General features: G+C 62.3%; 51 protein-coding genes and 1 pseudogene (1 of these 52 running past the window's edge). 32 read left to right on the top strand and 20 right to left on the bottom strand.

Annotation, left to right across the window (positions count from 1 at the left end):
- The 10 genes from paaZ to ACZYTC_RS23710 form a co-directional block, all read right to left on the bottom strand.
- Positions 1-1,843 carry the 5' portion of a phenylacetic acid degradation bifunctional protein PaaZ gene (gene paaZ / locus ACZYTC_RS23755; protein WP_488990684.1) on the bottom strand. Its footprint begins 212 nt before the window's first position, so the window shows 1,843 of its 2,055 coding nt (coding positions 1-1,843); it begins with the start codon at positions 1,841-1,843; its stop codon lies off the left edge, out of view.
- Between the two features lie 52 nt (positions 1,844-1,895).
- On the bottom strand, positions 1,896-2,672 hold the full coding sequence (locus tag ACZYTC_RS23750) for a Phenylacetic acid catabolic protein (protein ID WP_488990683.1): 777 nt from the start codon (positions 2,670-2,672) through the stop codon (positions 1,896-1,898).
- Complete coding sequence (gene paaE / locus ACZYTC_RS23745; protein WP_488990682.1) at positions 2,662-3,735, bottom strand: 1,2-phenylacetyl-CoA epoxidase subunit PaaE; 1,074 nt, start codon at positions 3,733-3,735, stop codon at positions 2,662-2,664. Before paaE ends, ACZYTC_RS23750 begins: the two co-directional genes overlap by 11 nt.
- Before the next feature lie 7 nt (positions 3,736-3,742).
- A complete protein-coding gene (gene paaD, locus ACZYTC_RS23740) occupies positions 3,743-4,282 on the bottom strand; it encodes a 1,2-phenylacetyl-CoA epoxidase subunit PaaD (RefSeq protein WP_441774107.1) in 540 nt (179 codons plus the stop codon).
- A 27-nt stretch (positions 4,283-4,309) separates the two neighbouring features.
- On the bottom strand, positions 4,310-5,059 hold the full coding sequence (paaC, locus tag ACZYTC_RS23735; RefSeq protein ID WP_488990681.1) for a 1,2-phenylacetyl-CoA epoxidase subunit PaaC: 750 nt from the start codon (positions 5,057-5,059) through the stop codon (positions 4,310-4,312).
- Between the two features lie 20 nt (positions 5,060-5,079).
- A complete protein-coding gene (gene paaB, locus ACZYTC_RS23730; protein ID WP_434961140.1) occupies positions 5,080-5,364 on the bottom strand; it encodes a 1,2-phenylacetyl-CoA epoxidase subunit PaaB in 285 nt (94 codons plus the stop codon).
- 41 nt (positions 5,365-5,405) lie between these two features.
- On the bottom strand, positions 5,406-6,410 hold the full coding sequence (gene paaA / locus ACZYTC_RS23725) for a 1,2-phenylacetyl-CoA epoxidase subunit PaaA (RefSeq protein ID WP_488990680.1): 1,005 nt from the start codon (positions 6,408-6,410) through the stop codon (positions 5,406-5,408).
- A gap of 30 nt (positions 6,411-6,440) precedes the next feature.
- On the bottom strand, positions 6,441-7,646 hold the full coding sequence (gene pcaF / locus ACZYTC_RS23720) for a 3-oxoadipyl-CoA thiolase (protein WP_488990679.1): 1,206 nt from the start codon (positions 7,644-7,646) through the stop codon (positions 6,441-6,443).
- 526 nt (positions 7,647-8,172) lie between these two features.
- A complete protein-coding gene (locus ACZYTC_RS23715) occupies positions 8,173-9,408 on the bottom strand; it encodes a dihydrolipoamide acetyltransferase family protein (protein ID WP_488990678.1) in 1,236 nt (411 codons plus the stop codon).
- A gap of 2 nt (positions 9,409-9,410) precedes the next feature.
- A complete protein-coding gene (locus ACZYTC_RS23710; protein WP_488990677.1) occupies positions 9,411-11,489 on the bottom strand; it encodes an alpha-ketoacid dehydrogenase subunit alpha/beta in 2,079 nt (692 codons plus the stop codon).
- Positions 11,490-11,623: 134 nt separating this feature from the next.
- Between ACZYTC_RS23710 and ACZYTC_RS23705 the strand changes: the two genes are divergently transcribed.
- A complete protein-coding gene (locus tag ACZYTC_RS23705; RefSeq protein ID WP_434961145.1) occupies positions 11,624-12,091 on the top strand; it encodes an Lrp/AsnC family transcriptional regulator in 468 nt (155 codons plus the stop codon).
- Between the two features lie 281 nt (positions 12,092-12,372).
- Here ACZYTC_RS23705 and ACZYTC_RS23700 read toward each other — a convergent pair whose 3' ends face one another.
- On the bottom strand, positions 12,373-13,266 hold the full coding sequence (locus tag ACZYTC_RS23700) for a LysR family transcriptional regulator (protein WP_488990676.1): 894 nt from the start codon (positions 13,264-13,266) through the stop codon (positions 12,373-12,375).
- Positions 13,267-13,419: 153 nt separating this feature from the next.
- Here ACZYTC_RS23700 and ACZYTC_RS23695 point away from each other — a divergent pair, with 153 nt between their 5' ends.
- Together ACZYTC_RS23695 and ACZYTC_RS23690 are read left to right on the top strand one after the other, a co-directional pair.
- Positions 13,420-14,070 (top strand): hydrolase, encoded by a 651-nt coding sequence (locus ACZYTC_RS23695; RefSeq protein ID WP_434961147.1) that lies wholly within the window; start codon positions 13,420-13,422, stop codon positions 14,068-14,070.
- A 204-nt stretch (positions 14,071-14,274) separates the two neighbouring features.
- The gene (locus ACZYTC_RS23690; protein WP_488990675.1) at positions 14,275-15,243 is read left to right on the top strand and encodes a quinone oxidoreductase family protein; all 969 of its coding nucleotides are present in this window, start codon (positions 14,275-14,277) and stop codon (positions 15,241-15,243) included.
- A 276-nt stretch (positions 15,244-15,519) separates the two neighbouring features.
- Here ACZYTC_RS23690 and derI read toward each other — a convergent pair whose 3' ends face one another.
- From derI to ACZYTC_RS23660, 6 genes are all read right to left on the bottom strand, one after another.
- Entirely contained in the window at positions 15,520-15,957 is a 438-nt protein-coding gene (gene derI / locus ACZYTC_RS23685) for a D-erythrulose-4-phosphate isomerase (RefSeq protein ID WP_434961149.1), read from the bottom strand.
- A gap of 38 nt (positions 15,958-15,995) precedes the next feature.
- Positions 15,996-16,769 (bottom strand): triose-phosphate isomerase, encoded by a 774-nt coding sequence (locus tag ACZYTC_RS23680; protein ID WP_454818489.1) that lies wholly within the window; start codon positions 16,767-16,769, stop codon positions 15,996-15,998.
- A 64-nt stretch (positions 16,770-16,833) separates the two neighbouring features.
- Positions 16,834-17,820 carry a sugar-binding transcriptional regulator gene (locus ACZYTC_RS23675; RefSeq protein WP_441774350.1) on the bottom strand — a complete coding sequence of 329 codons (987 nt, stop codon included), beginning with the start codon at positions 17,818-17,820 and terminating at the stop codon, positions 16,834-16,836.
- Entirely contained in the window at positions 17,813-18,745 is a 933-nt protein-coding gene (locus tag ACZYTC_RS23670; RefSeq protein WP_434961152.1) for a sugar phosphate isomerase/epimerase family protein, read from the bottom strand. Before ACZYTC_RS23670 ends, ACZYTC_RS23675 begins: the two co-directional genes overlap by 8 nt.
- Before the next feature lie 7 nt (positions 18,746-18,752).
- Entirely contained in the window at positions 18,753-20,300 is a 1,548-nt protein-coding gene (locus ACZYTC_RS23665) for a glycerol-3-phosphate dehydrogenase (RefSeq protein WP_488990921.1), read from the bottom strand.
- Positions 20,301-20,305: 5 nt separating this feature from the next.
- Positions 20,306-21,907, bottom strand: a complete 1,602-nt coding sequence (locus ACZYTC_RS23660; protein WP_488990674.1) for an FGGY-family carbohydrate kinase — start codon at positions 21,905-21,907, stop codon at positions 20,306-20,308.
- Between the two features lie 724 nt (positions 21,908-22,631).
- Here ACZYTC_RS23660 and ACZYTC_RS23655 point away from each other — a divergent pair.
- The 7 genes from ACZYTC_RS23655 to ACZYTC_RS23625 all read left to right on the top strand — a co-directional run bounded on the left by ACZYTC_RS23655 (position 22,632) and on the right by ACZYTC_RS23625 (position 31,336).
- Positions 22,632-23,288, top strand: coding sequence for a DUF2291 family protein (locus ACZYTC_RS23655; protein ID WP_488990673.1), 657 nt, complete (start codon positions 22,632-22,634; stop codon positions 23,286-23,288).
- Positions 23,285-24,829: a sugar ABC transporter ATP-binding protein gene (locus ACZYTC_RS23650; protein ID WP_441774352.1), complete on the top strand. Its 1,545-nt coding sequence runs from the start codon at positions 23,285-23,287 to the stop codon at positions 24,827-24,829. Before ACZYTC_RS23655 ends, ACZYTC_RS23650 begins: the two co-directional genes overlap by 4 nt.
- A gap of 15 nt (positions 24,830-24,844) precedes the next feature.
- Positions 24,845-25,888 carry an ABC transporter permease gene (locus ACZYTC_RS23645; RefSeq protein WP_434961156.1) on the top strand — a complete coding sequence of 348 codons (1,044 nt, stop codon included), beginning with the start codon at positions 24,845-24,847 and terminating at the stop codon, positions 25,886-25,888.
- Between the two features lie 107 nt (positions 25,889-25,995).
- A complete protein-coding gene (locus ACZYTC_RS23640) occupies positions 25,996-26,943 on the top strand; it encodes a D-ribose ABC transporter substrate-binding protein (protein WP_434961157.1) in 948 nt (315 codons plus the stop codon).
- 142 nt (positions 26,944-27,085) lie between these two features.
- On the top strand, positions 27,086-27,952 hold the full coding sequence (locus ACZYTC_RS23635; protein WP_434961158.1) for a DeoR/GlpR family DNA-binding transcription regulator: 867 nt from the start codon (positions 27,086-27,088) through the stop codon (positions 27,950-27,952).
- A 72-nt stretch (positions 27,953-28,024) separates the two neighbouring features.
- A complete protein-coding gene (locus ACZYTC_RS23630; protein ID WP_488990672.1) occupies positions 28,025-29,548 on the top strand; it encodes an FGGY-family carbohydrate kinase in 1,524 nt (507 codons plus the stop codon).
- A 123-nt stretch (positions 29,549-29,671) separates the two neighbouring features.
- Positions 29,672-31,336 carry a glycerol-3-phosphate dehydrogenase/oxidase gene (locus tag ACZYTC_RS23625; protein ID WP_441774354.1) on the top strand — a complete coding sequence of 555 codons (1,665 nt, stop codon included), beginning with the start codon at positions 29,672-29,674 and terminating at the stop codon, positions 31,334-31,336.
- A gap of 401 nt (positions 31,337-31,737) precedes the next feature.
- Here the strand turns inward: ACZYTC_RS23625 and ACZYTC_RS23620 are convergent, their stop codons facing one another.
- Positions 31,738-32,748, bottom strand: a complete 1,011-nt coding sequence (locus ACZYTC_RS23620; protein ID WP_434961161.1) for a GntR family transcriptional regulator — start codon at positions 32,746-32,748, stop codon at positions 31,738-31,740.
- Positions 32,749-33,357: 609 nt separating this feature from the next.
- On the opposite strand from ACZYTC_RS23620, the gene ACZYTC_RS23615 reads away from it, so the two are divergent.
- The 11 genes from ACZYTC_RS23615 to ACZYTC_RS23565 all read left to right on the top strand — a co-directional run bounded on the left by ACZYTC_RS23615 (position 33,358) and on the right by ACZYTC_RS23565 (position 43,918).
- The gene (locus ACZYTC_RS23615) at positions 33,358-34,434 is read left to right on the top strand and encodes an ABC transporter ATP-binding protein (RefSeq protein WP_488990671.1); all 1,077 of its coding nucleotides are present in this window, start codon (positions 33,358-33,360) and stop codon (positions 34,432-34,434) included.
- Between the two features lie 51 nt (positions 34,435-34,485).
- The gene (locus ACZYTC_RS23610; protein WP_488990670.1) at positions 34,486-35,385 is read left to right on the top strand and encodes an ABC transporter permease; all 900 of its coding nucleotides are present in this window, start codon (positions 34,486-34,488) and stop codon (positions 35,383-35,385) included.
- Between the two features lie 3 nt (positions 35,386-35,388).
- Positions 35,389-36,234, top strand: a complete 846-nt coding sequence (locus ACZYTC_RS23605) for an ABC transporter permease (RefSeq protein ID WP_434961164.1) — start codon at positions 35,389-35,391, stop codon at positions 36,232-36,234.
- Positions 36,231-36,974: an SDR family NAD(P)-dependent oxidoreductase gene (locus ACZYTC_RS23600; protein ID WP_434961165.1), complete on the top strand. Its 744-nt coding sequence runs from the start codon at positions 36,231-36,233 to the stop codon at positions 36,972-36,974. Before ACZYTC_RS23605 ends, ACZYTC_RS23600 begins: the two co-directional genes overlap by 4 nt.
- A gap of 25 nt (positions 36,975-36,999) precedes the next feature.
- Entirely contained in the window at positions 37,000-37,761 is a 762-nt protein-coding gene (locus ACZYTC_RS23595; protein WP_488990669.1) for an SDR family NAD(P)-dependent oxidoreductase, read from the top strand.
- Between the two features lie 35 nt (positions 37,762-37,796).
- The gene (locus ACZYTC_RS23590; protein WP_434961167.1) at positions 37,797-39,032 is read left to right on the top strand and encodes an ABC transporter substrate-binding protein; all 1,236 of its coding nucleotides are present in this window, start codon (positions 37,797-37,799) and stop codon (positions 39,030-39,032) included.
- A 67-nt stretch (positions 39,033-39,099) separates the two neighbouring features.
- Positions 39,100-40,194: an ABC transporter ATP-binding protein gene (locus tag ACZYTC_RS23585; protein WP_434961168.1), complete on the top strand. Its 1,095-nt coding sequence runs from the start codon at positions 39,100-39,102 to the stop codon at positions 40,192-40,194.
- Positions 40,195-40,250: 56 nt separating this feature from the next.
- On the top strand, positions 40,251-41,132 hold the full coding sequence (locus ACZYTC_RS23580) for a polysaccharide deacetylase family protein (protein ID WP_105865590.1): 882 nt from the start codon (positions 40,251-40,253) through the stop codon (positions 41,130-41,132).
- 105 nt (positions 41,133-41,237) lie between these two features.
- Entirely contained in the window at positions 41,238-41,570 is a 333-nt protein-coding gene (locus ACZYTC_RS23575) for a hypothetical protein (protein WP_434961169.1), read from the top strand.
- Positions 41,560-42,645: a CobW family GTP-binding protein gene (locus ACZYTC_RS23570; RefSeq protein WP_488990668.1), complete on the top strand. Its 1,086-nt coding sequence runs from the start codon at positions 41,560-41,562 to the stop codon at positions 42,643-42,645. Before ACZYTC_RS23575 ends, ACZYTC_RS23570 begins: the two co-directional genes overlap by 11 nt.
- Positions 42,646-42,694: 49 nt before the next feature.
- A complete protein-coding gene (locus tag ACZYTC_RS23565) occupies positions 42,695-43,918 on the top strand; it encodes an ABC transporter substrate-binding protein (protein ID WP_488990667.1) in 1,224 nt (407 codons plus the stop codon).
- Between the two features lie 102 nt (positions 43,919-44,020).
- On the opposite strand, the pseudogene ACZYTC_RS23560 reads toward ACZYTC_RS23565, so the two are convergent.
- Positions 44,021-44,882: pseudogene (locus tag ACZYTC_RS23560) on the bottom strand (IS3 family transposase); the annotation flags it as partial.
- Positions 44,883-45,205: 323 nt separating this feature from the next.
- Between ACZYTC_RS23560 and ACZYTC_RS23555 the strand changes: the two are divergent.
- Entirely contained in the window at positions 45,206-45,559 is a 354-nt protein-coding gene (locus ACZYTC_RS23555; RefSeq protein ID WP_434961172.1) for a COG4315 family predicted lipoprotein, read from the top strand.
- Positions 45,560-46,057: 498 nt separating this feature from the next.
- Here ACZYTC_RS23555 and ACZYTC_RS23550 read toward each other — a convergent pair whose 3' ends face one another.
- Complete coding sequence (locus ACZYTC_RS23550; RefSeq protein ID WP_488990666.1) at positions 46,058-47,128, bottom strand: ABC transporter ATP-binding protein; 1,071 nt, start codon at positions 47,126-47,128, stop codon at positions 46,058-46,060.
- Between the two features lie 131 nt (positions 47,129-47,259).
- On the opposite strand from ACZYTC_RS23550, the gene ACZYTC_RS23545 reads away from it, so the two are divergent.
- The 10 genes from ACZYTC_RS23545 (at position 47,260) to ACZYTC_RS23500 (ending at position 57,469) form a co-directional block, all read left to right on the top strand.
- Positions 47,260-47,970 carry a GntR family transcriptional regulator gene (locus ACZYTC_RS23545; protein ID WP_441774365.1) on the top strand — a complete coding sequence of 237 codons (711 nt, stop codon included), beginning with the start codon at positions 47,260-47,262 and terminating at the stop codon, positions 47,968-47,970.
- Positions 47,967-48,968 (top strand): alpha/beta hydrolase, encoded by a 1,002-nt coding sequence (locus ACZYTC_RS23540; protein ID WP_488990665.1) that lies wholly within the window; start codon positions 47,967-47,969, stop codon positions 48,966-48,968. Before ACZYTC_RS23545 ends, ACZYTC_RS23540 begins: the two co-directional genes overlap by 4 nt.
- A gap of 32 nt (positions 48,969-49,000) precedes the next feature.
- The gene (locus tag ACZYTC_RS23535) at positions 49,001-50,218 is read left to right on the top strand and encodes an ABC transporter substrate-binding protein (protein ID WP_488990664.1); all 1,218 of its coding nucleotides are present in this window, start codon (positions 49,001-49,003) and stop codon (positions 50,216-50,218) included.
- Positions 50,219-50,285: 67 nt separating this feature from the next.
- On the top strand, positions 50,286-51,209 hold the full coding sequence (locus ACZYTC_RS23530; protein ID WP_488990663.1) for a carbohydrate ABC transporter permease: 924 nt from the start codon (positions 50,286-50,288) through the stop codon (positions 51,207-51,209).
- On the top strand, positions 51,206-52,039 hold the full coding sequence (locus tag ACZYTC_RS23525; protein ID WP_488990662.1) for a carbohydrate ABC transporter permease: 834 nt from the start codon (positions 51,206-51,208) through the stop codon (positions 52,037-52,039). The genes ACZYTC_RS23530 and ACZYTC_RS23525 overlap by 4 nt, the downstream gene beginning before the upstream one ends.
- Before the next feature lie 46 nt (positions 52,040-52,085).
- Positions 52,086-52,967 (top strand): sugar phosphate isomerase/epimerase family protein, encoded by an 882-nt coding sequence (locus ACZYTC_RS23520; protein ID WP_488990661.1) that lies wholly within the window; start codon positions 52,086-52,088, stop codon positions 52,965-52,967.
- Positions 52,964-53,959, top strand: a complete 996-nt coding sequence (locus ACZYTC_RS23515; RefSeq protein ID WP_454818536.1) for a Gfo/Idh/MocA family protein — start codon at positions 52,964-52,966, stop codon at positions 53,957-53,959. The genes ACZYTC_RS23520 and ACZYTC_RS23515 overlap by 4 nt, the downstream gene beginning before the upstream one ends.
- Before the next feature lie 1,270 nt (positions 53,960-55,229).
- Positions 55,230-55,586 (top strand): hypothetical protein, encoded by a 357-nt coding sequence (locus tag ACZYTC_RS23510; RefSeq protein WP_488990660.1) that lies wholly within the window; start codon positions 55,230-55,232, stop codon positions 55,584-55,586.
- Between the two features lie 95 nt (positions 55,587-55,681).
- Positions 55,682-56,233 carry a hypothetical protein gene (locus ACZYTC_RS23505; RefSeq protein ID WP_488990659.1) on the top strand — a complete coding sequence of 184 codons (552 nt, stop codon included), beginning with the start codon at positions 55,682-55,684 and terminating at the stop codon, positions 56,231-56,233.
- A gap of 27 nt (positions 56,234-56,260) precedes the next feature.
- Entirely contained in the window at positions 56,261-57,469 is a 1,209-nt protein-coding gene (locus ACZYTC_RS23500; protein WP_441774374.1) for an HlyD family secretion protein, read from the top strand.
- The last annotated feature ends 202 nt before the right edge of the window (positions 57,470-57,671 follow it).

The raw sequence follows: 57,671 nt of genomic DNA, 5'->3' as shown, positions 1-57,671 counted from the left end.
GTCCCGGCGCCGGATCGACGAAAAGGCCCGCCGCGAAGGACACGATCAGATAACCATGTGCCACGCGCCCGTCGAAGAAGGGATTGGCCTTGGCAGCGGCCTCATCCATATGGGCATAGAAGGTATCGCCGGTGAAACTGGCGAAATGCTCGATGTCCTCCAACGTTACGGTACGGGCAGCTGTGACCATCTGGTCGCCGATTTCCAGTTCAGCCAGCGATTTGCGGAACGGGTGAACACTGTCCTGCTTCACCTTGGCGCCCTGCATCCAGCGGCCGGTCACTTCGGAAAGCAGCCAGGGGGCCGCCTGCACGGCGGTACGCTGCATATAGTGCTTCACAGAACGCATGCCGCCGAGTTCCTCGCCGCCACCGGCGCGTCCGGGTCCGCCATGCACCAGCCCAGGCAATGGCGAACCGTGACCCGTCGAGGATTTGGCGCTGGCCCGATTGCCGATCAGCAGGCGGCCGTGCCACGGCCCCAGCGCCTGTACGGCCTCGCGCGCGAATACGGGATCGTTGGTGAATACCGAGGCAACCAGGCTGCCCTTGCCGCGCCGGGCCAGCGCGGCCGCATCCTCGATGGTCTCGTAGGGCATGATCGTGCTGACGGGGCCGAACGCTTCCACATCGTGAACCGCCTGCGCCGAGGCCGGCTTGTCACAATAGAGCAGCACCGGATTGAGGAAGGCACCTGCCTCGGCGTCACCCGATATGATGGTCGGCCGGTCGGGATCGCCGATGACGATCTCGGCATCGCGCTGCAGGTCCTTGATGCGCTGGCGCACCTCGTCGCGCTGTGCCAAGCTCGCGAGGGGGCCCATCCTGGCCGTATCCTCGGCCGGATTGCCAACAGCCGTCTTCGCTAGCCTGTCGCCCAACGCCTTGACCAGTGCCTCGACAGTGCGGTGCGGCGCGAACACGCGGCGGATTGCCGTGCATTTCTGGCCGGCTTTCACCGTCATTTCGCGTGCGACCTCCTTCACGAACAGGTCGAATTCCTCGGTGCCGGCCACGGCATCGGGGCCGAGGATCGCGGCATTGAGAGAATCCGCCTCCATGGTGAAGCGTACCGAATTTTCCACGATCGAAGGATGCGACCTCAGCTTTCGGCCGGTCGCTGCCGAGCCGGTAAACGTCACGACGTCCTGGCAGTCGACATGATCGAGGAGATCTCCAACCGAGCCGCTGATCAGTTGCAGCGCGCCTTCCGGCAGGATGTTCAGGGCGATGATACGGCGCACCATCAGTTCAGTCAGATAGGCGGTCTGGCTGGCTGGCTTGATGATCGCCGGCATGCCGGCGAGCAGGGTCGGTGCGAGCTTTTCGAGCATGCCCCAGCATGGGAAGTTGAAGGCATTGATGTGAATCGCCACGCCTTCCAGCGGCGTCAGGATGTGCTGGCCGGAGAAGCTATTGTCACGCGACAGGGCTTCCACCTCCCCATCAATGAGCGTGCGCGCATTCGGCAGCTCGCGCCGGCCCTTGGAGGCGTAGGATAGCAGCGTGCCGATGCCGCCCTCGATGTCGATCCAGCTATCGGTACGGGTCGCGCCGGTTGCGGTCGACAGTGCGTAGAATTCTTCCTTGGCTTCCATCAGCGCCTGCCCGAGCGCCTTCAGCATCAGGGCCCGTTCATGGAAGCTCATCTTGCGCAGGGCCGGCCCGCCTGTACGGCGGCCGTGATCGAGCATGGCCTTCATGTCGAGGCCGCTGGCATCGATATGGGCAATCACATTGCCGGTCGCTGCATCGAGCAGCGCCACCGCCTTGCCGGCGCCGCGCACCCATTGCCCCGCAACATAGGACTCCAGTTGTCGGCTCGTGATCACGGGTGCGTTCATCGCAATTACTCTTCGGTTTGGGGGCGAATGCGAAAGGTCGATCGGAGGGCGCTCAGGCCAATCCGATGTCATGGAGCAGGACGCTCACCTGGCGCTCCCACTCGCTGGCGAGGTCGGGATTGCTCGTGCGGCGCAAGCCAAATTTCTTCTGCGTTTCGAAATGCGCGGAAGTCCCGCTGCCGAAGCTCGCCGCGACGCGCGGTCTCCAATAGGCGATCGAGGCCTCGACCGCCGGTCTGGCGGATCGGTCCTCCAGGATCTTGCGCAAGCCTTCCTCGCCAAGTTCCATGTGCCGGCGCTCTCGCGGCGCGACGGTGCGGAAGATCTCTGCCAGCGGCTGATAGGACAGTCTCGAAAACTCACCGAGCTGGATGACCACCGCGCGGCCCATCAGCACGTTCATCACCACCGCGTCGGTCCAGCCTTGCAGCGGATAGTGCAACACGGCAAGCCGCATGTCCGAACCATGACGCGCGGCCCCCAGATCCCTGTCGCGCGCCACGCGCTCGGTCCAGGGATGGTGGTTGGCATAGCGCGAGACGTCGGCACCGAACTCGCCCATGATCTCCAGCACGCGCTCGGCATGATCGAGTTTCTCCAGCACAATGCGCGAGGCGGCAATGCGCTCCTTGATGCCTGGTCCTAGATTGACGACATCGGCGAAACCCGCGGCCCCGGCCAGTTCGCTGTCGACGAAGGTCGCCATCAATCTGAGCAACTCGCCACGATAACGCGGCGGCGCGTTTTCAGGCGTCGTCAGCATGCCTCCCTGCGCCAGATAGCTCTCCAGCGGCATGGGGGCGGCGATGTCGGCCGGCTCATTGGTCATAGCTCACCACCACATTGTCGCTAAGGGGGAAGCATTGACAGGTGAGCACATAGCCGCGCCGCACTTCGTAGTCTTCGAGAGCATGATTGGTTTCCATTTCGACCTCACCCTCGAGCACCATCGCCCGGCACGTCGAGCAGACCCCTGCCTTGCAGGCATAGGGTGCGTCGAGATTGGCGCCCAGCGCCGCATCGAGAATGGTCTGGCCCTTCTTCGGCATCTCGATCACGCGGGTCGAGCCGTCGAGCGTGATCTTGGCCTTGCAGGTCTCCGCCCTGGCGCCATCGGCCGCGGCCTTGACGGTAGGCGCCGCCCGACGCGGAGCCGAGGCGAACAGTTCGAACTTGATCTGGTCATCGCGCAGCCCGTGCTCGCGCAGCGATGCGGCGATGGCCAGCATCATCGGCTCGGGTCCGCAGATGAAGGTCATGTCGACGCTGTCGATGTCGATCCAGCTCTTGAATAGCCGGGTACATTTGTCAGCGTCGATGCGGCCGGAAAAGAGGTCGATGTCCTGCGACTCGCTTTCCAGCACATGGATCACGTTGAACCGCCCGAGATGCATGCTTTTGATGTCCTCGAGTTCCTCTCGGAACATGATCGAATTGATCGAGCGGTTGCCATAGATCAGTGTGAAGCGAGACCTGGGTTCGCGCGCCAGCGTCGTCTTGATGAGCGACAGCACCGGCGTGATGCCGCTCCCGCCGGCAAAGCCGAGATAATGTCGCCCGCATTCGGGCTGCAGCGGCACGTGGAAGGCACCCATCGGCGGCATCGCCTCCAGCGTGTCGCCGGGCTTCAGCCCCTCATTGGCCCAGGTGGAGAAGGCGCCGCCGTCGACGCGCTTGATGCCGACCTTGAGCACACCCTCGTCCTTGCCAGCGCAGATGGAGTAGGAGCGGCGCAGTTCCTCACCGTCGAAAGAGCGGCGAAAGGTCAGATATTGGCCTTGGGTGAAATCGAACGCCGCCCGATGCTCTTCGGGAGGTACGAGTGTGACGACCACCGCATCACGTGTCTCGCGGCGGACGTCGGCGACTTTGAGTGACAGGAAGCGGGCCATCGGTCCCTCAAATGCTCTTGAAATAGTCGAAGGGTTCGAGACATTCGGTGCAGCGGAAATGCGCCTTGCACGGCGTCGAGCCGAATTGGCTGATACGTTCCGTCCGTGTGGAGCCACAGCGTGGGCACGAGACCTCGCGAGGCTGCAGGGATCCTGCACACGCCGCTGTTCCCTCGACGGGCGGCGCAATGCCGTAGGCCGACAGCTTGTCTCGGCCTTCGGTGCTGATCCAGGCCGTCGTCCAGGCTGGCGAAAGCTGGCGCTTGAGCCGGAGCTTGGCGATACCTCTCGCGCGCAGATGGCGGTCGATCTCGAAATTGATGACACTGGTCGCCGGGCAGCCGGAATAGGTTGGCGTCACGGTCACTTCCAGTGTGTCGCCAGCCCAGGCCACCTGGCGGATGATGCCGAGATCGGTCAGCGAGATCACCGGGATCTCAGGGTCGGGAATTTCGGAAAGCCACGACCAGACACGCGCCTCGGACGGGTGAACCGGTTCGCCCGTTCCGGACGCCGCGTCGTAACGGGCCGCGGGCACGACCGGCATGGGGTGTGGTTCAGGCATCGCCGCACCTCACCAATTCGCGCCGGGATAGGCGCGCTGCAGGAACTGCATTTCAGCCAGGATGTAGCCCAGATGCTCGGAGTGCACGCCGCGCTTGCCACCCTTCTGGGCGTATGACTTCTCTGGCACCTTCAGCGTCGCGTCGGCGAGCGTGCGGCCCACATGCTGATCCCAGGCCGCGCGCAGCGATTCCGGCGCCGGTGCGACGCCGCTCGATGCCAGCTCTTCGTCAACCTCGTCACTCTGGAACATCTCGCCGGCATAGGGCCACAGGACATCGAGCGCGGACTGCATGCGCGCATGGCTTTCTTCGGTGCCATCCCCCAGACGCACCACCAGGTCGGCGCTGCGGTCGAGATGATAGGTGGCTTCCTTGGAGGCCTTTTCGGCGATCTCGGCGACCCGCCTGTCGCTCGACGTCATCAGCGCCTTCAGCATCGGCAAGTGCCAGGCATCGAACAGATATTGCCGCATGATGGTGCGGCCGAAATCGCCGTTCGGCTGCTCGACCAGCAGCAGGTTGCGGTAGGCCGACGCGTCGCGCAGATAGGCCAGAGTATCGGGCGTGCGGCCCTTGCCTTCGGCCTCTGCGGCCAAGCCCAGCCAGAGCTGCGTCTGGCCGATCAGATCGAGCGCCGTGTTGGCCAGCGCGATATCTTCCTCGAGCGCGGGCGAATGACCGCACCATTCGGAATTGCGGTGTCCGAGGATCAGGCAGGTGTCGCCCATCCTGAGCGCAAACTCGGCCAGCACCGGCAAGCCGGAGGAAACGTGCGCCATCACATATGCCCCACTTCATCCGGCACATCGAAGAAGGTCGGGTGCCGATAGACTTTCGAATTGGCGGGATCGAATAGCGGACCTTTCTCGGAGGGCGCGCTGGCGACGACGTCGGAGGAACGCACCACCCAGATGCTGATGCCCTCGTTGCGGCGGGTATAGACGTCGCGCGCATTGTGGATCGCCATTTCGGCGTCGGGCGCGTGAAGGCTTCCGACATGCCGGTGGTTCAGACCGTGCTGACCGCGGATGAAGACTTCCCACAAAGGCCATTCTTTGGACATTTGGGTCACTCCTATTGACGAGTTGCCGACGTCATTGGTGATCATTCCGCCGCGATCTTGGCGGCCTGCCGGCGTTGCGCCTGCTTGCCTGCATGGGCCGTCAATCCGTCGCGGAACCAGGCGCCGTCGTCCCAGGCCTTACGGCGCGCCTCCAGGCGCTCCCGGTTGCACGGGCCGTTGCCGGCGATGATTTCAAAGAATTCGTTCCAGTCCGGCTCGCCGAAATCGTAGCCGCCCTTCTCCTCGTTCCATACGAGCTTGGGATCGGGGATAGTCAGGCCGAGGAACCTGGCCTGCGGCACGGTCTGGTCGACGAATTTCTGGCGCAGTTCGTCATTGGAATCCTGCTTGATGTTCCAGGCCATCGACTGCGCCGAATGCACCGAATCCGTGTCGGAAGGACCAAACATCATCAACGATGGCCACCACCAACGGTTCAGCGCATCCTGCGCCATCGCCTTCTGCTCCGGCGTGCCCTTGCACAATACCGCAAGGATGTCGAAGCCTTGGCGCTGGTGGAAGCTCTCTTCCTTGCAGATGCGGACCATGGCGCGCGCGTAGGGCCCGTAGGAGCAGCGCTGCAGCGGCACCTGGTTCATGATCGCCGCGCCGTCCACGAGCCAGCCGACGGCGCCGATATCGGCCCAGGTCAATGTCGGGTAGTTGAAGATCGAGGAGTATTTGGCCTTGCCGGAATGCAGTTGCTCATACATCTCGTCGCGGCTGATGCCGAGGGTCTCGGCGGCGCAGTAGAGATAGAGCCCGTGGCCGGCTTCATCCTGTACCTTGGCGAGCAGGATCGCCTTGCGCTCCAGTGTCGGCGCGCGGGTAATCCAATTTCCCTCCGGCAACTGACCGACGATCTCCGAATGGGCGTGCTGGCTGATCTGGCGCACGAGCGTCTTGCGGTAACCCTCCGGCATCCACTCCTTCGGCTCGATCTTCTGGCCGGCATTGATGCGCTCCTGAAAGGCACGCTCGACCGGATCCATCTCGTCGAGGGCGAGGACTCGCGCGGCATCGGTCTTGACCATCTGTGCGTACATCGCGTCGTCTCCCTTTCTACGATCCGCGCGTCAGACGCGCTCGAGGATCAATGCAATGCCCTGGCCGACACCAACACACATCGTGCACAGCGCATAACGTCCGCCGGTGCGCTGCAACTGCCAAGACGCCGTGGTTGCCAACCGGGCACCACTGGCGCCCAGCGGATGGCCGATGGCGATGGCGCCGCCATTCGGGTTCACATGAGGGGCATCATCTGGCAAACCGAGTTCGCGCAGCACGGCCAATGACTGGGCGGCAAATGCTTCGTTGAGCTCGACCAGGTCGATCTGTCCGAGCGTCAGGCCAGCCGTTGCGAGCGCCTTGCGCACGGCGGGTACCGGACCGATGCCCATGATACGGGGAGGCACACCGGCGGCAGCCATCGCAACGACGCGGGCACGCGGCGTCAGGCCATTTGCCTTGGCGGCCGCTTCACTGGCGATGATCAGCGCCGCGGCACCATCATTGACGCCCGAAGCGTTACCGGCCGTTACCGAAAGATCGGGACCGTTGACGCCTCTCAGCTTGGCGAGCTGCTCGATTGTCCCATCGGGGCGTGGGTGTTCGTCGCGCTCGACCGCGATCGGGTCCCCCTTCTTCTGCGGCAGGCGAACCGGAACAAGCTCGTCGGCAAACCGACCCGCGATCTGCGCCGCGGCCCAGCGCTGCTGGCTGCGGAGCGCGAACATGTCCTGGTCCGCACGCGATACGCCGAAATCCGCGGCAACGTTGTCGGCGGTCTCAGGCATGGAATCGACGCCATGCACCTTCTTCATGTTCGGATTGATAAAACGCCAGCCGATCGTGGTGTCGTAGACCGCGTTGGCACGCGAAAAGGCCGTATCCGCTTTCGGCATGACGAAGGGCGCGCGCGACATGCTTTCCACGCCGCCGGCAATCATCAGACTGCAGTCCCCGGCCCGAATGGAGCGTGCGGCCAGTCCCACTGCATCGAGCCCTGAGCCACAAAGCCGGTTGACGGTGGTGCCTGGAACATCGACGGGCATGCCGGAAAGAAGCACTGCCATGCGCGCAACATTGCGATTGTCCTCGCCCGCCTGATTGGCGCAGCCCAGGATAACGTCGTCGACAGCGGACCAATCCACACCATCATTGCGCTGCATCAATGCAGCCAGCGGAATCGCGGCCAGGTCGTCGGCGCGCACGCCCGCCAGCGCTCCGCCATATCGGCCAAACGGCGTACGAACGGCATCGCAGATGAAAGCGTCAGGCATCGACCCTCCGTGGCCCGGGGCATCTTAAATAATTTACCGACCGGCCGGTTATGTAATTACACCTTTTCCTGATCGAGTCAATCAGGACCGTCATCTCAGGGGTGGTCGCTGTAAGGCCCGGATGATGTCCATATCCCATGCGACGTCACCGTCTCCGGCCCGCTTTTGCTCGACATACCGTTTGGCTGTTTCAGTGGCTCAGCTCGAACCATCGCAACATCGAAGAACGCATGGCGGAGCGCAGATGTGACACTTTCTGTGAAAACGTCTGTCGCCGGGTCACCGATTTCGGGCCGCAATGAAGTCGATCAAGTCGCACTCATTCGGAAAATGCCACCCGATATCGGAAGATGGCAGTCGGCGAGTGGCGGCTACTCTGGTGGCTCCTTCGTTGAGGCAAGTGTCCCCATGGGTGGCGCGACGCTCAACACAGGCAGCTCCTGGGTCGAAGTGCGCTGCCCGGATCACGCAGACATATCCTTCCGGACCGCCGCCGATCACGAGAACGTCGTAGTCAAGACCCTGGTCACAGCGGCCACTCCTGCAGCGTTTTTACGAAATGACTCAGCCATGCGTTCGTCTGGTGCCCGTCAAGCGAACGATGATCGATGGTCAGCGACACGTAGGCCATCGGCCGGATCACCAGCGCATCGCTGCCGTCGATCTCGCGTACTACGGCACGCTTTTGCAGCGCGCCGACGCCTAGGATGGCCGACTGTGGCTGATTGATTATGACGGGTGTCGCCACCAGGGAGCCGGAGACACCATGGTTCGAGATGGTGAATGTTCCGCCGCGCATATCGGCCGGGGACAATTTGCCGTCACGGGCACGGAGGGTCAGGTCCTGGAGCCCGCGGGCAATGCCCTCCAGGGCCAGATCCTGAACTTGATGGATCACCGGCACGACCAGCCCCTTGTCACCCAGTGCCGTGCCAATACCAATATTCACATCACCGAAGATTTCGAGCGCATCGTCGTGCCAATGGCTGTTGACCTCCGGCACCGCGCGCATGGCGGGGACGCAAGCGGCTGCGATATAGGCGGTATAGGACAGATTGATGCCGTCTTCGGCGAACCGCCGCTTGTGATGGTTGCGGTGGCGAATGATGGCGCTGAAATCAGCCTCGAACACAGCCGTCACATGAGGCGCGGCCGCAACCGAGTTCGCCATGTGCTGAGCAATGGCAAGCCGCATCGGCGAATGTGGAACTCTACGGGACCCTGCCGGTGTGGACGCTTTCGCGCTCGCCGGTCGCGGCTGGGAAACTATCGGTGCAATCATGGTCTGTTGTGGCTCGGCCGCCCTCCTGTCTGCCGTGAGCCCTCGCTCCGCGACGGCGGTCTCCATATCGGCGCGTGTGACGCGCCCGCCCTTGCCCGTTCCGGGGATATTCGCCGGGTCGATGCCATATTGCTCAGCCGCGCGACGCACTGCCGGCGAATAGCGGATTGCCCCGTCCCCCGCTGCAGCTGGGACAGCCGTTTGGGTTGGACGGGGCTCGGCGGATGGGGAGGACGCCTCTCCGATAGTTACCCGGGCCAGCACCGCTCCCGGAATGGCGATCTCGCCCGTATCGAGTACGATTTCCGACAGCACGCCGGCGACAGGCGAAGGAATTTCCTGCGTGACCTTGTCTGTCTCCAATTCTACCAGCGGTTCGTCGATCGCGATCTCGTCGCCGCTTTTTTTCAGCCAGTTGGCAACGATGGCCTTTGTGCCTTCGCGTTCCGGAGGAACGCAGATGTCGATGACCTCGGCCATGATCAGAACTCCATAAGCTCGGTGATGCGCTCGCGGATGCGCGCTACCGATGGAACCGCCCATTCGAGCAGTTCGAGATTATGTGGGCTCGGGATGTCGGGCATGGTAAGACGCGAGACAGGCGCATCCAGATCCATGAAAGTCTCGTCCGCGACGACGGCCGCTATCTCGGCGCCGAAACCGCCGGTGGACAAGTCCTCATGAACGATCAGGCAGCGCCCCGTGCGTCTCACGGAATCCAGCACCGACTGACAATCCCAAGGCATCAGAGTGCGCAGATCGATCACGTCTGCGGAGATGCCCTCGGTAGCCTCCTGACAACGATTGACCATGGCGCCCCAGGTGACGATCGTGATGTCTTTGCCGCTCCGGACGAAATCTGCCTTGCCAAAGGGCAGGACAAAATCATCTCCGGGATAGGGCCGGCGCGCCCAGCTATGATCCAACATTTCCCGATGCTCGAAGAAGATGACAGGATCGTTGCCCCGCAACGCGGCACGCAACAATCCAACGGCATCGCGCGCGTTGGAGGGCACGGCCACCTTCCAGCCGGGCTGGTGGACGAAGGCCACCTCGTTTGTCTGGCTATGCCAGGGATCTCCGCATTTGAAGAAGCCGCCCGGCATGCGTACCACCATAGGAGCGGCGAAGCGGTTGTTGGTACGCCAGCGAATCGTACCGCAATCGTTGATCTGTTCGGTTGCCGGCTCTGCATATTTGCGGAACTGGATCTCCGGTACGGGCAATAACCCGGCAAGCGCCATGCCCACGGCCCGGCCGATTATGCCTTCCTCCGAGAGCGAGGTGTCGAAGACACGGCCAGTGCCGAATTTTTCCTGCAGACCAAGCGTTGAGGCATGAACGCCGCCCTTTGTGCCGATATCCTCGCCGAACAGGACCACACGCTCATTGATCGTCAGTTCGTGCTCGAGGGTGCGCCGGATGGCCGTGACCATGTTGATGCGCTGCCCCTTGTCGGCTGGTCTGTCGGTACTTGGGGGCACTCTATAGCCGGCACGATGCTGGCCTCCCATCGCCTGCATTTCGCCCTCGTAGAAGACGTTTCGCATTACGGTCTCGGGCTTCGCAGACGGGCGCGCTTCCGCCACCTCCAGCGCCGCTTCAACGGCGCTTTCGGCATCAGCGGACACGGTCTTCCATTCCTCTTCGCTCATGATGGCAGGCACGAGATATTCCTTCAGCCGCGGCAATGGATCCCGCCTCCATTCCGCTGCCACGATTTCCTCCGACTTGTACGTTTGGGTGTCCTGAAAGCTGTGGCCTTGGAGGCGAGGCACCGTCAGATGCAGCATCGCCGGGGTCCGGGTCTCGCGCACATGGGCTATGGCCTGGTGGGACAAACGTGCGGCCTCGGCCGGATCCGTGCCGTCGCCTGAAAAGATTGCCAACCCCTGCCAGGAGGACAGGTTCGCCGCGATGTCCCCCCCGGGCGTCTGGAACGTCGAGGGAACCGATATGCCATATCCGTTGTCCTCCACGTAGAACAACATCGGCAGACCTTCCGTCGTGGCAATCGTAAGCGCTGCCCAGAAGCCGTTGGAGGCAACCGACCCGTCACCTCCGAGAACCACGGCGATCGAACGTTCGTATTCAGGCCTGTGCAAGGTCTCGCTGTAATAGCGGATGGCTTGCGCCCATCCCGCCGTCGGCGTGTACTGTGTACCGACGCCGCCGCACATCGGCAGCGCGGAGGCTCCTGTCGGATTGGGATAGTTGAAGACGACTCCGATGTCGCGACCGTCGGAGTAGCCACCCGACCGCCCCATGGCGGATCCTAGCGCATCCGCAGGATCGACACCCAGTGTAAGCAGCAGGGGACGAGATCGGTAGTAACCGCAAGCCGCGTCGTGTCGATCGGACAATTGCAGCCCGAGGAGTATTTGGGCCATGTCATGTCCGCGTGCGGAGAACTGATAGAGCACCTCTTTGCTCGGGACCAGTTGGGTCTCCTCCAGACTGTCGAGTGTCCTCGACAGATGCAGCAGATAGACGACACGACGCCAGTCAATCTCGGGGGCGGGCAGGACTGGCAATGAGCTGCTGAGCTGCGCTTGCGCCATCTATTTCTCCCCTGGTTCCAAACCAGAACGCCTGGGAAAGCAATCGTATCTCGACAACTCAAGAAATACGTTTCATTCTCGACCGGATTTTAATGAAACTTGGTATGAGTGTTTCGATAATGCGGAGAAAGTGAATGACAGCCGCCGAGCTCGATGCGCTTGACAGACGCATTATCCGCGCCCTGCAACGCGAGGCGAACATAAGCCACGTCGTATTGGCCGAGCAGATTGGAAGCTCCCCTGCATCATGCTGGCGCAGGATCAAGAAGCTTGAGGAAATTGGGGTTCTGGGGCCGACAGTGCGTCTTGTAAGCCCCGAATCTATCGGGCGGGGACAGACCGTCTTTTGCCAGATCCGGATGAAATCCCAGGATCCGGCGGCCCGCAAAAGTTTCGAGCTTTTCGTCGGAAGCTACGAAGAGGTATTGGAATGCTATGCGATGACGGGAGACTGGGATTATGTGCTGAGGCTGGCGGTCAAGGATATCAAGAACTACGAGCGCCTGCTCCTGGACGGAATCCTCGCCCACAGCTCGGTTGCGACCTCTTCGTCTCACTTCGCTCTAAAGGAGGTCAAATACACAACGATCCTGCCACCATGACGAGCATCAGGCCCTCGCACAATTGCGCCCCAGAATCGCCTGGCAGTAGAATTTGGTGACTGATCTGGCCAGGTCGCAGTCTCGGCGGGAAAACACGTACCAGTAGTATTCAAATACAAGGACCGCCCGGGTTGATCAGACCGGGACGGTTAGCGATTTATGACCAAATTTGTTGCGGGGATCCGCAACCAGGTCTTACGCGCGCAGCGCATCACAATGGCTGAAACCGCGATTTCCCTCGGCATATTACGATAGAGGCGATTGGCCGAACCGTTCGCGCCCTAGCCGTCAAGGCCCCAAAGATCCGTGTTGCGTTTGAAATACTCAATCAGCATCTCCGTGAGCACCCGCACTTTCCGCGTGGGATGCTGACCGGGCGGGCGGACGACATAGGCGGCCCCCGGAGGTACCGGATAGCGTGTCATGATCGGGACCAGTGCGCCGGAGGCCACATATTCATGTGTGATGCAGTCGGGGAGCCAGGCGATGCCGAGACCTGCCGCCGCCGCCGCGGCAAGCGCCGTGGCACTGTCGGCCTTGAACCTGCCCTGCGGCTGAACCGTGAGGATCTCGTCACCATCCATGAACTGCCAGGCTTCCGTTCCCTGCATGAGGGCCTGATGGGCGGCGAGTTCGCCCGGAGTCCCGGGTGACCCGTGCACCTCGATATAATCCGGGCTTGCGACAAGCTTTCCATGGATCGGCCCGACACGCTTCGCGATCAGGTTGGAGTCCTGAAGGTAGGCGCCCCGGATCGCGCAATCGAAACCCTCTGCGATGAGATCGACGAAGCGATCGCTGTAGGAAGCATGGATGTGAAGCTTCGGGTGCAGACGCGCCATTTCCGCAAGCACGGGGGCGAAGTGGGTCGCTCCGAACGTAAGCGGCATGGCAACCCTCAGGCTGCCGCGCAGCTCACCGGTGGGCAGGATCGCTTCCCGGGCCGTATCGATCTCGGCGCTGGCTCTGGCCGCGTGATCTCTGAACGTGATTCCTGCTTCTGTGAGCGCCGCGCCGCGGGTCGTTCGTGCAAGAAGCTGGACGCCAAGCTCCGCTTCAACCCGAAAGAGCCGCCGGCTGACGATCGACTTGGAGACGCCGAGCCGGCGCGCCGCCGCCGATACGCCCCCGGCATCGGCCACTGCGACGAATGTCTGTAGATCTTCGATATCCAATTCAGCGTTCCTCATTTCGCGACACAGCTTACCGAACTACGGCGCTACCGCATCGGGATGGGGAACGGCAAATTGCAGCCGGCAAGCGTCGCCCGCTGGCGCATGTCTCACGCAAAACCAATGTCGCACAAAGCGGCAGCAAAGGACGCAATAATGACCTTTCGCAACGGCCTTGATTCGCTTCTTCGGCCCGAAGACTCGGTCCTCGTTCTGATCGATCATCAGCCTTACCAGCTCGCGAACCTGAACAGCCACGACCCGCATATGGTGGTCAACAATTCGACGGCTCTGGCGAAGGCCGCCAAGGCGTTCGGCGTGCCCACCATCCTGACCAGTGTGATCGCTGACCGGGGCGGCGTCATCTTCCCCCAGATCACCGATGTCTTCCCCGGTCAGGAAGTGATCGACCGGACGTTCATCAATACCTGGGAGGACCAGAAGGTTGTGGATGCGGTGAAGGCGACGGGCCGCAAGCAGCTGATCATCGCGGGCCTGTGGACCGAGATTTGCGTGGCAATGCCGACGATCCAGGCGCTCGGCGAAGGCTGGGATGTGACGGTTGTCACCGATGCGTCCGGCGGCACTTCGGTCGAGGCACACGAGGTCGCCATCCAGCGCATGATCGCGGCCGGCGCGAACATGATGACCTGGCTGGCGGTGGCTTCGGAATGGCAGCGCGACTGGGCTCGCACAGAGCATGCCGCCGAGCTTTCGGAGGTGCTTGTGCAGCATGCCGCTGGCAGCGGCATTGCCTTTCTCTGGGAGCAGCAACTGCTTAAAACGCCTGTGCCGAGCAAAGGCTGATCCGGGCCGGGATGGCGAGTTTCGATACGAATCCAGAGCGATCCGTATGTAGAGCCTCGCCAACCTCACCTCAGAGGGAAGCCTTGTGATGTCAGCGATGAATATTATCGCCGCAGCCGGAGGTCACTTCGGCACCTTAAAGAAAGGCCCCCTTGCTGATGCGTCTAACCGTTCCCCCAAGAGTGATGACGCAGTGAGAGAACCATGAAAGCAGCCATCTATGATCACCCCGGCCCGCCGGCTGTCCTTCACTACGCGGATGTGCCCGATCCGATTTGCCCAAACAATGGCGTCCTGATCCGTGTCGAGGCTGCCGCCATCGAGGGCGGCGACCTGATCAATCGCGCGTCCACGCCTCCACCCCATCCAGCCTTCGTCGTCGGCTATGCCGCCGCTGGCGAAATCATCGCGGTCGGAGAGAAGGTGAAGAACCGTCATGTGGGCCAGAAGGTGACGAGCTTCGATCTCGCCGGGTCGCATGCGGAGTTGCGTGCCGTCGCCGTCAGCCGGACATGGCCCGTGCCGGCAGGACTCGACATCGCCGCTGCCGCAGCTCTGCCCATCGCATTCGGGACCGCTCATCACTGTCTCTTCGCTCGGGGCGGTTTGAAGCGTGGCGAAACTGTCCTCATCCAGGCGGGCGCCGGCGGCGTCGGGCTCGCCGCCATCCAGCTTGCGCATCGGGCAGGCGCAACTGTGCTTGCAACGGTCTCCGGGGCGAAGAGGGCCGAACGCCTTGTCGATCTTGGCCTCGATCATGCGATCGATCATCGCTCGGCCAACGTCGCCGATACGGTCATGCGTCTGACAGAAGGCCGTGGCGCAGATCTCGTCGTGGACCCGGTAGGAACCACCCTGAAAGGCTCCCTGGCGGCGCTCCGGCCCGAGGGGCGTTTGATAGTCGTGGGTAACGCCGGTGGCTCGCAGCTCAATATTGATCTGTGGTCGGCGCTACAGGCGAACCAATCGCTTTTCGGTGTCTTCATGGGAACGCAACTGGAAAAGCCGGATGTCTACCGCACGGTCTCCAGCATGCTGGAGCTGGCGGCAACTGGGGATCTCAAGGTGATCGTGGACAGGACGTTTCCCCTTGCGGCCGCCTCTGAAGCCCACGCCTATGCCGAAGGCCATTCCATCCTCGGGCGCGTTGTAATCGTCTCGGCCAGGCAATGAGCACGTAGGTCGGGTGAGCCATCGTCGCGCCCTCCGAGGGCCAGGGCCGCAGCATAAAATGCATCACCCTGCTTCTGTCGGGCGCGGCAAAGGCTACAGCGCGGCGGAACTCACCCGAATGCATGGATTCAAACGCAAAACGCCATCGGGGCCGTAAGGCCCAGATGGCGAGCGACTTATGACAGAATTGGTTGCCTCCATCCGACCGCGGCTCCCGATGCGTTAGCGTTGTCACAGCAGCCGGCAAAGACCGCCGTCACTCGGCAGAGGCAGTCGCTACCTTCTGGCATCGAGCTGATCGATGGCATGCACATTTCCGGCCGAAGGGCCTTGGGGATCGAAACTCGAGGACAGCCAGGTGTCGACGATGGCCTTGGCCAGTTCCGGACCGACGACCCGCGCACCCATGGTGATGATCTGGGCATTGTTCGACTTGGCGGCGCGTTCGGCCGAATAGGTATCATGCGTTAGGGCCGCGCGGATGCCCGGCACCTTGTTGGCGGAGATGCATACGCCGATGCCGGTGCCGCAGAACAGGATGGCGCGATCATGCTTGTGGTCGAGGACATCCTGGCCGACCTTGGCGGCGAGATCGGCATAGAAGCCCGACTGGCTGAGGTCGGTGATCTCCAGGTCCGGGCGATTGGCCAGATGCGCGGCGATGACGTCGAGCAGGGGCTTGCCCGCGCTGTCGGCTCCGAGTGCGATTTTCATGGCGGTCTTCCTTCCTTGCATAAGGGGATGGGAGCGCATCAGGGCCGTGCCGACAGGGCTCGGGCCGTGCGATCGAGGATGTCGAGATAGCCCTCGGCCTGCCAGGCGGAGCGGCCGATGAAGAGGCCGTCGATATGGGGTTGGCCGATAAGGTCGGCGGCATTGCCCGGGTTGACGCTGCCGCCATAGAGAACCGCAGGGGTCGTACCGAGACGCCCGGCCGCAACCTGCTTGATCAGGGCCTGCTGGCGATCGGCATAGTCGGCGCCGGCTGGAATACCGTTCTCGCCGATGGCCCAGACCGGCTCATAGGCGAAGATGATTTCGACGCCGGGCGTGCCGCTGCCAAGCTGCGAGAGCGCCCCCTCGACCTGCGCCGCCAGTACCTCTTCGGCCCTGCCGCTCTCGCGTTCCGCCAGGGTCTCGCCGACGCAGATCAGCGGTATCAGGCCATGGCCTATGGCCGCCGCCGTCTTGAGGCCGACGGTGCGATCCGTCTCACCGAAATGCTCCCGCCGCTCGCTATGCCCGAGTTCGACCAGGTCGAGGCCACAATCGCGCAGCATTCGCGGCGAGATTTCGCCGGTCCAGGCTCCCGCGTCGGCCCAGTGCATGTTCTGCGCGCCGACCTTCACCCGCGTCGCGGCCAGCGCCTGCTTGACCTCGCGCACCAGGGTGAAGGGCGGGATGACGAAGGGTTGCAAGCGATCATCGACCGAAGCCAGCGCTTGGGCCAGGGCGTTCGCAAAGGCCAGGCCCTCCTCCAGGGTCTTGTTCATCTTCCAGCTGGTGCCGACCCAATAACGTGTCATTTTCCGTGTATCTCCGTGCCGACCGCTGCCGACCGGCTTGCAAATTCGTGTGTTTGAAGCGGGCCTAGCCGAGCAGCGCCCGCGCAGTGGCCTCGTCGGTGATCAGGCCTCGGAGACGGCCACTGAGCAGCACGGCCCGGACGGCCTCGGTCTTGTTCGCCCCGCCTGCGATGCCGACGATGTGATCGTCGGCGCGTCCGTTCAACGCCACGCCCAGGGTTCGCGAGGTCAACGAGTTCTCGAGCACGCGCCCCTGGGCATCGAAGAAGTAGCCGAGCATTTCGCCCACGCCGCCCTCGGCCTTGATCTCCCGGATTTCCTGCGGATGCATCATGCCGGACGAGACAAGCTGGGCGTCGGCATCGACCGAACCGATGCCCACCACCTTCAGCCCCGCGCCATTGGCCATGGCGAGCACCTCGCCGATGCCGCGCTGGGCGAGCAGGACTGCCTTGTCCTCGGCGGAATTGGCGAAGAACGGCACCGGCATCACATAGGCCTGCGCACCGGTCTTCTCGGCGATGGAGTGCATGACGTCGTGCGGGTTGACGGCATAATCGCGGGTGAGCACGCCGAGCAGCGAGACGAAGCGCATCTGGCCGGCCGCGATGCGCGACATATGCGCGACGGCAGACGTCAGGGTCCGCCCATGGCTCAGGCCGATGGTGCGATGGTCGCCGCGCTCGATCTCGCGCCGCAGGAAGCCCGCTCCGGCCTGGCCGAGCGCGCGCAGCGGGATGCCATCCTCGCCGAGATCGGGAGCGACCTCGCAATGATCGAGATGGAAGCGCCGGCAGAGCTCTTCTTCCAGCTCGACGCATTCGATGATGTCGCCGTCGATGGAGACCTTGACCACGCCGCTCGCCACCGCTCGCGCGATGAGGCGGTGGGTCTTCACCGAGGGCAGGCCGAGCCGCTTGGCCACGGCCGCCTGGGTGAGGCCGCCGACATAATGCAGCCAGGCCGCGCGACGGGCGAGAGACTCCTCCAGCTCGTTCTCCGTGACGGCGCGTCCCATCCCGCCTCCCCGTCCCCGTTCCGCGTCAGACATGAAGATCCTCCACACCTGTCTCGATGAAAGGCGCCCAGAAGGCGATGCTTTCGGCAATCTGGGGCACCACCTGGCGGTCGTTGGGCTCGCGCTCCTTGAAGCTCAGCTCCAGGCAGATCTCGTTGTCTGCAGCCCCGCCCTCGGCAAGGGCCGCCAGCAGCGGTTCGGGCTGGATCCGGCCCTTGGCATTGAACTCGGCCGTGAAGGGGCGATGGCCGCCCTTGTCCATCAGGCTCTGCTTGATGTGGATGATCGGAGAAACCTTCGGCACGGCCCGGGCCCAGGCATAGGGGTCGTAGTCGTCGGGATTGGACGAGGTGACGTCGCCGTGATCAATATCGGCCATCATCCACATCGGCACGGCCATGTCGGCGGCCGTCAGCCGCCGCTGCAGCGACAGGCAGGCCTCGATGGTCTCGCCAAACTCGCGGCCGATGCTCATCGGCTCCCAGAAGACAGAGGTGAGACCGGCAGCCTTGGCATGCTCCGCGACCTGCGCCCAGCACTCGATGGCGATCTGGACCAACTCGTCGCGGCGGGCCGTGTCGTCATAATCGGCATAGGTGAAGATGGCGAACTGCGTGCCGACCGACGTGCCGCCGAGATCGCCGATGATGTCGGCGAAGGTCTTGAACCAGTCGACATAATAGCGCCGCACATCTGGATCGGGATGTCCAAAATGATTGAGCCGGCCATAGGGCCCGGTCATGCCACTGGTCACGCGTACGCCGGTGCGGGCCAGGGCGCTGCCCATCTCGCGGACCAGGCGCCTTATGGTGGGCGCGGGCCAGCTCGGATTGATGAATTCATGGGTGAGCTGGAGGTCGCGCAGCCTGAGACCGCGCGCCACCGTGTCGATCAGATCGTCGGGATCGGCGAAACGGTTCACCAGCGGATTGGTATTGAGGGACAGCGTCAGAGGCATCGGATCCTCAGGCGGAAACGTTGGAAAAACGGGTCGGCGTAGCCTCGCCTGCGGTCGGCATCTCCTGCTCGAACCAGGCGATGAAAGCCGCCTTTTCGGCATCACTCAGGTGGAGATAGTGCTTGGTCCGGCGCACCAGCACGTCCTCGGCGCTGCGGGCCCATTCATGACCGGCGAGATAGCGCGCCTCGGCCTCGAAGAGGCAGCCGCCGAAATGACGGCCGAGATCGGCAATGCTGCTTGCCGAGCCAACGACCTGCCGGGTGCGTGCCCCATAGGCATGGCCATAATGCTGGAGCAGCCGGTTGGGCATCCAGGAATAGGCGATGCGCAGGCTCTCGACGAAGCTTACATAATCGGCATTCTCGATCTCGCCGCCCGGCAGCTTGGCCTCGCGCGTCCAGTCACCGCCCATTTTGGGGAAGAACTTGCCGAGCCTGTGCATCGCGCGCTCGGAAAGCTCACGGAAGGTGGTGATCTTGCCGCCGAAGACGTTGAGCAGCGGCACCCCGCCCGTCTCATCGAGATCGAAGACGTAATCGCGCGTGACGGCGGATGGATTGCCCTTGCCGTCATCGAAGAGCGGTCGGACGCCCGAAAAGGCGTGCAGCACGTCCTGCCGGCGCAGCTTCTGCTTGAAGTAGCGGTTCACCGCTGTGATCAGGTAGTCGATTTCCGTCTCGTCGGCAGCGACGTCCTCGGCGGCGCCCTGATAGGCTATATCCGTGGTACCGATCAGCGCCATGTCCCCTTCATAGGGATTGATGAAGATCACGCGCTTGTCGTGGTTCTGCACCAGATAGGCCTGCTGCCCCTCCCAGAATTTCGGCACGATGATGTGGCTGCCCTTGACCAGGCGCACATTGCGCGTGGAGTTGGAGCCTGCCACCTGTGCGATGACATCGGAAACCCAGGGCCCCGCCGCGTTGGCGATGCAGCGCGCTCGGTGCGTGCGGGTTTCGCCTGTGGTCTCGTCACGAGTCGTGACCGTCCAGGCCCCCTCCTCCCGCCGCGCCGAGACGGCCGCCATACGGGTGAGGATCGTGGCGCCCTTTTCCGCGGCTCCGAGCGCGTTGAGCGCGACGAGCCGCGCATCATCGACCCAGCAGTCCGAATATTCGAAGCCCTTGGCATATTGATCGAGGATCGGCGCACCGACCGGATCGCGCCGCAGATCCAGCACGCGCGTACCGGGAAGCTTCTTGCGGCCACCGAGATGATCGTAGAGGAACAGGCCGAGGCGCACCAGCCAGGCAGGCCTGTCCTGCGGGCTGTGCGGCAGCACGAACCGCATCGGCCAGATGATGTGGCAGGCCGAGTTCAAGAGGACTTCACGCTCGATCAGCGCCTCGCGAACCAGACGAAACTCGTAATATTCCAGATAGCGCAGGCCGCCATGCACCAGCTTGCCCGAGCGCGAGGACGTGCCCTGGGCCAGATCGTCCTTTTCCACCAGCGTGACGGACAGGCCGCGGCCTGCCGCATCGCGGGCGATGCCGGCACCATTGATGCCGCCGCCGATCACCAGAAGGTCAATCATCGGGAGGTCGATCATCTCACTCATACTGCAAGGCTCCTTCCCGCGCCCGGTGCTGCGCTTGCCCCACCGGCATCGTGCCGGGCAGCCGCAAGTGCATTCCAGGCCGGGGTCAATTCGAGGCGCGTGGCCCTGAAGGCGGGGAACAATTGATCGTAAACGCTCGCCAGGGTCGGATCGGGAGGTTCTGGCGCCCCCAAGAGAGGCGTCACCCACTGGGCGACGCAGGCATCCATGTCCTTGAAGGCGCCGACGGCAACCGCCGCCATCATCGCCGCGCCGGCAGCCCCGGCTTCCTCTCGTGAGGAAACGCGCAGCGGGGCGTTGATCGCCGCTGACAGCACGCCGCGCAAGGCGCGCGAGCGGACCGCGCCACCGGCCAGGCGCAGTTCGGCCGGTAGATCGCCCATCGCGGCATAGCAATCGCGCATGGCCAGGCCGAGCCCTTCGACGACGGCGCGCACTAGGTCTGCATAGCGATGGCCGGCGGACAGGCCGATGAAGCCGGCCCGCGCATCGGCATCGACGAAGGGACCGCGCTCCCCGGCATCGGAAATATAGGGATGGTAGATCAGCGATCCCGGGCGGCTTTCGGCCAGCCAGCCGTCGATACGCCTCACCAGGTCCTGATGCGCCACCTTCTGGCCCATCTGCGCCAGAATGTCGGCCGCGATCATCAACACCCAGTCGATGTTGAGCGTGGCCGCCATGTTGGTCTGGACCTGGGTGACGACCCCGGGCACGGGCAGGGCAATGACATAGCCGGTACCCTCCGCATTGAGATGAACGTCCGCCGCTCTCTTGGCCCGCATATGGACGCCGGTGGAGCCGATGGTCGAGCAGGCCGCATCGCCCGAACCGCCATAGACACCCGCCCCCAGCGCAGCCATGACCATGTCGACATAACCCAGGCTTACTGGCGTGCCCGCCAGCAATCCCGTCTGCTCCGCCGCACGCTTCGTAAGGGCATGGGTGACCTGGCTGCCATCGAGGATTTCGGGCAGCAAGCTGCGCCGATGCGTCAAGCCGAGGGCTTCCACGACCCCATCGTCATAGCGGCGAGTGCGGAAATTGCCGAAGGTGAAGCTGGCTTCCGATGGATCCGTGGCGCGCACGCCTGTCAGGTTCAGATAGAGCCAGTCCTTGCAATGCAGCGCCACCTCGGCCCTGTCGAGCAGATCCGGATTGTGGCTGTCCATATGGGCCATTTGCGAGCCCTGCTGGCAGGTATTGAGGCCCGTGCCGGTGGCCTCGAAACGAGCCCTGTTCAGCGGGGAGGCTGCCAGGCCGCGCACCGTGGGCGCCGCCCGCGCATCCAGCCACAGCCAGGCATCGGCCACCGGCGCGTTGTCCGCACCGACCAGCCAGGTGCCATCGCCCTGCGCCGTGACGGCGAGCGCCGCGGTGCGGGCGGCCAGATTCTTGATTTTGTCGGCCAATCCGCGCAGCGCCGCGACACAATCGGCCCAGGTCGCCTCCAGCGACTGGGTCGCCGAGCCGTCATCCCCGCGCAGGTAACGATTGGGTACGGAGGCGGCGCCGACCTGGCGGCCGCCGAAATCGAAGGCGACGGCCTTGATCACCGAGGTCCCGGCATCCACCCCGATCAGCAGATCAGCGGACATCGCAACATCCTTCGCGAACTGACGGGTCGACACTTCCGCGCATGATCCATCTCCCTGACAGAGCCAGGCCTCCCACACGCGCCGGCGATTTTCACCGTCCGCATCGATCTCCGATCACTGTGATTTTCATATATCACAAAGATATCATAAGTCACGTAATTTATTGCCAATATAACATATTATTTCAGATAACCGAACCCATAGCCAGAAAGAGAAGGCCCATCGCAAAAGCCTCGGGCGCCTACCGACGCCTCCGCTCGGAATGCGCTGAAAAACCGTCATCTCTTTCGTTTTTCAATCGCCAATTCTTAGTTATATAATTGATTTATATAGATAAATTTTCATACCCTCGTCTTTTGAGCATAACGACTCGCTCTATGAAAAATGCAGCAGCGGGCCACTCCAACGCCCCGCAGGCTGCCCTGCTTCGCCGGAGAGATTGCCGCGGGATAATATCCTTCCCGGAAAACTTTTATGCCAAATCAACGAGTCAAGAATATAACTCTGTTGACGTTTTATGAAACACAGATATAACATATCTCAATGATCAGCGAGAGAGCCGTCCGGCCCGTGAGAGCGGGCCGCATCAGCGGCAGAATGGGAGGAGCCATGCTGCGCATTCCGCGCACCGGGCCCGCGTTTGCGGCGCAAGCCGGAGCGAGCCTCGGCCAGACATTCCTTCACGCCGCGCTGGTCGAACACCGCAAGAATGTGGGGCCTGGTCATGAGCAATAGTCATGGTGCATCCGTGAGGGCGTCGGGCGCCGGCGGGCGTGTCCGGCTGGTGGTGCCGGCCCTTGCTCTTCTCGTCATTGCAGGAATCGCGTTCGATACCCGGATCGTGCAGATCGGCTCCAAGGACGATGTGCGCCAGGCGGCCTTTTCGCCCGACAGCTATGGCATCGAGCATTTTCCGCAGATCAAGGCAGCCATCGAACAGCGCGCCGTCGAGGCCAAGACCCTCGCGCCGGAGGTCCTGGCCAATAAGGCGGCAGCCGCCACGAAATATGGCACGGCAGCCTCCACCGGCTCGATCATTCCCATCCGCCTCACCGGCATCGCCGGCGAGCAGAAGGCGGGCATCTACAAGCTCACGGTGGACGGACTGCCGGCATCCATCGGGGTGCGCGTGCAGACCGGCCCCGCCATCAACGGGACCGATCTTCGCGATGCGCCTGGCGACATCGCTTTCGGCCAGTTCAAGAACCAGATCGAGTATCAGAACGCCGGTTCGGCCATCAATCGCGAGATGAAGAAGCAGGTACTCACCGGCATCGACACCGCCAATCTCACCGGCAAGACCCTGGAGATCGTTGGTGCCTTCCGGCTGGTGAACCCGGAAAACTGGCTGATCACGCCCGTAGCGGTGACGGTGAAATGAGCGGCGAGCCCTCTCCTTCCGGCGCTCAGATGCCCGGGGTCGTGCTGGCCGCGCGCCACGTGGCCAAGTCCTACGGCAATGTCCATGCCCTGAAAGGCGTGAACTTCGACATTCATCGCGGCCAGGTCACAACCCTGTTCGGCGAGAACGGCGCCGGCAAATCGACCCTGATGAAAATCCTGTCGGGCATCGTGACGCCGACATCGGGCGAGATCCTCCTCGACGGCCGGCCCGTGGTGTTCTCCTCGGCATCGGACGCCCGCGACCAGGGCATCTCGATCATCCACCAGGAGCTCTCCCTCGCGCCCAATTTGTCGGTACGCGACAACATCTTCATGGGACGCGAGATCATGGGCCTCACCGGCGTCGACTTCGCTCGGGAGGAAGCAGAGACGCGCGCCTTGATGGCCGAGCTCGAAGAAGACATCGATCCCCTCACCCCGGTCGGCGAATTGCGGCTCGGGCAGCAGCAGATCGTCGAGATCGCGCGCGCCCTCTCGGTTCGCAGCCGCATCCTGATCATGGACGAGCCGACCTCGGCCCTGTCGGCGACGGAAGTGGCGGTGCTGTTCAAGGTCATCGGCGATCTCACCAGCCGGGGCGTCTCGATCGTCTACATCTCCCACCATCTCGAAGAGGCGCTCGAAATCACCAATCACGCCGTCGTCCTGCGCGACGGCACCATGACGGCCTACGCCCCGCGCGCCGAGATCGACCTCAAATGGATCGTCCGCAACATGGTGGGCGAGAACTATGATCTCGGCTCGCCGCCGGAGGGCTACGCCTTCGGCGCCACCGCGCTTTCGGTGCGCGACCTCACGGTGCCGGATCCCGCCAGCGGCGGCTACAACGTGGTCGACAAGCTGTCGCTGGACGTCAAGGCCGGCGAGATCGTCTGCATCTACGGCCTGATGGGCGCCGGCAGGACCGAATTGCTGGAGACTCTGGCCGGACGCCTCAAGGCCTCATCAGGCCAGATCCTGCTGGAGGATGACGAGATCTCGGGCCTGACCATCGCCCGGCGCATCAAGGCCGGCCTGGCCCTGGTTCCCGAGGACCGGCAGCGCGATGGCCTGGTGCAGACCATGAGCGTGGGCCAGAATCTGTCCCTGGCGTCGATCGCCGACTTCACGCGCGGCTTGTTCACTTCTCTGAAGATCGAGCAGCAGCTGATCGAAGACACTATTCGCAAGGTCACGGTCAAGACGGCCGGAGGCGGAGCGCCCATCGGCTCCCTGTCCGGCGGCAACCAGCAGAAGGTGGTGATCGGCAAGATGCTGGCCACCAACCCCAAGGTGATCCTGCTCGACGAGCCGAGCCGCGGCATCGACATCGGCGCCAAGGCCGAAGTGTTCCGGTTGCTGGCCGAGGGCGCACGCCGGGGCCTCGCCGTCGTCTACTCCACGTCCGAAGTCGGCGAATGCCTCTCCGTCGCGCATCGCATCATCGTCATGCGCAAGGGCCGCATCGTCGCCGAATTCGGCGCAACCGCAAGCAAGGACGAGATCATGGCCGCCTCGGGCGAAGCCGTGGTCCATTAGGCTGGAGGCCTGCCCATGTCGCACACCGCTGCAAGTACGAGCGCCAAGGGGCAGAGATCGGGCCCCGGCCTCGGCCGGCTGCTCCTCGAAGGACGCGCCTTCTTCGCGCTGATCCTCATCGTCGCAGTCTTTTCGTTCTTGTCGCCGAATTATTTCACGCTCGGCAATTTCCTGACGATGGCTTCTCATGTCGCCATCTACGGCATCCTGGCGCTCGGCATGCTCCTGGTGATCCTCAACGGCGGCATCGATCTTTCGGTGGGCTCGGTACTGGCCCTGTCCGGCTGCGTCGCCGGCTTCCTGATGGGAGGTGTGACCCTGCAGGTGGCCGGCGTCATCCTCTACCCGCCGGTCTGGGCCATCGTGATCCTGACCCTGGTGGCCGGCGGGCTGGTCGGAGCCTTGAACGGCGTGCTCATCGCCTGGTTCCGCGTGCCTGCCTTCGTGGCGACGCTGGGCGTGATGTATGTCGCCCGCGGCGTGGCGCTGCTGATGACCAACGGCCTCACCTACAACAATCTCTCCGGCCATGCCGATCTCGGCAACACCGGCTTCGAGTGGCTGGGCTTCAATCGCCTGTTCGGCGTGCCGATCTCGGTGCTGATCCTGGCGGCGCTCGCCATCGTCACGGCTCTGGTGCTCGGTCGTTCCGCCTTCGGCCGCTGGCTCTATGCCTCGGGCGGCAATGCCCGCGCCGCCGAATTGTCGGGCGTGCCGGTCAAGCGCGTGCAGATCACCGTCTATACCGTCTCCGGCATCCTGTCGGCGATCGCAGGGCTCGTTCTGTCCTCGCAGCTGACCTCGGCCGGCCCGACGGCGGGCACCACCTATGAACTGACGGCCATCGCGGCCGTGGTGATCGGCGGCGCGGCGCTCACCGGCGGCCGCGGCACGGTGCAGGGCACGATGCTCGGCGCCTTCGTCATCGGCTTCCTGTCGGACGGGCTGGTGATCATCGGCGTGTCCTCCTACTGGCAGACCGTCTTCACCGGCACGGTGATCGTGCTCGCCGTCCTGCTCAACTCGATCCAGTACAAGGCCCGCGGCCGGCAAGGCTGAGGGCCCGCACAGAAACCTTCCCATTTCGGCAACAAATAACAGATCTGCAGTGGGATCGTTGCCGTCTTGCGACGGCAGACAACTTCACCAATCAAGGGAGATGCCCCATGTTCAAAAAAGGCATGCGTTTGCTGGTCGCGGCCGCCGCCGTGACCCCATTGCTGATCGGCTCGGCCTCGGCGGCCGGCCTGATCTCGATCATCGTCACCGATCCGGCCAATCCATATTGGTACACGGAAGGCGAAGTCGCCAAGAAGACCGCCGAGCAGCTCGGCTACACCGCCTCGGTTTCGGCCCATAAGGGCGACACCAACACCGAGAGCACGCTGGTCGACACCGCCATCACCAACAAGTCCGCCGCCATCATCCTCGACCCGGCCAATGCCGATGGATCGGTCGGAGCGGTGAAGAAGGCGGTCGATGCAGGCATTCCGGTGTTCCTCGTCAATGCCGAGATCAACAAGGAAGGCCTCGCCAAGGCGCAGCTCGTCTCCAACAACGCGCAGGGCGCCGCCGTCGGTGCCGAGCAATGGGTGAATTCGGTCGCCAAGACGGGCAAATATGTCGAGCTGTTCGGCAACCCCGCCGACAACAACGCCGCCACCCGCTCCAACGGCTACGAAACCGTACTGACGCAATATCCCGACCTGACCAAGGCCGCCAAGGAAGTGGCCAACTGGGATCGCGCCCAGGGCTACCAGAAGATGCAGTCCATGCTGCAAGCCCATCCTGACATCACCGGCGTGATCTCCGGCAATGACGAGATGGCGCTCGGCGCCATCGCGGCGCTGAAGGAGGCCGGCAAGCTCAGCAAGGTCAAGGTCGGCGGCTTCGACGGCTCGCCCGATGCGGTTGCCGCCATCAAGGCCGGCGAGCTGCAATATACCGTGCTGCAGCCGGTTGCGGTCTTCTCCAAGGAAGCGGTGGTCCAGGCCGACACCTTCATCAAAACAGGCAAGACCGGCGCAGCGACCGAAAAGCAGCTCTTCGACTGCGTCCTGATCACCAAGGACAATGTCGACAAGTATGTTTCGGCCTTTACGCTCGCCAAATAATGACGAAGCCGGGATGGCCGTTGGCTATCCCGGCTTTCTTATGGGTCGGTGGCGCGTCCTTCCACAGCGGTGATTGCTGCAGGCAGGCATATTCCAGCACTTCGGGATATCCTGCCAGCGCTCAACCCGGAAACAGACCGACATGACATCGACGAGAGCCACGCAGGAAGACACGCTGGAACAGATCATCGCCGATCAGGTGCCGAGCGACAGCCGCCATGCTCGCCAGCTTGCCCGCCGCCAGCTCATCATGCAGGCGGTGATGGCTGAGGGCACCATGCGCATCGAGGAACTGGCCGAGCGCTTCGCCATCAGCCTGATGACCGTGCACCGCGACCTCGACGAGCTGATCAATCGCGGCCTGCTGCGCAAGTCGAGGGGCATCGTCTCGGCGACACCCACCAGCTTGGTTGAGTCGAGCGATGTCTATCGTTCCATGCGCGAGGCCGTGGAAAAGCGCGCCATCGCCCAGGTGGCGGCCCAATTCCTGGAAGCCGGCCAGGCCGTCTTCTTCGACGATTCCACCACCGTGCTGCAGATGGCCCCGCATATCGCAGCCCGCGTGCCGCTGACGGCGATCACCAACTCGATCCCGCTGATGAACGAGTTGAAGGAGATGAGCGACGTGACGCTGCTCGGCCTCGGGGGGCGCTATTACAATTGGTGCAACGCCTTCATGGGCCCGGCCACGACGGCCGAGATCCGCCGGCTGCGCGCCGACTGCGTCTTCCTGTCGATGTCGGCCATCACCGATGACATGGTGTTCCACCAATCCGCGGAGATGGTCGAGACCAAGCGGGCCATGTTCGACAGTGCGGCCAAGCGGATCCTGCTTGCCGACCACACCAAGTTCCAGCGTCGCGCCCTGCACGCCATGGGCACTCTGAGCGAGTTCGATGCCATCATCGTCGACGACGGCATGGCCCCGCTCCAGGTCGAATTGCTGCGCTCGCGCGGCATCAACATCGTGATCGCGCCGATCAAGCAGCGCTCACCCCACCCCGCGTGACGCGACGAGGCGTTTCGTCTCCGTCGGACATCGCGATTTCTGCAATATCCTTTCGAGACGGAGTGCCTGCCAATGCCCACCCTCATCGGAATCGACAACGGGCTGACGGTGACCAAGGCGGCCGTCTTCGATGAAAAAGGCGTGCTGCTCGCCGTGGCCCGCCGGCGCATTCCCCAGATCATTCCCCATCCCCACCATGTCGAACGCGACATGGTGGGCCTGTGGCAGGCAACGGCCGAGGCCATCGCCGAGGCACTCGAAAAAGCCGGGCGTCCTGCCAGCGATGTCGCGGCGGTTGCCGCGACCGCCCATGGCGACGGCCTCTACCTTCTCGACGCGGAGCATCGTCCGCTCGGCCATGGCATTCTCTCGCTCGACAGCCGCGCGGCCGCCATCGTCGCCGAGTGGGACGGGGATGGCACCTCCGCCACCGCCCTCGCCCGCACCGGCCAGGTCGCGCATGCCTCGGCCCCATCGGCACTGCTGGCCTGGATCAAGCGCCACGAACCCGAGCGCTTTGCCAGGATCGCCCATGTCCTGGCCTGCAAGGACTGGCTGCGCTTTTGCCTGACCGGAACGCTTGGCACGGATCTCACCGAGGCCAGCACATCGTTCACGGCGATGGAAAGCCAGGTCTATGAACCTGACATCCTGCCGATCTTCGGCCTCGAGGGCCTTGCCGGTGCCCTTCCCGCCGTTACCCGGCCCGATGAGATCATCGGCACGGTTTCTCAGGCCGCGGCCTCCGCGACCGGCCTGACGGCCGGAACCCCGGTGGTGGCCGGCGTGCATGACGTCGTCGCCTCCGCCCTCGGCATTGGAGGCCATCGCGAAGGCACCGTGGCGATCGTGGCGGGGACCTATTCCATCAACGAGACGATCGCCAGCACGCCGAAGACCGATACCCGCTGGTTCTGCCGCAACGGCATCAAGCCGGGCGAATGGAACCATATGAGCATATCGCCGGCATCCGCCGCCAACTACGACTGGTTCCTGGATACGCTCTGCGCCGTCGAGCGACGCAGCGCGGAGGAGACAGGCGGCTCCATCCACGCCGCCATCGGCACCGAAATCGAGGCGGCACTCGCGCGGCCCTCCACCGTGCTCTTTCACCCCTATCTCTACGGTTCTCCCCATGGCGCGACCGCCAGCGCCGGCTTTCTCGGGCTACGTGGCTGGCATGATCGCGGTGACATGCTGCGCGCCGTCATCGAAGGCATCGCCTTCAACCACCGGGTGCATGTCGACGCCCTGCGGGAAGGCTTTTCCCCCGGCACCATCAGCCTGACGGGCGGCATATCGAGGAAGCCGCTTTACGCCCAGATCTTCGCGGACGCTCTCGGCCTGCCCGTCACCGTGAACGAGACCGAGGAGGCCGCCGCCTGGGGCGCTGCCTTGTGCGCCGGCGCCGGAGCCGGCCTCTACGCATCGCCGACGGACGATCCCCGCGATCTCGCAGCTCTCGCCCGGCATTACCAGCCAGATCCCACGCGCAGCCGGCAGTTGCAGGAGCGTTATGCCCTGCATTGCGACATCGCCACGCAGCTTGCACCTCTCTGGCCGCGCATCGAGGCCCTCGCCTCGCAAGCAGCGTAGAGCAAAGTGCGATTCCGTTGAAACGCACTTTGCTCTAACTCTTTGTTTTGACGCGGTTTCTTAATCGAAAAGTCTATCAACTTTTCTAGAAAATGCTCTGGCGCGGCCCCATCGGTATTTGACATGACCAAAGACATTGACGTTCTCATCCTCGGCGCCGGTATCAATGGAGCCGGCCTGTTTCGCGATCTCTGCGAGCAGGGCCTGACCTGCCTGATCGCCGACAAGGCCGATTTCGGCTCGGGCACCAGCGCCGCCCCGTCGCGGCTGATCCATGGCGGCATCAAATATCTGGAGACCGGGGAATTGCGCCTCGTCGCCCAGTCGACGCTGGAACGCAATCTCCTGCTGCGCAATGCGCCGCATCTGGTCGAGCCCCTGCCGACCGTGATCCCGATCTTCTCGTGGCTGCAGGGTATTCCGGCGGCGCTGCGTACATTGTTCGGCTCGACCACGGCTCCCCGCAACCGCGGCGCGGTGCTGATCAAGATCGGCCTGGCGCTCTACGATTTCTATGGCTCCCGCCACCGCGTCATGCCCCGGCATGCCTTGTGGTCCCGCCGGCGCACGCTGAGCGAAATCGCGCCGATGACGCCGAAGATCGTCGCCGCCGGCACCTATTACGACGCCAAGGTCACCTGCCCGGAGCGGCTGGTGCTGGAGTTACTGCAGGATGGCACGGCAGCCAATCCAGCCTCAGAGGCCCTGAACTATACGAACATGATCTCGGCCGAGAACGACCTCATAGGCCTGCGCACACCGGATGGCGGGGAGCGAACCGTTCGCCCACGGATCGTCGTCAATGCGGCCGGCCCTTGGATCGATCACGTCAACCAGGCTCTCGGTTCACCCACCCGGCTGATCGGCGGCACCAAGGGCTCCCATATCCTGCTCGACCATCCCGAGTTGATCGCGGCGCTCAAGGGACGGATGATCTATTTCGAGGCCAATGACGGACGTATCTGCCTGGTCTACGACTATCTCGGCCGAGCACTGGTCGGCTCGACCGACATTCGCGCTGACGATCCCGACACGGTTTGCTGCGACGACGAAGAGATCGACTATTTTCTCAAGAGCCTGCGCGATCTGTTGCCCGGCCTTGCCTTTTCGCGTGACCAGATCGTCTACGCCTATTCCGGCATCCGACCCCTGCCCGCCTCGGGCAGTACGGCGGCCGGGCTGATCAGCCGCGACCATTCGGCTCCCGTGCTCGAGCCCGCCGATGATCGTCCCTACCCGGTCATCTCGTTGGTGGGCGGCAAATGGACGACCTTTCGCGGCTTTGCCGAAGAGGTCTGCGATCTCGTCTTGGGGCGTCTTGGCCATAATCGCCGCCTGAATACGCGGGCCCTTCCGATCGGCGGCGGACGCGACTATCCGACGGAACCAGCCGCACGTGCCAATTGGATCGAGCACACAGCAAAGGCGACGGGTGCATCCGCCATGCGCACCACCGAGTTGCTCGGGCGTTATGGCACGACGGCACGAGCAATCCTCGCCCATGAGGGCCCGCAGGCACAGCGCCTGACGGACACCAACAGCTATTCTCTAAGCGAAATCGACTGGATTGCGCGCTACGAAAAAGTCGTTGAACTCGAGGACATTGTGATGCGGCGTAGCACGCTCGCCATCACGGGCCGTCTGAGCGAACGTGATCTGGCAGCGATTGCGGACATTGCAGCTGAAGCACTTGGATGGAGCGCAGAGCGACGGAATGTACAATTCGCCAAAACGCGAGATCTTCTTGCAGCGCGCCATCGCATCCAATGGGAAAAATCGCATCCTTGAACGAGGCGTCGATCGGCTCCCGGGGAGAGTGGCAATCGCATCGTCATAGTTCGAGCGCTTCCTCGTTCTCGGGGCCGCGGCTGCGCGGATGGCCAACCCGTTTATGACTATGTGGTTCACGCCTCCGAAGGACGGAGACAACTTGTAGGAGGCTTTCGCAGGAAAGAACCCGTCAGATAGCGGCAGATCCTCCGCCCATGAGCGCTAACTTTGGGTGGTGGCACCAGATTTGGAGGGTCGATCTCCAGATCGACCCTCTTGGAAATGTCGAGCCAGATAGAGGACAAAGGTGGTCGATCTCGCTCCATCAATTGATGGAGCTGTGGAGATCGACCCTCCACGCTACCCGCGCCTCCGGCCGCAAAGTTAGCGCCATGGATCCTCCGCCTGCGCCCGCAGGCCTACTCCGCGATCCTGGTCAAATAAGATGCGATCGACTGCGGTGCCGGGATCACCGCGACAATCTTCATCTGCGCAATATTGCGGTTCTTCGCTTCTTCGAGGTGAGCATCGAACATCGCAGCCGCGGCGTCGATGGCGCCGCGCGTCAGCAATTCGACGATCAGGCGATATTCGGCAATGGCGATACGATCACGCGGCAGGCCTAATTGGCGCAACAGGCGCTCCGAGGCCACGACCGGCAACAGATTGTCCCGTATCAGGTCACGCAGCCTTTCGTTCGGGGTGGCCATCACGCAGGTCTCGACCAGCTTCGTCTCCAGATCCTCCCACTCGACCAGGTCGGCATCCGATTCGGTTCTTTCGGCCTCGGACAAACTGTCAAGAAGGGCCGTCAATCTCGCACGATCGATGCGCGGCGCCGCCGACACCAGGGCAGGAGGCTCGAGGATGCGCCGCAACGCAAAGCGGTCCTTGATCGATTTTGCCGTGAGCGGGCCGGCGATCCAATGGGAGCTCTGGTTCTTATGCACCAGTCCCCTTTCCTGCAGGCGCCCGAGCACGTCGCGCACCACGGTGCGGCTGACATGGAAGTGATCCGCCAGCTCGATCTCGATGATGCGATATTGCCCGAATACGACACAGGCCGCGACATCCGCCTCGATGGAATCGTAGATGCGTTCCCAGGTCGACCGGCTTTGCAACGCCTCGTCGATGGCCTCGGGTACCACCAGGCCCAGGGTCTTGATATCGGTGCGCACCGGCGCGATGCGCCGTCCCGGCGCCCCGACGAGATAGCCGCGCCCATCGAAGCGATGGATGAGCTGCTCTGCCTCCAGGCGCAGCAGCGCCCTCTGAACGGGGGCACGCGACGTCTGAAAGATCTCGGCGATCGGCCCCTCGAGCAGGACCAGCCCTCGTGGCAGCAGCCCGTCGGCGATATTGGTACGCAAGACGTCTTCGACAATTTCGTAGCGCCGCTGGGCGGTCTGGCGAGGCTTGGACAATGGCATGCCGTAAACGGACCTCCTTGCGGGCGTCATCGCAGACCGCCGCTCGAACTGCCCGTGTCTAACGCGTTTGACACAACCTGTCCTATATTCGGATAAATGATCTTTGAATACCATAGTGCAATTTTTCTTGGGGAGAGTCCATTTTCATCAATTTCCAGCGAAATTTATCGCAAATTCCACCCCCTGGGCACTTCCGCCCTCCTCCAGCTTCCGCTCCGCCCTTGCCATCCACCATCTTTGCTAAACGAAACATGCGCTGTCGAAAGACGCAAAAAAACTCGCTTAAATAGCCAATTCCCTAAAGAATTACGCAAACTTCGGCCATCTCTCGTCAAGGATCCAAATTCCGGATCCGCTCGTAATTTAAGCACCCGATGCACAAAAAAGATTGTTGCATACAAAAATCGATTGAACTAAGATCCAAGCACTCATTGCCGAAGAAGCAATGCAGAGGCGAACTGAATTAAGAAATCTGATTGATATTATGTTGGGCGCAGACGTATTGCGACCAATTAATATTTATCACCTTAAATTATGCTGCTGATGATTCATGCTGTTCTCAGGAATGGCAAGGTATTGGCGTGGTATAATACGTTCTGGGAGGCTCGTTTGGCAGATGTACTTCGTCTCTCCGGCGTCAGGAAGTCGTATGGCGACCTGCAAGCGCTGGACGGTATCGACCTCGCCATCCCCGACAATACCTATGTATCGCTTCTGGGGCCTAGCGGTTCGGGCAAGACGACACTCCTGCGCGTGATCGCGGGTTTCGAAGACCCTGACCAGGGCAGCGTTGCCCTCGGTGGCCGCCCCGTCGACAATGTCCAGGCCCATCGGCGTGGCATCGGCTTCGTCTTCCAGAACTTCGCCCTGTTCCCTCATCTTTCCGTTGCCGGGAACATCGCCTACGGCCTTGAAAACCGCGAAGTCGCCGTACTGACCGATCGCGCCGCCATTCGCCGCAAGGTCGGGGAGATGATCGAACTGGTCGGCCTGGCCGGCCTGGAGGATCGCGGCGTTGCCCAGATCTCAGGCGGTCAGCGCCAACGCGTGGCATTGGCGCGCACGCTCGTGACCGAACCGCGCCTGGTGCTGCTCGACGAGCCGCTGGGCGCCCTCGATGCTAATCTGCGGGCCCGGATGCGGGCGGAGCTCAGGAGCATCCGCGAGCGCCTCGGCGTCACCTTCCTGCATGTCACCGGCAGTGAATCCGAAGCGCTGGCGATGGGCGACATCGTATTGGTGCTCGATCGCGGCCGCATAGCCCAGTCGGCGGATGCCGACACGATCTATAACCGCCCGGCCGCGCCTTCGGTCGCGCGTTTCCTCAATTGCTACAATCTGTTCGAGGGGGCGATCTCAGGCGAGGACTTTGTCGGGCCGGCGGGCAGCTTCCCGATTGAGGGAAGCACGCGCCTCGCAGGCGGGAAAACTGCGTATGCCGTCCGTTATGACCGCATCCAGGTGCGCCCGACATCGTCGGCCCTGGCGAGCGACGAAGTGGGCTTCGAGGCTGCCTTCATCGCCAGCGAATATAGCGGCGCGGCCGTGAACTCCTTCTTTGCACTCGATAGCGGCCAGGTGGTGGAGGTGGAGACCCATCTCAGCCATCGCCCCCCCGCCGACTACGCGCCGCAGGAACGCTACGGCCTCGTCTGGAAGCGCGACCTTGCGCTCCTCTTTGCGTGAGCAACGCCCATGTCCCTTGCTGACCCTCGACCCGGAACGGAGATCGACTGGATGACGACGCCTCCCGGCAGCGAAGCGGCGGCGCCGCAGGCTGCATCGCCGCGCAGGTCCCGCAACAAGACAATGTGGCTGCTGGCTCCAGGCGTCGTGTGGATGGTGCTCTTCCTGCTCGTCCCCATCCTGATGATGGTCTATGTCTCGTTCTGGACGCAGACCACCTTCAAGATCGAGCCCATCCTCACTACCAAGAGCTGGGCCACCTTCTTCACGAGCGACACCTATCTCCAGGCCCTCTGGACCACGATCCGCATCTGGCTGACGGTACTGGTCGCGACGCTGGTGGTGGGCTACCCGACGGCCCTGTTCGTGGGCCTCTTCGTGCGCAACAAGGCGCTGCAGACGACGCTCCTGGTGCTGTGCGTCATCCCATTCTGGACTTCGTTCCTGATCCGCGTCCTTGCCTGGCGCCCGATGCTGGGCAAGGAGGGCGCCATCAACCTGATCCTGCTCAAGGCCGGCATCATCACGCAGCCGATCGAGGCCCTGCTCTTCTCCGACCTGTCGGTGGTGATCGGCATGACGCAGATCTACTGCGTCTTCATGGTCGGCCCGATCGCCTTCATGCTCGGCCGGATCGACCCGAACGTGATCGAGGCGGCGCGCGATCTCGGCGCCGGCTTCTGGCGCATCTTCCGCACCATCATCCTGCCTCTGTCCATGCCCGGCGTGGTCGTCGGCTCGATCTTCGTCTCGGTGATGGTGCTGGGCGAATTCGCCACCTCCGCGGCCCTGTCGGGACGCAAGGTCAACCTCCTCGGCAACATCATCGTCACCCAGGTCGGTTCACTCAAATGGGCCTTTGCCGCAGTGGTCGGCGTGATCCTGACAATCGTCATGGGAGCCGTGGTCGCCGCCCTGCTGCGCGTCGTCGATCTCAGGAAGGAGCTCTGAGCCATGCAGGCACGCGGCGTCAAACCGGTCCTGGCCATCTATACGGCCCTGTTCCTCTTGTTTCTCTATGGCCCCTTCGTCGTGCTGGCGATCCTGTCCTTCCAGACCGGACCGGAAGGCGGGCCGCAATTCCCGATCATCGAATGGTCGACCTACTGGTACCAGCATCTCTTCGGCCTGACACCGCCCTCCCGCATCGCCCCGCTGCCGATCGAAGAGAGCCTGGGACGTTCGGTCGTCCTTGCCATCATGACGATGGTGGTCTCGACCGTCCTGGGCGTGACGTCCGCGCAGGCCTTCCGCAAGAAGTTCCGGGGCTCGGGCATCGCCTTCTATCTGATCGTCCTCGGCATGATGGTGCCCGGCGTGCTGGTCGGCCTCGGAATGGCGCTGGTAGCCAACGTCCTCGGCATCGACCGGCACTGGTGGGGCACGGCCTTCGTCCTCCACGTCGTCTACACCTATCCGTTCGCCTTTCTCGTCATGCTGGCGATCTTCAACCGCTTCGACCAGAGTGTCGAGGAAGCCTCCTGGTCCCTTGGCGTCTCGCCGATCCGCACATTCCGGAAGGTGACGTTCCCGCTGATCTTCCCGGGCGTCCTGTCGGCGATGCTGTTCGCCTTCACCCTTTCCTATGACGAGTTCTCACGCACGCTCTTCGCCTCGGGGCGCGACCTCACTTTGCCGCTGGCGATCTACGGCACGTTCTCGGTCGAGATCCATCCCAATGTCTTCGCCTTCGGCGTGCTGACCACCCTGTTCTCGTTCGCCCTGCTCGCGGTCTACGCGATCCTGATGGGCCTGTCCGTCCGGCGCGGCCGGCGCATCGCCATCCAGGAGGACGCATGATGCCCAGCCAGAAAACCGCCATCGTCACGGGTGCGGGCTCGGGCATCGGCAGGGCCATCGCCGAACGTCTCGCGGCGGACGGCTATGGCGTGCTCGTCAACGATCTGGCGCTGGATCGCGCGCAGGCCATCGCCGAGGCCATCCAGGCGGTTGGCGGGAGGGCGGTCGCCGCAGCCGGCGATGTTTCCAGCGAGGCTGATGTCGCGACCATCGCCACGGCGGCCAAAACGCATCTCGGCCCGGTGGACCTGCTCGTCAACAATGCCGGCCACGTCCATCAATGCCTGTTCGAACAGCTCGAACCCGGTGATTTCGATCGCATGTTTGCCGTGCATGTGCGCGGCACCTTCCTGATGATACGGGCCGTGTTGCCGGCGATGCTGGAGACGGGATCGGGCATCATCATCAATGTCGCATCCCAGCTCGGCCAGATCGGCGGGATCGAACTCGCCCACTATTCCGGTGCCAAGGCCGCCGTGATCGGCATGACCAAATCGCTTGCCCGCGAAGTGTCGAGCCGCGGCGTGCGGGTCAATGCCGTCGCACCGGGGCCGATCAACACGCCGCTGGTGAGAGCGCTCTCGGATGACTGGAAGGAGCGCAAGGCCAGGGAGTTGCCGCTCGGCCGCTTCGGCGAACCGGAAGAGGTGGCAGCCACCGTCGCCTTCCTCGCCTCCCCGGCCGCCAGCCTCTTCGTCGGCCAGACGCTCGGGCCCAATTCCGGCGACGTGATGTTGTGAACGAGCAGAGGGAGAAGACAGCACCATGACGAAGGCACGCATCGTCCTGATCACCGGCGGAGGCATCGGCATCGGCTGCGCCAGCGCAAAGGCCTTCGCCGCGCTCGGCGACCATGTGGTGGTCACCGACATTCTGGAAGCGGAAGGCAAGGCTGTCGTCGAGGAGATCAAGGCCGCCGGCGGCTCGGCCGAATTCGCGCCGCTCGACGTTCGTTCCACCGACAAGGCCGACGCCCTCGTAGCCGATGTGGAGGCTCGTCACGGCGGCATCGATGTCGTCGTCGCCAATGCCGGTATCGCCCACCGCGTGCCGCTCGCCAGGCTCGATGACGACAAATGGGACCTGACCTTCGATATCGACCTCAAGGGCATCTTCCGCGTGGCGCGGGCAGCGCTGCCCAGCATGCGCGCCCGCAGATCCGGCGCCATCGTCGCGCTCTCCTCGATCATGGGCGTCGCCTATGGCTGGGACGAGCATGTGCATTACTCCTCGGCCAAGGCCGGTGTCGTCGGCCTGGTGCGGGGCCTCGCCGTCGAGGTCGCCCGCGACGGAGTGCGGGTCAATGGCGTGGCACCCGGGTACATCCGCACCGCCCAGCTCCTCTCCAAGGAGCATTCCCTCGGTCCCGAGGGCGCGGAGACCGCCGGCGCCTTCATTCCCATGGGCCGCATCGGCGAGCCCGATGAGATCGCCGACGTGATCGTTTTCCTAGCCTCTTCCAGCGCTCGCTACCTCACGGGCCAGACGCTGGTGGTCGATGGCGGCCTGCTGGTGGGTCGCTACTGAAACAAAAGCAAATAACCAGAACCGGAGAAGGAACGATGTCTGACCGAAGCGAGATGACGCGCCGCTCTTTGTTGAAGCGATCCGCGGGAATGATGGCCCTGGCACTGGGCGGCGGCACGCCGTTCCTCTCCTCCCGGGCCGCCTGGGCGCAAGGTACTGGCCTGGCGAGCGAGAGCCTGCGCACGATCGGCCTGTCCGTGACGGTGCAGGAACGCATCCTGGCCGAGTTCAAGGCCGCCTCCGGCGTGGGCACGACCTCGGGCACGGCCGCGACCTTCCCCGATGCCCAGACCAAGATCTTGTCGGGTTCGAAGGACTATGATTGCTGGGAAGTGATCGCCGAACGCCTGCCATCGGTGGTGATGACCAACAATGTCGCGCCGATCGCCGCCTCGTCGCTGAAGAACTGGGCCAATATCCGCGATACTTTCACCAAGCCGAGCGACAAATGGGATCCCAAGGCCCAGATCACCGGCCAGATCTGGCAGGACGATGCCCATAGCCAGCTCTGGATGGTGCCGGCCGTCTATAATTACGACTCCATCGGCTATAATCCGGACGTCCTGTCGGATGAGGAGGCCAACACCTGGGCGGCGATCTTCGATCCCAAATGGAAGGGCAAGTCCGGCCTCAACACCGACCCCCTGATCGCCTTCGGGCAGGCCGTGATGGCCATGAACTCGCTGGGCCTGTCGGCCGTCAAGAATCCCGGCAATCCCTCGGAAGCCGAGATCGACGAGGCTGCGAAATTCCTGGTTTCGAAGAAGAAGGATGGGCAGTTCCGTGCGCTCTGGGGTGATTTCGGCGAGCTCGTCAATCTCCTCGCTTCCGGCGAGATGGTGGTGTGCGACGCCTGGCAGCCGGCCGTGATGGCGGTCAAGGCCCAGGGCAAGGCCTGCAAATATGCCCGCCCGAAGGAAGGCTATCGCGCCTGGGCGATCGGCCCCTCGCTCATCGCCGGTTCCACCAACAAGGAAGCCGTTGCCGCCTATGCCGATTACTGGCTTTCGGGAAAGCCCGGCATCACCGTTTCCGAACAGGGCTATTACTCGCCGACGACCAACATCAAGAGCGAGATGGCACCGGAAAAATACGCCTTCTGGTACGAAGGCAAGCCCTGGGTCGGCGCAGCCGAGCGCGGCATCAAGGAAGGTGACCTGCGCGACGGCGGCAGCCTGGCAGAACGGGCCGCCAACGTCGCCTATTGGCACCAATGGCCGGATGCCTATGACCATCTCATTCAGAAATGGGACGAGTTCCTGAACGCCTGATCACGATCCGGGCGGAAAGTGCGCCTTTCCGCCCGCCTCCCCTGCCATTCCCGCGGAGCACGAAGCGATGATCCACGATCTCGAACTCATCAAGGTCGGCAAGGTCTATGACAACGGCACGCCCGCCGTCGCCGGTTTCGACCTGGCCGTCGCCAAGGGAGAGTTCATCGCCTTTCTGGGGCCTTCCGGCTGCGGCAAGACGACAACCTTGCGCATGATCGCCGGCTTCGAATCCATCTCGTCCGGCAACATGCTGATCAGGGGAACGCGCATCAACGACGTGCCGCCAGAACGGCGCCCGACATCGATGATCTTCCAGAACTACGCGCTCTTCCCCCATATGACCGTACGCCGCAATATCGGCTATGGCCTCGAGGTCAAGGGACTGGCGAAAGCCGAGCGCGACGCGAAGGTCGATCGCATCCTGGACACGCTCGGCCTCGAGGATGTCGCCGACAAGCGTCCCGACAAGCTCTCCGGCGGCCAACGCCAGCGTATCGCTTTGGCGCGCGGCCTCGTCGTCGAACCCGATATCCTCCTGTTGGACGAACCGCTGGGCGCGCTCGATGCCAATCTGCGCAAGGCGATTCAGAACGAATTGAAGCTCCTGCAGAAAAGGCTGGGTGTCACCTTCGTTTTCGTCACGCATGCCCAATCCGAGGCCTTGGCTCTTTCCGATCGCATCGTGGTGATGAACCAGGGACGCGTCGAACAGATCAGCCCGCCGCACCAACTCTATACAAGGCCGAACACACCCTTCGTGGCGCAGTTCATCGGCCGCAACACCATTCTCGACGGCTCCATTGGCGGTGTCGAGGACGGGCGCGTGGTGGTCGATACCCCGCTTGGAATCCTGCGCGGCACGGCGAACGGCAGGCTGGCCAATGGCAGTGCCGCCAAGATCGTCGTCCCGGCCGAAGCCATAGAAGTTCGTTCGGCCTCGGACGGGCGCGTCACCGAAATGGGCAATACCATCGCCGCGACCGTCCGGCGCCTCGATGTCGTCGGGCACATCTCGCATCTGTCCGTCGAGCTTCCGGGAGGCCGGGCGATCTCCCTGGAAGCGCATGTCGAAAAATACCCGCCGGGCCTCTTCGCCCCCGGCGGTGAAGTCGTGCTGGCCTGGAATGCCGCCGAGGCGACCGTCATTCCAGCCGCCTGACAGACCATTCTTTCAAGAAAACATCGATTTCAACATGAAATGAGGAGACCTCACCCATGGCAAAGGAAATACTCTGCGGCTTCGGCGTCGACGTCGATGCGGTCGCCGGCTGGCTCGGTTCCTATGGCGGCGAGGATTCGCCGGACGACATCTCGCGCGGCCTTTTCGCCGGCGAGGTCGGCTCGCCCCGCCTGGTCAAGCTGTTCGAACGCTTCGGCATCAAGACGACCTGGTTCATTCCAGGCCACTCGATCGAGACCTTTCCCGAGCAGATGCAGGCCGTCGCCGACGCCGGCCATGAAATCGGCATCCATGGCTACACCCATGAAAACCCGATCGCGATGACGCGCGAACAGGAGATCGAGATTCTCGACAAATGCATCGATCTCGTCACCAAGCTCTCCGGCAAGCGTCCCACCGGCTATGTGGCACCGTGGTGGGAATTTTCCAACGTCACCAATGAGTTGCTGCTCGAGCGCGGCATCAAATACGACCATTCGCTCATGCACAACGACTTCACGCCCTATTATGTGCGCGTCGGCGATTCCTGGACCAAGATCGATTATTCCGGCAAGCCGAAGGACTGGATGGTGCCGCTGAAGCGGGGGCATGAAACCGACCTGATCGAAATCCCGGCTTCCTGGTATCTCGACGATCTGCCCCCGATGATGTTCATCAAGAAGGCGCCCAACAGTCACGGCTTCGTCAACCCGCACGATATCGAGCAGCTCTGGCGCGACCAGTTCGACTGGGTCTATCGCGAGATGGATTATGCCGTCTTCCCGATCACCATCCATCCCGACGTCTCGGGCCGCCCGCAGGTCCTGATGATGCTGGAGCGCCTCTATGCGCATATGGCCAAGCATCCCGGCGTCAAGTTCGTCACCATGAACGAAATGGCCGACGATTTCGCCCGCCGCTTCCCGCGCAAGAAGTGACGAGGGAGGCCGGGTCCCCTATCGTGGGCCCGGCCATCCATGCTGTCGGGAAAGGGCGACAGCCCTTTCAAGTCGAAAAAATGCGCCGCAACGGGGAAGATCTGCATGTGTTCGCTCTGCGGCATTCTGGGTGGCAATGAGCACTGGGCCGATGCGGTGGCCCGGCCGGGCGTCTTCACGCGCAATGGCGACAGAATCGATCGCCGCCGTGAGCGCATGAACCGCGTGCGCATTGCCTGCCAGGTTCTGGAACCCTTCGGCATGACCCTCTCCGATTGGCAGGGCGCTTCCTTCCTGCTGTCGACGAAAACCGGCAAGACCGAGATCATCGACGATCTCGGCCATCTGTGGCCCGCGGCCGAAAGGCTGGTCCGGCGCGCCTGCGATCCGCTCTCCCTGCCGGTGATCGAGGCCATGGAGAAGCGCCATGGCGGATGACGTCCCGGCCTTCACCCCGGTCCACCTCCTCACCGGCTTCCTCGGTTCGGGCAAGACGACGTTGTTGCGGCGGCTGCTGTCGGACCCGGCCATGGCGCGCACGGCCGTGCTGATCAACGAATTCGGTGAAATCGGGCTCGACCACCATCTACTCGAACCCATCGACGAGACCATGGTGCTGCTGCCGTCGGGGTGCTTGTGCTGCACGATACGCGGCGAACTGGCCCAGGCGATCCGCGATATCCATGCCAAGCGGGCGCGTGGCGACATTCCACCCTTCGACCGGCTGGTGATCGAGAGCACCGGCCTGGCCGATCCCTTCCCGATCCTGTCGACCATCAAGGCAGATCCCGTCCTGCGGCATCATTTCCGGCCGGGCACGGTGATTGCAACGGTGGATGCAGTGAACGGCCAATTCCAGCTCGAGAACCATGTCGAGTCGACACGCCAGGCCGCGATCGCCGACCGGCTCGTGCTCACCAAGACCGATATCGCCGACGAAGTGACAATTGCCCGGCTCCTCGATCGACTTCGGCGCTTCAATCCGGATGCACCGATCCTGCGGTCGGCCGAGCGGGATTTCGACGCCCCGGCTCTGTTCAGTCAAAATGACTTCGCTGCTGCAGGCCAACCGGAGCGCTCGACCCGCGAATGGTTCCGCCAGACCTTTCAAAGCGACGATCCGCTCACCCCCGAAACAATCAGCCAGCCCGGGCACGAACATGGTTCAGGCGACCGTACGCGGCATGGCGAGCGTATCCGCTCCTTCGTGGTCACGGTCGATGAACCGCTCGACTGGACGGCCTTCGGCATCTGGCTGACCATGCTCCTCAACCGGCATGGCGATCGCATCCTGCGGGTGAAGGGCATGCTCAACCTTGCGGGCGAGAGTGCCCCGGTGGCAATCCACGGGGTGCAGCATCTGGTGCATACACCCGTGCATATGCAGGCCTGGCCCGATGGCGATCGACGCTCGCGCATCGTTTTCATCGTGGATGACCTCGATTCCAGCTTGATCCGGCGCTCCCTGGCAGCCTTCAACAGATTGGCGGCTCCAGTGTCGCAACAATCATGATCAAGCGATTTCGAATGCCATTGTCTCAGCTCCGTTATCCGAGCTCCCCATGAAGGGGGCTGCATCGGAAGAAAAGTTCTCGGCACCCACCTTGCATCTCACGGAACGGCCGACCCTGCGGGTATTGGGAACCGAGATTTCGCATCTGGAGGAACTGCGCCTCAGGGCAGAAGCCGATCTGGGGATCAATGTCGTCTTCGATACCCAGGACTTCATCACCACCCAGCACAAGGCGGCGGCGGAGCCGGGCAGCTATGATGTCTATGACCAGTGTTTCCACAACCTCGACATCGTCTGGTATTGGCGCGCCATCCAACCCATTGATCTCACGCGCATCCCGCTCTGGGGCGAAATCACCGACCTGACCAAGACAGGTCGGCTCGATCCAGGGGCCCGCGTCGGTTTCGGCGATGCCCCCGTGACCAAGCTCTTCGTCCAGCCCAACCGTGCCTTGGGCCCGACGCCGTCGCGCTGGCTTTCGATGCTGCCGACCACCCATAATTTCGATTCCTTCGCTTTCCGACCAGATCTCGCCAATGGCGATGCCGAGCAGATCGTCTCCTGGGGTGCCCTGCTCGACGAGCACTGGCATGGCAAGGCAGCTCTGGTCGATGAGCCGGCGATCGGTGTTTTCGACGCGGCTCTCGCCGCCCAATCGCTGGGATTGATGAGCTTCGAGGATATCGGCAACATGTCGACCGAGGAGATCGACACTCTGCTGGGCATCCTGATCGAACGGCGCAAGGCCGGCTTTTTCGCCGGTTTCTGGAAGACCGCGGCGGAAGCCGCCGGCCTGATGCGCGATGGCGGTGTCGTCATCCAGAGCATGTGGTCCCCCGGCATCACCGCCCTGCGCCATTGCAACGTGCCGGTCATGGAGGCCGTGCCCCGCGAAGGCTATCGAGCCTGGCACGGCGGCCTGTGCCTTTCGAGCAACCTATCGGGGCGCATGCTCGACGTCGCCTATGACTATCTGAACTGGTGGCTGTCCGGCTGGCCAGGCGCGGTGATGGCACGCCAGGGCTATTACATGTCCATCCCCGCCCGCGTTCGGGCTTATCTGACACCAGACGAGTGGGCCTACTGGTATGAGGGCCTGCCGACACAGACTGAGTTGCCCGGTCCGGACGGAACCATCACCATCAAGGCCGGATCCGCGCGCGATGGTGGATCCTACCGGCAGCGCGCCAATTCGATCGCCGTTTGGAACACGACGATGGACGAGCACAATTATCTGGTGCGGCGGTGGTCGCGATTGGTAACCGCCAATTAGTGTCCGCTGTCATGCATAGAAAAACGTCTCGATCAGATCGAATTAACTGCGATGACTCTGTCGTAAAGGTGGCCGGATCCCAATGACTGGTCCGGTTTGAAGTTAGTGCAGGGTCTGTTTGATCCGCGCCCATTTGGGGGCACCACCGGAGTTCTGCAACGAGATCGGGGTCTTATGGCCTATCGCACCGTGCGGCCGAACCTCATTGTAGTATCTGAGCCAATCTTCCATGTTTTCGGCAGCATCTGCAAGCGACAGGAACCAATGCGTGTTCAGGCACTCGGTGCGGAACCTCCCATCGAAAGCCTCTATAAAGGCGTTGTCCGTGGGCTTGCCGGGCCGCGAGAAGTCCAGCGTGACGCCCTTGGCATAGGCCCAGAGATCCAAATCTCGCGAGACGAATTCCGAGCCCTGATCAACCCTTATCGTCTTGGGATAACCTACCTTGGCACAGACGCGCTCCTGTGTGGTGACCACGTTTTCTCCCCGGTAGCTGAACCTGGGGTCGACCACCGGCGAGAAACGCGAGAAGGTATCAACGACGGTCAGAATGCGGATTTTCTTGCCGGTCGCCAATTGATCATGGACGAGTCCATCGCCCAGACATCGTTCGGGCGGGCCGCCGGCGCGCGGTCGTCGCGAAGCTTCGCCTTGACCCTGCGCTTGGATGTCTTGTTCCTGAGCTGCAGCCCCAACTCATTGTAAATCTATGGTTCTCTTGATGTTGATGCTCCAGCCCTCGCGCCGGAGCATGACATGGACACGCCTGTAACCATACCGGACCCGTGTCTGGCAGAACTCCTTGATCCGGGCTGCGATGCCGGCCTGGTCGGGTTTGCGTGACCGGTAGTGATAGGTCGAGCGATCGAACTCCAGAGCACCGCAAGCTCTGCGGATCGAGACGCTCCACTCCCATACATATCACGCTCACGAGCTTGCGCTTCCGACCAGGCCTTAGAATTTTCGCTGACGCGTCCTTCGGTTCGGCGGAAGATTGGCGAGGATTTGATCAAGCGCGAAATCCCGGATTTCCGCGAGCGTATCTTTTACATCTCGGGGCCGCGCGCGATATTTGTCGGTTTCCAGGACGCTCTAAGACAGCTTGGAATCGCCAGGTCTCGCATCAGGGTCGATTTCTTTCCCGGCTTTACTTGACGAAACGCGCGTCACCCGCCGAAACAGCCGACGCCTATGAATAAAAGCGTATCTGCGGTGTTTATGGACGTCCTTGATATTTGAGAGGAAGCGGCCCGAAAAAAACGGACCACTCCACGGAGGAGTCATTCGATGAAGACCTTACTCGCTCTCGCCACATCTTTGCTAATGTTGTCTCTGCCATTGGCCCCAGAGGCAAGCGCCGCAACGACGCTGACGGCCAGAAACGGTATGACGATATACGTCTTTGACAAGGACACCGGTGGCAAGCCGTCGTGCTATGGCGGCTGCGCGGCAAAGTGGCCTCCATATGTCGCCAAGGCTGGCGAGAAAATGGGCGAAGGCTGGGCAGCCGTAAAGCGGACGGATGGTTCACTGCAATGGAGCTATGACGGCAAACCAGTCTATTTCTACGCGCCAGACAAGAAGAAGGGCGACAAGACCGGCGACGGCATCGGCGGTGTCTGGCACGTTATCAGCGAATAGCTGATCCAGCGAGGCAGATTAGCCGACTTTTCCCCACGCCGTAACGGAGCCGAATTGGCCCCAACTGCGTGAATTCCGTTCGTAATCTCAAATCCAAGACCGAAAAAGACGATCGTGCCTTTTTTCAAGCAGCCAAAATATCAAGCTGCAAGAAGCCTAGAGGCGGAAGAGGGCAAGATTTCAGGTACCCAAGTGGAAGGCCCGAGCATTATCTACAGGGTCGCTTGTCGAGCCTCACGGCGCTTGCTGAGAAAGGCCCTTCCACCTGGCATCCGATAGGCAACCTTCGCCGCTTTTCGCCCGGATCCTTACGCGCAAAGTTTTGCTCCCGCCATGGTCAAACGCGCGCTCTATTTGCTGGACGCTTCCGTCGGGGTTAGCCGCCAGCCCTCATTGTTGCCCCATACCGAGCAGGATGCCGGATTGTCGGAATCCCGCGCCAACAGGAATTGCTGCAATTTGGTTCGAGATTCTGGAGCGGGAAGACCAGGTAACCGGTCAGTCCGGCTTTAGCCGTGTGCCGCTGCTCCCATCGAAAAGATGCAGGGCATCCCCCTCGCCCCTTACGGAAACCCTATCCCCAACTTTCACGGCGCTGTGACGCGGAAATTCGACCGTAATCATCCGGTCACTGCCATGATCGAGATAACCGAAAGTCTGTCCGCCGAGACGTTCGACCATGGTCAATTCGCCGGTGAACCAAGCCTGGGAAGCATCGCAGGGTGAAAGGTCTTCCGCCCTAATGCCGAGGATGACGGACGTTCCGGGAGCTAGCGACAGCCATGGCAGGACAATTTTGGCGCTACCGACCGAGAGCTCGCCATCACCATTCAGCCGCAGCTCCACGGTATTCATGGTCGGACTGCCGATAAAGCGCGCGACAAACAGACTTGCCGGATGGTGATAAAGTTCGAGCGGAGGGCCGACCTGTTCCATGCGGCCCGCATTCATCACCACGATACGGTCGGCCAGGGTCATCGCCTCGACCTGGTCATGCGTGACATAGACCGTGGTTGCCTGGATGCGACGGTGGAGCTTTGCGATCTCAAGGCGCATCTCCACCCGCAAGCCAGCGTCGAGATTTGAAAGCGGTTCGTCAAACAGGAAAGCCTGAGGATCGCGAACGATGGCCCGCCCCATGGCGACACGCTGACGTTGCCCTCCCGACAATTGCCCCGGTCGACGCTCCAACAAGGGTGCCAGTTTCAGGGTTTCAGCGGCCTGTCTCACGCGCTGGTCGATCATTTGCGGGTTCTGGTCGCGCATGCGCAGCCCAAATCCCATGTTCTCGGCGACCGTCATATGCGGATAGAGCGCGTAATCCTGGAATACCATGGCGATGTTGCGCTCTGCGGGCGTAAGCGCATTCACCACCCTGTCCCCGATGCGCATCTCTCCACCGGTGATCTCTTCGAGCCCGGCGACCATGCGCAGCAAGGTGGATTTGCCGCAACCCGAAGGACCGACCAGTACGAGGAATTCGCCTTCGGCGATATCGAGGTCGACACCATGGATCACCGTATGGGTGCCGTAAGATTTGCGAATATCCCTGAGGCCAATGCCCGCCATTGCGTTTTCCCCCGATACTGCCTGCGACAAGCGAGGCCATTCCAGCTCTTGACCTGATTATCAATATCAATAATGATAATTGCAAGAGGTATGCGAACACTCTCAAGATGGCGCCAGCACAAGGGGGAGACATGAGCGAGCGGCCAGCATCTCGGCGTTTCGACCCGGCATTGCGCGCCAAGGGCGGCCGGCCGGGCCCTGTCGCCCGCTCGGCGATCGCCTTCGACGCCCTCAAGCACGACATCATGCTCGGCGAACTCGCTCCCGGCGAACCCCTGGTGGAACTGGAACTTGCCGCCCGTTTCGGCTGCAGCCAGGGCACGGTGCGGGAGGCCCTGCTGCAGCTTCAGGAGGAAGGGCTGGTGCACCGGCGCGGCCATCGCGGCACGCAGGTCTCAGACTGCACGGCGGACGAAGCCGTCGAGATGTTCCGCGTCCGCAAGCAGATCGAATGTGCCGGCGTGCTGCGCGCCTTGCGCAACCCCAGCCGCGGCCTGCTTTCCGATCTGAAGGCACTGGTCGAGGCTATGGAGGAGGCCGCGCGGGAGGATGACGAGATGGGGCTCGCCGCCTTCGACCGCGACTTCCACCGCCGTCTATTCCACGATGCAGACCTGCCCGCCCTGGACCCGATCCTGCATCGCTGCCTGATCCACAACCATCGCTTCAAGATTTCGCGCACGCAAGGCCAGCGCGATCTCGTGCTCACGGCCCAGCGTCATCGGCCGCTGGTAGGCGCAATCGAGGCCGGCAACAGCGCCGCGGCCGTGACCTCTCTCGAGCATCATATCGCGACCATCGTCGATTTCGGGCCCAACGTTTTTCCTGGAGCGGGGCAATGAATGCCCCAATCCCTGATACGGCGGTCGAACAGCTGCCCGGCCAGCTCGATCCGGAACTGGCACGCCTCCTGGCCGCCATTGATGATGAAATCGGCCCGCAGCCGGATACGACGCTGCTACCGCCGGCAGAGGGTCGGGCCCTTGCCGCGCAACTCAACCAGCGTTGGAACCGCGATCTGCCGGCAATGGCCTTTACGGGCGACTTCGTCGTTCCTGCGGATCCGACATTCTCGTCAGCCGATTGCCGCGTCAAGGTGCTTATCCCACCGGAGGCGGGAGCCGGTGCACTGATCTTCGTCCATGGCGGCGGCTTTGCCTTCTGCAGCCCGCAGACCCATGAGCGTTGCGCCCGGGTTCTTGCCATCGAGACCGGCCTGCCCGTTCTCCTGCCCGATTACCGCCTGGCCCCGGAACATCCTTTCCCGGCCGGGCTGCACGACGTGATCGCCTGTATCGGCCGCGTTTTCGAACACACCGTTGCACTCGGCATCCGTCCAGGTCCGCTGCTGCTGGCGGGCGACTCCGCCGGCGCCAATCTGGCGCTCGCCGCCATGCTTCATCGCCAGGCCGACGGACGCAGCCTGCCCGACGGTGCCCTACTCTTCTACGGCGTCTACGACGCTGATTTCGAGACACCCTCCTATCGACGTTTTGCCGAGGGTCCTGGCCTGACCACGGCGCGGATGCAGCGCTATTGGAACTGGTATCTGCCCGCCCCGAAGGCACGCCAGACGGTGCTCGCCTCGCCCCTTCATGCCAGTGACGAGGCACTAGTTGGCCTGCCGCCCCTCTTCCTTCTGGCCGCGGAGATCGATCCGCTCTTGTCCGACACGCTCAACCTAGCGGCGCGCCTGCGATCGGTGGGGCGGCAGGCCGACATACACATCGTCAAGGGTGTGACGCACGGATTTTTGCAGATGAGCGCCGGGCTGAGCGCGGCCCGCAACGCCCTCAAGACCGCGGCCCAAGCGGCAAAGTCAATGATCAAGCCGGCGTGAACCGGCACCAAAAACACATTCTTCGGGAGGAAATGATGAGGACAGGACTGAAGAAAATGCTGAAGGCGCTCGGTGTCGCCTGTGCCCTGAGCGCCAGCATGATGCTCGGGGCGGCCAAGGCGCAGACCGTGCGCTTCTGGTATCATTTCGATAATCCGGCCAACCCGATGGATGACCTCATCAAGAAATTCGAGGCGGCCAATCCCGGCATCAAGGTCGAAGCCGAAAACGTGCCGTGGAACTCCTATTACGACAATCTCTACACGGCGATCGTCGGCGGCAATGCGCCCGACGCCGCCATGGTGAAGCTGTTCGCCCAGCCCCGCCTCGTCGAGATGGGAGCCCTGGAGCCGATCGGCGAACGCATCGATGCCTGGCCCGGCAAGGCGGACCTGCTCGACAATCTCCTCAATCTCAACAAGGGACCGGACGGCAAGCAATATTACCTGCCGATCCAATATGTCGTTCTCTATCTTTATTATCGCACGGACCTGTTCAAAGCTGCCGGGCTCGAGCCGCCCAAAACCTGCGACGAGTTCCGCGAGGACGCCAAGAAGCTCACCAAGGCGCCGGACACCTATGGCTTCGGCCTGCGCGGCGGCAAGGGCGGCTGGGATCAGTGGGGCACCTTCGTCTTTTCCAAGGGCGCCAAGCTCGAGCCGGGCGGCCTGACCACGCCGGAGGCGATTGCCGCCAACAAATGGCTGGTCGACATGTTCCGGGAAGACAAGTCGATTCCGCCCTCTGCGCCGAATGACGGCTTCCAGGAAATCATTGCGGCCTTCAAGGCCGGAAAGACCGCGATGACCATCCACCATGTCGGCTCGTCCAACGACCTCGTCAAAGCCTTGGGCGACAAGGTTTCGGCGGTCCCCGCTCCAGCCTGCAACGGCAAGCAGTGGACCTCCTATGGCGATGAATCGCTGGCGCTCTTCTCTTCCTCGCAGGTGAAGGACGCTGCCTGGAAATGGATCTCCTTCCTGGCGGAGGGACAGAACAATGTCGAGTTCAACAAGGCCACGGGCCAGATGACGGTGACCAAGTCGGGTTCGGCCAACTGGACACTGCACCAGCGGCGCTTCGTGGATGTCACCGTGCAGTCGCTGCCCTTCGCCTCGGTGCTGCCGCAGACGCCAGCCACGACCGAATTCGTCAACACGGCCTGGCAGACCAACATGCAGCAGGCCCTGACGGGCGCGGCGACGCCCGAGCAGATGATGCAGCAATTACAGACGCTGTTTGCAAACTAGGCAAGGTGCCGGACTTTCTGTCCATCGTGCAGAAGGTCCTCTTTTTCTCCCACTACGACGCCGAGCCATGTCGCTGCATTCATCCACCTCCCAGCTCGATCGGGAATTCGCGGTCCGCCTGCGGGCGCGTCTAATGCCTTATGCCCTGTTGGCGCCGGCTCTGCTGGTGGTGTTCGTCGTCGTCTTTGTCCCGATGATCGAGGCCATCTACACGAGCCTGTTCGATCTCGTGCTGTGGAAGCCCAATGCCGCCAAATTCGTCGGCTTCGGTAACTACATCAAACTGTTTGCCGACCCGGTGTTCTGGACCGCACTCTGGCACACCGTGGTCTGGATCGGCCTCACGGTACCGCTGCAGATGGGGCTCGGCCTGATGACCGCCCTGCTGCTCAATCGAGATTTTCCATGGCGGGGTCTGGCCCGCGCGATGATCATCGTCCCCTGGGCGCTGCCGAGCGTCGTCATCGCCTTGATGTGGCGCTGGATCTACGACCCCAACACCGGCGTGCTCAACGACATGCTGCTCAGCGTGCACCTGATCCAGAGTGCGGTACCCTGGCTCGCCGATCCCAATGTCGCGCTCTACGCCGTGATCGCCACGCTCACCTGGCAGGGCTTCCCCTTCTTTGCCGTGATGATCCTCGCCGGCCTGCAGGGCATTCCGCGGAGCCAGTACGAGGCTGCATCCATCGACGGCGCCACGCCCTGGCGTCAGTTCGTCAACGTCACCCTGCCCGGCATTGCACCGGTCCTGGCGACGGCCGGGCTCCTTCGCGTGATCTGGGTCGCCAATTCCATGGACGTCATCTTCGTGATGACGGGCGGCGGTCCGGGCTACGCGACGCACACGCTCCCCCTCTATGCTTTCATCAAGGCGCGCCAGAACCTCGATTTCGGATATGGCACGGCGATCGCGGTGACCTTCACCGTCCTGCTCGGCGCCTTCGTCGCCATCTACATCATCCGCACCATGAAGGAGGTCGAACGATGAACAAGCCGTCGACCCTTCGGCGCATTCTCACGACCGACCTGCCGGTGGCGGCGATCGTGCTCTTCGCGCTCGGGCCTTTCGCCTGGATGATCCTGACCTCGCTCACACCGTCCGAGCGCATCGCGGCGAGCGGGGTTTCGCTCTCGCCCATCGGCTGGAGCTTCGACAATTACATCCGCCTGTTCGAGCAGACCTCCTTCCTCGGCAATATGGGCCACAGCCTGATCATCGCACTCGGCACGGTGGTCGTCGGCCTTGGCGTCTCGGTCACAGCCGCCTATGCCTTCTCGCGCTTTCGCTTCCTCGGCCGCAGGGCGATCATGCTGCAATTCCTGCTGGTGAACATGTTCCCGGTGGTGCTGCTGATCCTGCCGCTCTTCGTGCTGATGCGCCGGCTCGGCCTGCTCGACACCCATGTCAGCCTGATCCTGGCCAACGCGACCGTCGCCATTCCCTTCGCGGTGTGGATGCTGACGAGCTATGTGGCAGCCATACCCAGAAGCCTCGACGAAGCGGCGATGATCGACGGCTGCTCGCGCCTGGCGGCGCTGCGCCGGGTGGTGCTGCCGCTTGCCATGCCCGGCATCATCTCCACCGGCATCTACATCTTCATCACCGCCTGGAACGAGTACCTCTATGCGCTCACTTTGGGCGGCAAGAATGTGCGCACGGTGACCGTGGCGATCCAGACCCTGATCGGCGAATACCAGATCGAATGGGGGCTGCTCGCTGCCGGCGGCGTGGTCGGTGCCCTGCCTGCGACGCTGCTCTTCCTCATCGTGCAGAAACGCCTGGTCGGCGGCCTGACCCAAGGAGCGGTGAAGGGATGATGAAGCCAACGCCGCGCCTGCCCTCTGCAAACCGTGAAATGATACAATGAATCCTATCGGCCTGATATCGATGCAATATGCCCGGCCCTTTGCTGCCGAGCATTTTCCCCTCTTCACTCGCATGAAGGAACTCGGCTACGACTTCGTCGAACTCCTGGTGCCCGAGCCCGGGGAAATGGACCTGGCGGCGGCGCGCGCAGCGCTGGCCGATGCAGGCCTCGGGGTGGTGTTGGCGGCTCGCGTCAATCTGCAGCGCAACCTATCTTCGGAAGATGCGGCCAGCCACCGGGCCGGCATCGATTATTTGAAATATGCCGCCGACTGCGCGGCAGAACTCGGCGCGACAGTGGTGGGTGGCCCCCTGACGGGCAATCCACTCGTCTTTGCCGGCCGTGCCCCCCAGCCGGTCTCCGAGACCGAGCGCCTCGCCCGCAAGCAGCGTTGTGTCGTCGGCCTGAGGGAAGCAGGCGATCATGCCGCACGCCTTGGCGTTACCCTCGCCGTCGAGCCCCTGAACCGTTTCGAAAGCGACGTGCTGTGCACCACGCAGCAGGCAATGGAATTACTCCATGCCATCGACCATGTCGCTGTGCGGTTGATGCTCGACACGTTCCACATGCATATGGAGGAAGCCTCCATCTCGGAAGCCATTCGCCTTGCCGGATCTCTTCTCGTGCATTTCCAGGCCAATGAGAACCATCGCGGGTTTCCGGGAACGGGCGCCACGGACTGGGTCGACGTCTGCCGCGCCCTTCACGACATCGACTATAGCGGCCCCATCTCACTCGAGCCCTTCCGGCGCAACGATGATCGTTTCGGCGTGCCCCTGGCACAATGGCGCGCGCCACATGAGGACGAGAGCGAACGCCTCGCCGCCTCAGCCTCCTTCATCCGCTCCCATATCTCGCTGACGGAATTTCGCAGATGACCTTGAATATCGGCTGGATCGGCTGTGGCGTGCACGCCACGCAGATGCTGTTGCCGCAGCTTGCACGCCACGACGTCAAAATCGCAGCCCTTTGCGACATCGACGGCAAGCGCCTGGCCGATGCCGGCCGCCAATTCGGCGTTTCGACGCTCCTCACCGACGCAACGGAGTTGATCCGCACGCCCGGCATCGATGCCGTCGGCATGGCCGTCGGCCCCGACCAGCACCTTTCCTTCGGCAAGGCTGCGCTGGAACACGGACTGCCCGTTTTCATGGAAAAGCCTCCCTCAGGCTCGGCCGAGGGGGCTCGCCTATTGCGTCAAGCATCCGAAAAGGCTGGCAAGCCCCTGCTTGTTGGCTTCATGAAACGCTATTCAGTGGGGAACAAGATTGCACATAACATCTTGAAATCCGGCCGTTTCGGCCCCGTTCTTGGTCTCACCGGCTACTACATGACGGCGCCCGGCTATTTCGCCGGCAGCGTCGATTACACCGGCTTTTTCCTGCATCATTGTGTGCATTACATGGATCTAGTCTCCCACCTTGTCTCGCCCGTCAGCGCCCTGACAGCACGCAAAGTAGAGAAGACGCCGGGTCGGGTACTGTTCCACATTGCTCTGGACTTCGATTGCGGCGCCATCGGCACCGTAGCAATGGGCACGATCCAGTCCCGGGGCACGCCAGTCGAGCGGATCGACGTCATGGGAGATCATCAACGTTTGGAGATCGAAGATGTGGTGGAGGTGCGTTGGCACCGAGATCCCCCTTTCAAGGCAGCCGATGCAGCGGCAACCCTCACCGACACCCAGGACAGTTTGACCTGGAAACCCAATTTCACTGCAGCCGCCAACGAGGATTTCAAGGGATACCATGCCCTCCTTGCTGACGTTGTCCCAGGGCTCAAGGGGGAAAACACGCCTGCTCCGACCATCCACGACGGCGTTGTTGCCATGGAACGGCTGGAAGCTCTCCGCAAAGCCCTCGATCTTTGACATCGAGAACAGACTTGGAATGCAATCCTTGGAGGCTTCGTCCTGCGGCGGTGCGGATGCGGACAACTTCGAGCCAGGCGCTCATCGCCGCTCTCGCTCAAGAAAATATCAATGCATCTGCGGAAATTGCAGTCTTGCCCGTCCCCAGCAGGACGATGGCGACGATTTCCGGCCCACAATTGCGCATCCTGTTCCGGAAGGCTTAATGCCAGAAAGTGTGGCTAAGTCGTGGCTGTCTGGTAGGTGATCGATCCTGGCAGGTCCTCGCCAATCTCTTGTCGTAGCTTTGGCTTCTTGGCCAGCCGACAACCGAACTCGATAACGAAGGAATCCAACTTCTCGCCAAGTTTTGCGCGAGTGGCTTACGCAGTAGACTCCGGCAAAGCCGGTGTTGTGGCCGGCCAGAAGCGCATGAAAATTGCGGGCGACTCGACTGCGATTCCAAGATCGCGCCTAAACCGCACTCTGTGATGATCGAGCCGGTCGAGCCGTTGGGTGATCGCCGCCCCTTGCCACGAGTGAGCGTTATTGACCACGCAGCAAAGCACGCTCGGCGAGCCTGCTCATGACGAGCCAGGTTCTGCGTACCGGCGCGGGGCCATTTGATTCATGTCAAAGCAGCTGTGACCGCATGGCCTATAAGTGAAGATTGCGCCGTCGCTGTGCACTGCGACCCTTTAATTGACCCAGCACTCCGACAACTGATTCATTCTGAATGTGGAGTGGCTTCATTGAAAAATAAAAAAGACAAATTCGCACGAAATGACCAGCCAAAAAATACTGACATGTGTGTTGCTTCGACGACATATTACAAGCAGCGCTTGGATATTTCTCACGAAATACAGAGCGACGACATAGAAGACACCCGCGAAGAAACGGTCAGCATTAAAATCGCCGATGTGGCACCGTGCAAGCGAACGAGAGCCCAAAAGACTTCCCTACGAAAGCGACCGGTCGGGAGAAGGCGCTTATCCCGCCCGTTCTCCTAGGGTGCCTTGTTGCGCACTTGCAACAAGCAATAAAGCGGGAAATGGGGCGTTGGCGGAGGTCAACGCATTCCCACCACGGAGCGTCGATCCCTCGCGATCCGCAACCTGATTTAGATCAATATGCCTGTATCGATATTCTGGCAAATGAGAAGCAGCGGCGGGCTTATGCGTTATGGCACGTTGCCAACTCGCCCGGCCCCCCAAGGGAACCAGGCTTTCTGGGAGCCGATCCGGGCCGGCCTGCCGGCTGGCCCGGTCATTCCAATCCTGGACGGACGATCATGAAACAATTCATTTTTGCGCCCTGCCAATTCCCAGAATGTCGAGGCCATCGACCAAACGACCCGCCTGTTGTCGGAGAGCCTGAACCGGCACGCAAGCCGGATGAAAAACGCGTCGTGGAGGCGGTGTTTGCCGCTTTGCGGGCCGCCAAGGGCGCACGCCAGCACCTGAACTTGTTGCCGGCATGCACGGGAGGGCATGACGTGGCTGAATACAATGTCATCCTTAAGGACGCAGATGGCAGCGATACTGCCAGTGACCTGATCGAGGGCCTTCCCGCTGTGAAGAAGCGCGCTCGGCGCCTGTTCAGCAACGAATTTGCCCAATTTCTCGGAGCCACGCACGAGTGCGTTTGATTGTGTCGTTCGCTATGTCGACTTGATCTGCGAGGGCTATCGAAGCGCTGAGTGCTGGCGCGAAATGGCAAGACAGCCCCCCCAAGGCCACTTAGATGGGGCAAATCGAAAACCAAGGGGCGATCTCGTTGGACGGAAGAATTCATCGGTCTGCTTTAGACCATCTGCCGTTTTTTATCACCGCACCTGGCGAAACCGACGTCCTGTTCAGCGGGATGGTCGTCGTCATGCTGGTGTTAATCCTCGTCATTGGCAACCTCTACTTCCAGCTCCATGCCCTTCCCGAACGGATGGCGCACAGAACCAACTTAGTCCAAATGGAAGTTGTTGCCGTTCTGGTTTTGATTTCTCTTTTCACGCACAACCATTTTTTCTGGATCGCCGGCTTGTTGCTGGCTCTCATCCGTATTCCCGACTTCTCTACCCCGCTCGCATCCATCGCGGGTTCTCTTGCAAAGATCGCCGAACAACATGACGAACATCAGGAAAATCCAACCCCTGTTCGTGATCCATTAAGCGGCGTCACCCCGAACCGCCCAGCCGAATTGCCCCTTCGCTCAGCATCTGACCTGAATCCTAATCACGACGAGCATGACCCTGCGCCCGAAGGAGTGCCTAACGCACCTCCGTTGAACAAAGGAAACTAAACGGTGTTTGAGCTATTGCTGTGCTCGATGTTGACGATTCTTCCCGATTATCTAGTTCGCCGCTATGTTCAGAACAAGCGTATTGGTCGTGACATTACTCTCTATTCTGTTTGGTATGAATTGCGATGGGGAATCAGCGCCTGTGTGATTCTGACGGTATCGTTGATCACACTGATCTTCTACTTTCACCCTTCGACCAAGTACGCCACCACCATTTACCGCACCGTCTCGATTCTACCGGAAGGAAACGGAAGAGTGGCGAAGGTGTTTGTCAACACCAATGAAAAGGTCCTGGCCGGAGATCCGCTGTTTCAGCTCGATGACTCAGATCAGAAAGCCGCTGTGGAGGCTGCCAAGCGCAGGATCGCTGAGATCGATGCTCAGATAATTGTAACTTCGACCAAACTAGGAGCTGCAGACGGGACAATTCAGCAGGCGCAAGGAGCTTATCAGCAAGCTTTTGACGAACTGAAGACAAAGCAGGAGCTCATGCGACGCAATGCCGATGTAGTCGCCGTACGAGAAATTGAACGCCTGCAGGTTTCCGTTGAGGGCTTAAGGGGGGCAGCCGATGCCGCCAAAGCGAATAAGCAAACCCTCCAAGCACAGATATCCACGCTTCTGCCAGCGCAAAAGGCCAGTAGCGAGGCAGCCTTGGCGCAGGCACAGGTTGAGTTGGACAAGAAACTCGTGCGCGCTGGCATCGCAGGCACTCTGCAGCAATTCACGTTACGACCGGGTGACGTGGTAACAACGTTTCGACCGGCAGGTATTCTGGTGCCGGCCGGAGCAGGACGGACCGCGCTCGTAGCTGGGTTTGATCAGATCGAGGCTCAAGTACTGAAGGTCGGCATGATCGCCGAAGCGACCTGTATAGGTAAACCCTTCACTATTATTCCGATGGAAGTAACCTTGGTTCAAGATGTCGTCGCTACCGGACAGTTTCGTCCCACAGACCAGTTGATCGACGTCCAGAAGGTAGGACCGCCGGGATCCATCACTGCTTATCTGGAACCGCTTTATGCCGAGCAACTAGAAGACGTACCGCCCGGTGGCAGCTGCATAGCCAATGTCTATACCAACAATCATGACGCGTTAGCCGCGCAAGACATCAGCCCGGGACGCTGGCTCTTTCTCCATATCGTTGACACGGTCGGTCTGGTACACGCCATGATCCTACGGATCCAAGCCATGCTTCTGCCCGTACAAACCTTGGTTGTGAGCGGTGGGCATTAACAACAAAGGACCGGCAGAGGCGTATTGCGGCAGTGCAGTCGTCGCCTTGCGAACGTCTAGGAAAGAGCCGTTCGGTATTAAGACATCGGATTTACGATCGGCTCGAAGAGAGACTTCAGGGGAGATTCATCGTCTCCATTGGCAAAATGACGTTGCGGCAGGGCCGGAGTTCTTTTGTGATTCGAGTGCAACGGTGACATGG

This window comes from Labrys sp. F242, from assembly GCF_057813875.1.
The sequence above is the reverse complement of the archived record's forward strand: the minus strand, read 5'-3'. Positions and strand labels throughout refer to the sequence as shown.

Bases quoted from the DNA above. Each gene is read 5' to 3' on its own strand.
- ACZYTC_RS23605 (WP_434961164.1), top strand. From the start codon at position 35,389: ATGCAGGCACGCGGCGTCAAACCGGTCCTGGCCATCTATACGGCCCTG.
- ACZYTC_RS23750 (WP_488990683.1), bottom strand. From the start codon at position 2,672: ATGACCAATGAGCCGGCCGACATCGCCGCCCCCATGCCGCTGGAGAGC.
- ACZYTC_RS23580 (WP_105865590.1), top strand. From the start codon at position 40,251: ATGGCAAAGGAAATACTCTGCGGCTTCGGCGTCGACGTCGATGCGGTC.
- paaB (WP_434961140.1), bottom strand. From the start codon at position 5,364: ATGTCCAAAGAATGGCCTTTGTGGGAAGTCTTCATCCGCGGTCAGCAC.
- paaA (WP_488990680.1), bottom strand. From the start codon at position 6,410: ATGTACGCACAGATGGTCAAGACCGATGCCGCGCGAGTCCTCGCCCTC.
- ACZYTC_RS23680 (WP_454818489.1), bottom strand. From the start codon at position 16,769: ATGACACGTTATTGGGTCGGCACCAGCTGGAAGATGAACAAGACCCTG.
- ACZYTC_RS23575 (WP_434961169.1), top strand. From the start codon at position 41,238: ATGTGTTCGCTCTGCGGCATTCTGGGTGGCAATGAGCACTGGGCCGAT.
- ACZYTC_RS23505 (WP_488990659.1), top strand. From the start codon at position 55,682: ATGGGGCAAATCGAAAACCAAGGGGCGATCTCGTTGGACGGAAGAATT.
- paaD (WP_441774107.1), bottom strand. From the start codon at position 4,282: ATGCCGGTCGTGCCCGCGGCCCGTTACGACGCGGCGTCCGGAACGGGC.
- ACZYTC_RS23595 (WP_488990669.1), top strand. From the start codon at position 37,000: ATGACGAAGGCACGCATCGTCCTGATCACCGGCGGAGGCATCGGCATC.
- ACZYTC_RS23590 (WP_434961167.1), top strand. From the start codon at position 37,797: ATGTCTGACCGAAGCGAGATGACGCGCCGCTCTTTGTTGAAGCGATCC.
- ACZYTC_RS23690 (WP_488990675.1), top strand. From the start codon at position 14,275: ATGAAAGCAGCCATCTATGATCACCCCGGCCCGCCGGCTGTCCTTCAC.
- ACZYTC_RS23515 (WP_454818536.1), top strand. From the start codon at position 52,964: ATGACCTTGAATATCGGCTGGATCGGCTGTGGCGTGCACGCCACGCAG.
- ACZYTC_RS23695 (WP_434961147.1), top strand. From the start codon at position 13,420: ATGACCTTTCGCAACGGCCTTGATTCGCTTCTTCGGCCCGAAGACTCG.
- pcaF (WP_488990679.1), bottom strand. From the start codon at position 7,646: ATGCCTGACGCTTTCATCTGCGATGCCGTTCGTACGCCGTTTGGCCGA.
- ACZYTC_RS23665 (WP_488990921.1), bottom strand. From the start codon at position 20,300: ATGATCGACCTCCCGATGATTGACCTTCTGGTGATCGGCGGCGGCATC.
- derI (WP_434961149.1), bottom strand. From the start codon at position 15,957: ATGAAAATCGCACTCGGAGCCGACAGCGCGGGCAAGCCCCTGCTCGAC.
- ACZYTC_RS23570 (WP_488990668.1), top strand. From the start codon at position 41,560: ATGGCGGATGACGTCCCGGCCTTCACCCCGGTCCACCTCCTCACCGGC.
- ACZYTC_RS23630 (WP_488990672.1), top strand. From the start codon at position 28,025: ATGCCCACCCTCATCGGAATCGACAACGGGCTGACGGTGACCAAGGCG.
- ACZYTC_RS23640 (WP_434961157.1), top strand. From the start codon at position 25,996: ATGTTCAAAAAAGGCATGCGTTTGCTGGTCGCGGCCGCCGCCGTGACC.
- ACZYTC_RS23540 (WP_488990665.1), top strand. From the start codon at position 47,967: ATGAATGCCCCAATCCCTGATACGGCGGTCGAACAGCTGCCCGGCCAG.
- ACZYTC_RS23525 (WP_488990662.1), top strand. From the start codon at position 51,206: ATGAACAAGCCGTCGACCCTTCGGCGCATTCTCACGACCGACCTGCCG.
- ACZYTC_RS23500 (WP_441774374.1), top strand. From the start codon at position 56,261: ATGTTGACGATTCTTCCCGATTATCTAGTTCGCCGCTATGTTCAGAAC.
- ACZYTC_RS23625 (WP_441774354.1), top strand. From the start codon at position 29,672: ATGACCAAAGACATTGACGTTCTCATCCTCGGCGCCGGTATCAATGGA.
- ACZYTC_RS23510 (WP_488990660.1), top strand. From the start codon at position 55,230: ATGAAACAATTCATTTTTGCGCCCTGCCAATTCCCAGAATGTCGAGGC.
- ACZYTC_RS23530 (WP_488990663.1), top strand. From the start codon at position 50,286: ATGTCGCTGCATTCATCCACCTCCCAGCTCGATCGGGAATTCGCGGTC.
- ACZYTC_RS23610 (WP_488990670.1), top strand. From the start codon at position 34,486: ATGACGACGCCTCCCGGCAGCGAAGCGGCGGCGCCGCAGGCTGCATCG.
- ACZYTC_RS23555 (WP_434961172.1), top strand. From the start codon at position 45,206: ATGAAGACCTTACTCGCTCTCGCCACATCTTTGCTAATGTTGTCTCTG.
- ACZYTC_RS23600 (WP_434961165.1), top strand. From the start codon at position 36,231: ATGATGCCCAGCCAGAAAACCGCCATCGTCACGGGTGCGGGCTCGGGC.
- ACZYTC_RS23655 (WP_488990673.1), top strand. From the start codon at position 22,632: ATGAGCAATAGTCATGGTGCATCCGTGAGGGCGTCGGGCGCCGGCGGG.
- ACZYTC_RS23650 (WP_441774352.1), top strand. From the start codon at position 23,285: ATGAGCGGCGAGCCCTCTCCTTCCGGCGCTCAGATGCCCGGGGTCGTG.
- ACZYTC_RS23565 (WP_488990667.1), top strand. From the start codon at position 42,695: ATGAAGGGGGCTGCATCGGAAGAAAAGTTCTCGGCACCCACCTTGCAT.
- ACZYTC_RS23520 (WP_488990661.1), top strand. From the start codon at position 52,086: ATGAATCCTATCGGCCTGATATCGATGCAATATGCCCGGCCCTTTGCT.
- ACZYTC_RS23645 (WP_434961156.1), top strand. From the start codon at position 24,845: ATGTCGCACACCGCTGCAAGTACGAGCGCCAAGGGGCAGAGATCGGGC.
- ACZYTC_RS23710 (WP_488990677.1), bottom strand. From the start codon at position 11,489: ATGGCGCAAGCGCAGCTCAGCAGCTCATTGCCAGTCCTGCCCGCCCCC.
- ACZYTC_RS23635 (WP_434961158.1), top strand. From the start codon at position 27,086: ATGACATCGACGAGAGCCACGCAGGAAGACACGCTGGAACAGATCATC.
- ACZYTC_RS23715 (WP_488990678.1), bottom strand. From the start codon at position 9,408: ATGGCCGAGGTCATCGACATCTGCGTTCCTCCGGAACGCGAAGGCACA.
- ACZYTC_RS23585 (WP_434961168.1), top strand. From the start codon at position 39,100: ATGATCCACGATCTCGAACTCATCAAGGTCGGCAAGGTCTATGACAAC.
- ACZYTC_RS23620 (WP_434961161.1), bottom strand. From the start codon at position 32,748: ATGCCATTGTCCAAGCCTCGCCAGACCGCCCAGCGGCGCTACGAAATT.
- ACZYTC_RS23545 (WP_441774365.1), top strand. From the start codon at position 47,260: ATGAGCGAGCGGCCAGCATCTCGGCGTTTCGACCCGGCATTGCGCGCC.
- ACZYTC_RS23705 (WP_434961145.1), top strand. From the start codon at position 11,624: ATGACAGCCGCCGAGCTCGATGCGCTTGACAGACGCATTATCCGCGCC.
- ACZYTC_RS23535 (WP_488990664.1), top strand. From the start codon at position 49,001: ATGATGAGGACAGGACTGAAGAAAATGCTGAAGGCGCTCGGTGTCGCC.
- ACZYTC_RS23675 (WP_441774350.1), bottom strand. From the start codon at position 17,820: ATGTCTGACGCGGAACGGGGACGGGGAGGCGGGATGGGACGCGCCGTC.
- ACZYTC_RS23670 (WP_434961152.1), bottom strand. From the start codon at position 18,745: ATGCCTCTGACGCTGTCCCTCAATACCAATCCGCTGGTGAACCGTTTC.
- ACZYTC_RS23660 (WP_488990674.1), bottom strand. From the start codon at position 21,907: ATGTCCGCTGATCTGCTGATCGGGGTGGATGCCGGGACCTCGGTGATC.
- ACZYTC_RS23550 (WP_488990666.1), bottom strand. From the start codon at position 47,128: ATGGCGGGCATTGGCCTCAGGGATATTCGCAAATCTTACGGCACCCAT.
- paaE (WP_488990682.1), bottom strand. From the start codon at position 3,735: ATGGCCCGCTTCCTGTCACTCAAAGTCGCCGACGTCCGCCGCGAGACA.